Origin of the sequence: Penaeicola halotolerans (assembly GCF_016464625.1) — a bacterium.
GTDB lineage: Bacteria > Bacteroidota > Bacteroidia > Cytophagales > Cyclobacteriaceae > Penaeicola > Penaeicola halotolerans.
The window spans coordinates 402639-460309 of record NZ_JAEAGO010000001.1; the positions used below are offsets into that span (position 1 = coordinate 402639).

General features: G+C 41.0%; 47 protein-coding genes (2 of these 47 cut by a window edge). 33 read left to right on the forward strand and 14 right to left on the reverse strand.

Annotation, left to right across the window (positions count from 1 at the left end):
- Positions 1-169, reverse strand: partial view of a J domain-containing protein gene (locus I5349_RS01815; protein WP_226389016.1) — the start only. Its footprint begins 842 nt before the window's first position; only the first 169 of its 1011 coding nucleotides appear in the window; its start codon is at positions 167-169; its stop codon lies off the left edge, out of view.
- 103 nt (positions 170-272) lie between these two features.
- A complete protein-coding gene (gene mtaB / locus I5349_RS01820) occupies positions 273-1592 on the reverse strand; it encodes a tRNA (N(6)-L-threonylcarbamoyladenosine(37)-C(2))-methylthiotransferase MtaB (protein ID WP_226389017.1) in 1320 nt (439 codons plus the stop codon).
- A gap of 268 nt (positions 1593-1860) precedes the next feature.
- Between mtaB and I5349_RS01825 the strand changes: the two genes are divergently transcribed.
- The 22 genes from I5349_RS01825 to I5349_RS01930 all read left to right on the forward strand — a co-directional run bounded on the left by I5349_RS01825 (position 1861) and on the right by I5349_RS01930 (position 27145).
- Positions 1861-4026, forward strand: a complete 2166-nt coding sequence (locus tag I5349_RS01825) for a glutamine synthetase III family protein (RefSeq protein ID WP_226389018.1) — start codon at positions 1861-1863, stop codon at positions 4024-4026.
- Positions 4027-5015: 989 nt separating this feature from the next.
- Positions 5016-6026 carry a UDP-N-acetylglucosamine 4,6-dehydratase (inverting) gene (gene pseB / locus I5349_RS01830; protein ID WP_226389019.1) on the forward strand — a complete coding sequence of 337 codons (1011 nt, stop codon included), beginning with the start codon at positions 5016-5018 and terminating at the stop codon, positions 6024-6026.
- A gap of 21 nt (positions 6027-6047) precedes the next feature.
- Positions 6048-6428, forward strand: a complete 381-nt coding sequence (locus tag I5349_RS01835; RefSeq protein ID WP_226389020.1) for a GxxExxY protein — start codon at positions 6048-6050, stop codon at positions 6426-6428.
- Between the two features lie 51 nt (positions 6429-6479).
- Positions 6480-7787 carry an aminotransferase class I/II-fold pyridoxal phosphate-dependent enzyme gene (locus I5349_RS01840; RefSeq protein ID WP_226389021.1) on the forward strand — a complete coding sequence of 436 codons (1308 nt, stop codon included), beginning with the start codon at positions 6480-6482 and terminating at the stop codon, positions 7785-7787.
- Positions 7788-7829: 42 nt separating this feature from the next.
- Entirely contained in the window at positions 7830-8525 is a 696-nt protein-coding gene (gene pseF / locus I5349_RS01845; RefSeq protein WP_226389022.1) for a pseudaminic acid cytidylyltransferase, read from the forward strand.
- Positions 8500-9057, forward strand: coding sequence for a GNAT family N-acetyltransferase (locus I5349_RS01850; protein ID WP_226389023.1), 558 nt, complete (start codon positions 8500-8502; stop codon positions 9055-9057). Before pseF ends, I5349_RS01850 begins: the two co-directional genes overlap by 26 nt.
- 1 nt (position 9058) lies before the next feature.
- Positions 9059-9643 (forward strand): GNAT family N-acetyltransferase, encoded by a 585-nt coding sequence (locus I5349_RS01855; RefSeq protein ID WP_226389024.1) that lies wholly within the window; start codon positions 9059-9061, stop codon positions 9641-9643.
- Complete coding sequence (pseI, locus tag I5349_RS01860) at positions 9615-10643, forward strand: pseudaminic acid synthase (protein ID WP_226389025.1); 1029 nt, start codon at positions 9615-9617, stop codon at positions 10641-10643. Before I5349_RS01855 ends, pseI begins: the two co-directional genes overlap by 29 nt.
- 4 nt (positions 10644-10647) lie before the next feature.
- Positions 10648-12081, forward strand: coding sequence for an MBOAT family O-acyltransferase (locus I5349_RS01865; RefSeq protein WP_226389026.1), 1434 nt, complete (start codon positions 10648-10650; stop codon positions 12079-12081).
- Positions 12081-12899: a hypothetical protein gene (locus tag I5349_RS01870; protein WP_226389027.1), complete on the forward strand. Its 819-nt coding sequence runs from the start codon at positions 12081-12083 to the stop codon at positions 12897-12899. The genes I5349_RS01865 and I5349_RS01870 overlap by 1 nt, the downstream gene beginning before the upstream one ends.
- Positions 12889-14325 (forward strand): MBOAT family O-acyltransferase, encoded by a 1437-nt coding sequence (locus tag I5349_RS01875; RefSeq protein ID WP_226389028.1) that lies wholly within the window; start codon positions 12889-12891, stop codon positions 14323-14325. Before I5349_RS01870 ends, I5349_RS01875 begins: the two co-directional genes overlap by 11 nt.
- Before the next feature lie 50 nt (positions 14326-14375).
- On the forward strand, positions 14376-15263 hold the full coding sequence (locus I5349_RS01880; protein ID WP_226389029.1) for a hypothetical protein: 888 nt from the start codon (positions 14376-14378) through the stop codon (positions 15261-15263).
- Positions 15256-17028 (forward strand): ABC transporter ATP-binding protein, encoded by a 1773-nt coding sequence (locus I5349_RS01885; RefSeq protein WP_226389030.1) that lies wholly within the window; start codon positions 15256-15258, stop codon positions 17026-17028. The genes I5349_RS01880 and I5349_RS01885 overlap by 8 nt, the downstream gene beginning before the upstream one ends.
- 3 nt (positions 17029-17031) lie before the next feature.
- On the forward strand, positions 17032-17937 hold the full coding sequence (locus I5349_RS01890) for a hypothetical protein (RefSeq protein WP_226389031.1): 906 nt from the start codon (positions 17032-17034) through the stop codon (positions 17935-17937).
- Complete coding sequence (locus I5349_RS01895) at positions 17934-19061, forward strand: glycosyltransferase family 4 protein (RefSeq protein ID WP_226389032.1); 1128 nt, start codon at positions 17934-17936, stop codon at positions 19059-19061. The genes I5349_RS01890 and I5349_RS01895 overlap by 4 nt, the downstream gene beginning before the upstream one ends.
- On the forward strand, positions 19061-20137 hold the full coding sequence (locus tag I5349_RS01900; RefSeq protein ID WP_226389033.1) for a glycosyltransferase: 1077 nt from the start codon (positions 19061-19063) through the stop codon (positions 20135-20137). Before I5349_RS01895 ends, I5349_RS01900 begins: the two co-directional genes overlap by 1 nt.
- Positions 20124-21251 carry a glycosyltransferase gene (locus I5349_RS01905; RefSeq protein ID WP_226389034.1) on the forward strand — a complete coding sequence of 376 codons (1128 nt, stop codon included), beginning with the start codon at positions 20124-20126 and terminating at the stop codon, positions 21249-21251. Before I5349_RS01900 ends, I5349_RS01905 begins: the two co-directional genes overlap by 14 nt.
- Positions 21248-22441 (forward strand): glycosyltransferase, encoded by a 1194-nt coding sequence (locus I5349_RS01910; RefSeq protein ID WP_226389035.1) that lies wholly within the window; start codon positions 21248-21250, stop codon positions 22439-22441. Before I5349_RS01905 ends, I5349_RS01910 begins: the two co-directional genes overlap by 4 nt.
- Before the next feature lie 7 nt (positions 22442-22448).
- A complete protein-coding gene (locus tag I5349_RS01915; RefSeq protein ID WP_226389036.1) occupies positions 22449-23582 on the forward strand; it encodes an NAD-dependent epimerase/dehydratase family protein in 1134 nt (377 codons plus the stop codon).
- The gene (locus I5349_RS01920; RefSeq protein ID WP_226389037.1) at positions 23501-24844 is read left to right on the forward strand and encodes a glycosyltransferase family 4 protein; all 1344 of its coding nucleotides are present in this window, start codon (positions 23501-23503) and stop codon (positions 24842-24844) included. The genes I5349_RS01915 and I5349_RS01920 overlap by 82 nt, the downstream gene beginning before the upstream one ends.
- 1 nt (position 24845) lies before the next feature.
- Complete coding sequence (locus I5349_RS01925; protein WP_226389038.1) at positions 24846-26063, forward strand: hypothetical protein; 1218 nt, start codon at positions 24846-24848, stop codon at positions 26061-26063.
- 38 nt (positions 26064-26101) lie between these two features.
- Positions 26102-27145 (forward strand): acyltransferase family protein, encoded by a 1044-nt coding sequence (locus tag I5349_RS01930; protein WP_226389039.1) that lies wholly within the window; start codon positions 26102-26104, stop codon positions 27143-27145.
- A gap of 1357 nt (positions 27146-28502) precedes the next feature.
- Here the strand turns inward: I5349_RS01930 and I5349_RS01935 are convergent.
- The 3 genes from I5349_RS01935 to I5349_RS01945 form a co-directional block, all read right to left on the reverse strand.
- A complete protein-coding gene (locus tag I5349_RS01935; protein ID WP_226389040.1) occupies positions 28503-29576 on the reverse strand; it encodes an ice-binding family protein in 1074 nt (357 codons plus the stop codon).
- Positions 29577-29714: 138 nt separating this feature from the next.
- Positions 29715-30275 carry a helix-turn-helix domain-containing protein gene (locus I5349_RS01940; RefSeq protein ID WP_226389041.1) on the reverse strand — a complete coding sequence of 187 codons (561 nt, stop codon included), beginning with the start codon at positions 30273-30275 and terminating at the stop codon, positions 29715-29717.
- Between the two features lie 56 nt (positions 30276-30331).
- Positions 30332-30886 carry a helix-turn-helix domain-containing protein gene (locus I5349_RS01945; RefSeq protein ID WP_226389042.1) on the reverse strand — a complete coding sequence of 185 codons (555 nt, stop codon included), beginning with the start codon at positions 30884-30886 and terminating at the stop codon, positions 30332-30334.
- 828 nt (positions 30887-31714) lie between these two features.
- On the opposite strand from I5349_RS01945, the gene I5349_RS01950 reads away from it, so the two are divergent.
- Genes I5349_RS01950 through I5349_RS01970 form a run of 5 tightly spaced genes read left to right on the forward strand, consistent with a single transcriptional unit; the run spans position 31715 to position 39754 of the window.
- On the forward strand, positions 31715-35101 hold the full coding sequence (locus I5349_RS01950) for a methylmalonyl-CoA mutase family protein (RefSeq protein WP_226389043.1): 3387 nt from the start codon (positions 31715-31717) through the stop codon (positions 35099-35101).
- Positions 35102-35153: 52 nt separating this feature from the next.
- Positions 35154-35564, forward strand: coding sequence for an OsmC family protein (locus tag I5349_RS01955; RefSeq protein ID WP_226389044.1), 411 nt, complete (start codon positions 35154-35156; stop codon positions 35562-35564).
- The gene (locus I5349_RS01960) at positions 35561-35803 is read left to right on the forward strand and encodes a hypothetical protein (protein ID WP_226389045.1); all 243 of its coding nucleotides are present in this window, start codon (positions 35561-35563) and stop codon (positions 35801-35803) included. The genes I5349_RS01955 and I5349_RS01960 overlap by 4 nt, the downstream gene beginning before the upstream one ends.
- Before the next feature lie 51 nt (positions 35804-35854).
- Positions 35855-36856 carry a PDC sensor domain-containing protein gene (locus I5349_RS01965; RefSeq protein WP_226389046.1) on the forward strand — a complete coding sequence of 334 codons (1002 nt, stop codon included), beginning with the start codon at positions 35855-35857 and terminating at the stop codon, positions 36854-36856.
- A 3-nt stretch (positions 36857-36859) separates the two neighbouring features.
- Positions 36860-39754 carry a PAS domain-containing hybrid sensor histidine kinase/response regulator gene (locus tag I5349_RS01970; protein WP_226389047.1) on the forward strand — a complete coding sequence of 965 codons (2895 nt, stop codon included), beginning with the start codon at positions 36860-36862 and terminating at the stop codon, positions 39752-39754.
- A 54-nt stretch (positions 39755-39808) separates the two neighbouring features.
- Here I5349_RS01970 and I5349_RS01975 read toward each other — a convergent pair whose 3' ends face one another.
- The 7 genes from I5349_RS01975 to I5349_RS02005 form a co-directional block, all read right to left on the reverse strand.
- Positions 39809-41119, reverse strand: coding sequence for a dihydrolipoamide acetyltransferase family protein (locus I5349_RS01975; RefSeq protein ID WP_226389048.1), 1311 nt, complete (start codon positions 41117-41119; stop codon positions 39809-39811).
- An 80-nt stretch (positions 41120-41199) separates the two neighbouring features.
- Positions 41200-42456, reverse strand: a complete 1257-nt coding sequence (locus I5349_RS01980) for a competence/damage-inducible protein A (RefSeq protein WP_226389501.1) — start codon at positions 42454-42456, stop codon at positions 41200-41202.
- Positions 42457-42527: 71 nt separating this feature from the next.
- Entirely contained in the window at positions 42528-43322 is a 795-nt protein-coding gene (locus I5349_RS01985) for an SDR family oxidoreductase (RefSeq protein WP_226389049.1), read from the reverse strand.
- Between the two features lie 2 nt (positions 43323-43324).
- Positions 43325-43822 carry a dihydrofolate reductase gene (locus I5349_RS01990; protein WP_226389050.1) on the reverse strand — a complete coding sequence of 166 codons (498 nt, stop codon included), beginning with the start codon at positions 43820-43822 and terminating at the stop codon, positions 43325-43327.
- A gap of 77 nt (positions 43823-43899) precedes the next feature.
- Complete coding sequence (locus I5349_RS01995; RefSeq protein ID WP_226389051.1) at positions 43900-45135, reverse strand: metallophosphoesterase; 1236 nt, start codon at positions 45133-45135, stop codon at positions 43900-43902.
- 81 nt (positions 45136-45216) lie between these two features.
- A complete protein-coding gene (locus tag I5349_RS02000) occupies positions 45217-46014 on the reverse strand; it encodes a tetratricopeptide repeat protein (protein ID WP_226389052.1) in 798 nt (265 codons plus the stop codon).
- A 75-nt stretch (positions 46015-46089) separates the two neighbouring features.
- Positions 46090-47079 (reverse strand): ligase-associated DNA damage response exonuclease, encoded by a 990-nt coding sequence (locus I5349_RS02005; RefSeq protein WP_226389053.1) that lies wholly within the window; start codon positions 47077-47079, stop codon positions 46090-46092.
- Positions 47080-47232: 153 nt separating this feature from the next.
- Between I5349_RS02005 and I5349_RS02010 the strand changes: the two genes are divergently transcribed.
- The 4 genes from I5349_RS02010 to hisB all read left to right on the forward strand — a co-directional run bounded on the left by I5349_RS02010 (position 47233) and on the right by hisB (position 52244).
- Complete coding sequence (locus I5349_RS02010; protein WP_226389054.1) at positions 47233-48030, forward strand: polysaccharide biosynthesis/export family protein; 798 nt, start codon at positions 47233-47235, stop codon at positions 48028-48030.
- 2 nt (positions 48031-48032) lie between these two features.
- Positions 48033-50510 carry a GumC family protein gene (locus tag I5349_RS02015; RefSeq protein WP_226389055.1) on the forward strand — a complete coding sequence of 826 codons (2478 nt, stop codon included), beginning with the start codon at positions 48033-48035 and terminating at the stop codon, positions 50508-50510.
- Positions 50511-50539: 29 nt separating this feature from the next.
- Entirely contained in the window at positions 50540-51046 is a 507-nt protein-coding gene (locus tag I5349_RS02020) for a UpxY family transcription antiterminator (protein WP_226389056.1), read from the forward strand.
- Between the two features lie 100 nt (positions 51047-51146).
- Positions 51147-52244: a bifunctional histidinol-phosphatase/imidazoleglycerol-phosphate dehydratase HisB gene (hisB, locus tag I5349_RS02025; RefSeq protein WP_226389057.1), complete on the forward strand. Its 1098-nt coding sequence runs from the start codon at positions 51147-51149 to the stop codon at positions 52242-52244.
- Between the two features lie 32 nt (positions 52245-52276).
- On the opposite strand, the gene I5349_RS02030 is transcribed toward hisB, so the two are convergent.
- A complete protein-coding gene (locus I5349_RS02030; protein ID WP_226389058.1) occupies positions 52277-53530 on the reverse strand; it encodes a type IX secretion system plug protein in 1254 nt (417 codons plus the stop codon).
- 5 nt (positions 53531-53535) lie between these two features.
- On the reverse strand, positions 53536-55467 hold the full coding sequence (locus I5349_RS02035) for an ABC-F family ATP-binding cassette domain-containing protein (protein ID WP_226389059.1): 1932 nt from the start codon (positions 55465-55467) through the stop codon (positions 53536-53538).
- A 119-nt stretch (positions 55468-55586) separates the two neighbouring features.
- Here I5349_RS02035 and I5349_RS02040 point away from each other — a divergent pair, with 119 nt between their 5' ends.
- Together I5349_RS02040 and I5349_RS02045 are read left to right on the forward strand one after the other, a co-directional pair.
- Positions 55587-56798, forward strand: a complete 1212-nt coding sequence (locus tag I5349_RS02040) for a PQQ-dependent sugar dehydrogenase (protein WP_226389060.1) — start codon at positions 55587-55589, stop codon at positions 56796-56798.
- A gap of 84 nt (positions 56799-56882) precedes the next feature.
- Positions 56883-57671: the 5' portion of a hydroxymethylglutaryl-CoA lyase gene (locus I5349_RS02045; protein WP_226389061.1), read on the forward strand. The gene runs 66 nt beyond the window's last position; the window shows 789 of its 855 coding nt (coding positions 1-789); the start codon lies at positions 56883-56885; the stop codon falls past the right edge of the window.

A 57671-nucleotide genomic window follows, 5' to 3' on the forward strand; every position in this document is an offset into this window, starting at 1 on the left:
TTTTGAAATATTCGTAAGCTTCTGTAAGTAGGATAAATTCTGACTGAGCATTGGCGCTGGCATTGCGATCAGGGTGAAGACGCTTGGCCTGCTCACGATAGGCACGTTTGAGTTGATCCAAGGAGCTGGCTTGATCGATAGCCAGTATTTTTAAATATTGCTCCTCCATAAGATCTCTATCAGCTATTTGGTTGCTATCAAATATACTAGATATCCGCAAAAGCCATAGCGATGGTCAAAATAAAAGCTCCTTTTGGGAGCTTTTAGGTATCTTAATGTTTCTCGTAGACGAGTTCGGGTTCGGAAACTTCCACATTACCCTTTTCATTGATTTGGACGAGGGTCACTTCTTTGGTTTCATTCACAAGTAGAGGATCATACTTGGCTGCTACGCGGATGTAGTTTTCTGTGAAACCATGCATTTGTCCATCTTCTATATCTTCTTCAAAAAGCACCGTGTAGGTATTGCCCAAGTTTTCCGTGTAGAACTTCCTGCGCTTTTTCTCAGATAAGATGCGGAGCATTTTAGAACGCTCGTTACGTTTTTTCATAGGCACTACCTCCTCCATCTCTGCAGCACGTGTATTGGCACGCTCAGAATAAGTGAAGACGTGGAGGTAAGAGATGTCTAGCTCATTGAGGAAATTATACGTATCGAGGAAGTCTTCATCCGTCTCTCCAGGGAATCCCACGATCACATCCACTCCGATACAACAGTGCGGCATGAGGGTTTTGATCTTGGTGACACGGTCTACATAAAGTTCTCTCAGATACCTTCTGCCCATACTGCGAAGGATCTTATTGCTTCCTGATTGAAGGGGTATATGAAAGTGCGGTACAAAACGCTTCGACTGCGCCACAAATTCAATGGCCTCATTGGTCAAAAGGTTGGGTTCTATAGAAGAGATTCTAAAGCGGTTGATGCCCTCTACCTCATCCAATGCTTGGATCAGGTCTACAAATTTCTCTACCCTACGACCATCTTGGATACCAAAGTCTCCGATATTGACTCCAGTAAGTACTACTTCTTTGACATCTGTTTGAGCGATCTCTCTCGCAGCATCCAAGATATTAGCGATACTATCACTGCGGCTTTTGCCCCGTGCCAGTGGGATGGTACAGAAGGCACAGCCATAGTTGCAGCCATCCTGTACCTTTAAGAAAGTACGGGTACGGTCATGGATTGAGTAGGCATTATTGAAATTAGTGGCTTCTTTGATCTCAGAGGCTAAAATTTTAGGCTGTTTTTCCTTGACAAAGCCATCCAATAGCTCAATGAGCCTAAATTTTTCAGCAGCACCCAATACCGCATCTACACCTGGGATGGTAGAGATCTCCTCAGGCTTTAGCTGTGCGTAACAGCCTATGATAGTCACGTAGGAGTCAGGAGAAAGCTTTTTGGCTTCTTTGACGATCTTTTTACACTTCTTATCTGCATTTTCAGTCACCGAGCAGGTATTGATGATATAGATATCAGCTTCCTCCTCGAAATTGACTTTTTGGTAGCCCTTGTCCTCAAACATCCTACTGATCGTAGAAGTCTCTGAGTAGTTGAGCTTACAGCCTAAGGTATAAAATGCTACTTTTTTCACGTGCAAAAGCGGTCTTTGATGATAATACTCTGTCTTAACTCACAAAGTTAGTGAATAATTTCACGCAAGCGGATCAAATATCATTTTTCCAAATCTTCTATGGTATGATGGGTTTGGATTTTCAAAACAGCTTGGATTTAAAATGAAGGCACTTTTGACTAATTTGTTGAAAAATATCTTAGAGTAGGTCTGATTTTTAAGCTGATTTTCTTGAAAGTGATAAAATATTTTTAATTTTGGGTATAAATTTTAACCAAACTCAAAAAACATGGCAAGTATCAGACACAAAGCACTAGAACTCGTACAGTCCAGAACAAGAGTACCCGTAGTCCCACCAGCCAATAAGATCTCCGATTATTATGGTACAAGCTGTTTCGGCTTAGAGCAGATGAAAGAGTCTTTGGCTCCTTCAGTATTTAAGAAAGTCAGTCAAGCGATCGAAACAGGAGGGAAGATAGATGCCTCTACTGCGGATGAGGTAGCTGCTGCGGTCAAGACTTGGGCCATTTCTAAAGGTTGCACACACTACACGCACTGGTTTCAGCCATTGACAGGTTCTACTGCAGAGAAACATGATTCATTTTTTGATGCACATGCAGGTATAGAGAAGTTCAAAGGAACAGCCCTTGTACAGCAAGAGCCAGATGCTTCTTCTTTTCCAAATGGCGGTATCCGCTCTACATTTGAGGCAAGAGGCTATACGGCTTGGGATCCTACTTCGCCTATTTTCATTTTTGACTCCACCTTATGTATTCCTACAGTGTTTGTATCCTTCACAGGTGAGGCACTAGACTTCAAGACTCCTTTGCTCAAAGCACTAGATGCGGTAGATAAAGCAGCCACTGAAGTCATCAAAAATAACTTTGACCGCAATGTGAAGCGCGTTACAGCTTCTTTGGGTATCGAGCAAGAGTACTTTGTCATCGACCGTGCCCTCTATGCCGCTAGACCTGATTTGGTCATGGGTGGTCGTACAGTATTTGGGCACAATCCAGCCAGAGGACAGCAATTAGAAGACCACTACTTCGGTTCTATCCCTTCCCGCGTGAAGGATTTTATGAAAGAGTTTGAAGTAGAGTGTCTCAAACTTGGTATACCAGTGTCTACGCGTCACAATGAGGTAGCACCTGGACAGTTTGAAGTAGCTCCACTCTTCGAAGAAATCAATAAGGCCACAGACCACAACCTGCTCTTGATGGATGTGATGGATAAAGTAGCCGAAAAGCATAATTTAAAAGTCTTATTCCATGAGAAGCCATTCTCAGGACTCAATGGTAGCGGTAAGCACAACAACTGGTCGCTGATCACAGATACTGGGGTGAACCTATTCCAGCCAAGCAGCAGTGCTAAAGAAAATTTACAGTTCCTAACTTTCTTTGTCTGTACGATCAAAGCAGTACATGACTATGCAGACCTTTTGAGAGCCAGCATCGCTTCTGCGGGTAATGACTTCCGTCTGGGAGCCAATGAAGCCCCTCCAGCAATCATTTCTACCTTTATCGGATCTACCCTCAGCGCAGTATTAGATGAGCTAGAGAAAAATGGTAATGTGAAAGTAGAGAAGGGTGATAACATGTACATGAAGCTTGGTATCAGCAAGATCCCAGAGATCATCCTAGACAACACTGACCGTAACAGAACTTCTCCGTTTGCCTTTACAGGAAATAAGTTTGAATTTAGAGCGGTAGGTTCTCATGCCAACTCAGCTGGTCCGATGACCGCCCTCAACTTGATCGTGGCAGATGTACTACAAGAGTTTAACAAGGCAGTCAATGCTGAAGTGAAAAAAGGTACTGAGCGTAAACTAGCGATCGTCAATGTGCTCAGAAAATACATCAAAGACTCTAAAAACATCCGTTTTGAAGGAGATGGCTACTCAGAGGAGTGGGAAAAAGAGGCAGCAAAGAGAGGGCTTAGCAACCGTAAAAATACCCCTGATGCGCTGGATATCTACACAGATAAGCGCATACTAGAGCTATTTGATAAGCATAAAGTGCTCAACCATATTGAGGTAGAAGCCAGACATGAGATCATGCTCGAAAACTATATCCTCAAGGTACAGATCGAATCTAGGGTGATGGGAGACCTAGCGCTCAACCATATCATCCCTACAGCAGTAGCCTATCAAAATAAGCTCATCGAAAATGCCAATGGACTCAAAGGACTAGGCCTTGATGCTAAATCAGTGATCGAGACGATCCAAGAGATCAGCAAGCACATCGATCAGATCAAGGTCAATGTAGATGCGATGGTCGCTGCCCGTAGAAAGCTCAACTTGGAGCAAGACAGTGTGAAGCGTGCTAAGGGCTACTTCAAAGATGTCAAGGATAAGTATTTTGAAAAGATCCGATATTCTGTAGATAAGCTAGAACTCCTCGTAGATGATGAGTACTGGCCACTAGTAAAATACAGAGAGATGCTATTCTTGAAGTAATTCAATTTGAAAATCATAAAACCCGCCTCGTTGCGGGTTTTTTTATGACCACAAATGATCGTAGAGACGCGATTCATCGCGTCTCTTTTTACAAACAATCGTCTTTTGTCTGTACCACCTTCGTAGAGACGACCTATCAGGGCGTCTCTTTTGACCAGATTGGGTCATACCTGCCTACCCTAGGTATGGTTTACCTCCCATGGGGACGGCCTACCTCCTGTAGGGAAGGGAATTCCTTTAACAGCATCCTGTCTGAGTATCGTCATGGCGAGCCATAAGCGAAGCCATCCAGAAAGATGATTACGGACAAACTAGATTGCTTCGGGACAAGCCTTCGCATTTACCTCCCAAAGGGATGGTTTACCTCCCTTAGGGACGGCCTGCCTCTAGTGGGGATGGTTTACCTCCCGTAGAGATGACCTGTATCTCGAAGGATGAAGGACGTTAAAAACGTCAACCTCAAAAACTCTCTTTGCAAAAGAGGGCTAGAGACAAGCAATAAATAATTTATTAAAATTTTGATACTCTCAAGATTCGAGTAAATTTGTTACTCACTTTTGATGTGATCAACTCGTGCAAACCACTGAACCAATATCGGCTCCCAATACACCAAAAACACATTTTCCTTTGTGCAAAAGGGTAGGGCGGTACAGAGAAGTCGCGATAACTGGTCCACACAAACGCATCATCCCTATCCATCTCAAAGCTTTCATAAAATACCCACTCCACAGTATTGCTTCTGAGGCAGTGAATGCTTAATTATGAATTTGGATAGGAGAGCCCGTAGGTCACAATATGTGACTGACCGGGCGAAGCTGTGCATTACCGCATAGTTCTTTTATCTAAAAAATAAGACGCTAACAATGGAGACGCCCTGTAAGTCGTCTCTATGATGATGCTACTAACGATACAGCCCTGCTGGCAGGAAGCGATATTATTAAAACAACCACCTTATCACCGACCAAATAATACTCATACAACCATTAACCATGTATAAAGATAAAACCATCCTCATCACTGGGGGAACTGGCTCTCTGGGAAAGGCACTTACTGCACATATATTGAGCAAACACCCAGAGATCAAGAAACTCATCATTTTTTCAAGGGATGAACAAAAGCAGTTTCAGATGGCACTCGAATACCCAAGTGATCAATATCCCAAGATCAGGTTTTTTATTGGAGATGTCAGGGATAGAGAAAGACTCAAAAGAGCTTTCAAAAATGTAGATTACGTCATTCATGCAGCAGCGATGAAGCATGTACATTTGGCAGAATACAATCCTGATGAATGTGTGAAGACTAACATCCATGGAGCCCAAAATGTCATAGATGCTTGCTTAGACACCAATGTAGAGCGTGTCGTAGCTCTCTCAACAGACAAAGCCTGTGCGCCTATAAACCTTTACGGAGCGACTAAACTAGCCTCCGACAAGCTATTCATAGCAGCCAATAACATCACTGGTTGGAATCCTATCAAATTTTCGGTAGTCAGGTATGGAAATGTCATGGGCTCTAATGGTTCTGTCATTCCCTTCTTTTTAAATAAAAAGCAAACAGGAATTTTACCTATCACAGACCCTACCATGACGCGTTTCAATATCTCCTTACAGGGAGGCGTAGACATGGTGATGCATGCCTTAGAACATGCTTGGGGGGGAGAGATCTTTATTCCTAAGATACCTTCATATAAGATCACAGATGTGGCAGAAGCCATTGGTCCAGAGTGTACTAAACCAGTAGTAGGCATTCGTCCTGGAGAGAAGATTCATGAAGAGATGATCACGGAGTCTGACTCTTATTATACTTATGACCTAGGTAAATATTACACTATCCTCCCAGCTACCCACAAATGGAAGTTAGCGGAATACATTGCCCATTTTAAAGCAACGAAAGTACCTGTAGGTTTCAAATACAATTCTGGAGAAAATACAGCGTGGGAAACTGTAGATAGCCTTAGAAAACTTATCAAACAACACGTAGACCCTAGCTTCGTCCACTAATCCACACAAATTTTTACGCAAATGGACACTAATGATTTTTTGCTCAAAGAGGAATGTTACCAAGTAATAGGTTGTGCGATGAAAGTGCATTCAGAATTAGGTAATGGATTTTTGGAAGCAGTTTATCAAGAGGCTTTAATGATTGAGTTTTCAGAAAGCCGAGTACCATTTGAGAAGGAAAAGCCATTAGTGATTAACTACAAAGGATCTACTTTAAATAAGCGATATTATGCTGATTTCATTTGCTATGATGAATTGATAGTAGAAGTGAAAGCAACAGATGGTTTACATACTGAGCATACTGCTCAGGTTTTAAATTATCTTAAAGCAACAGGTCATCATGTTGGTTTATTATTAAATTTTGGGACTACTAAGCTTCAATACAAAAGAGTTATTTTATAATATCAGTGTCAATTTGTGATCTAACATTTGAGTCAATTTGTGGATAAACCAATGAACAAAATAATCCCTTACGGCAAGCAGCACATCACCGAGGAGGACATCCAAGCAGTGGTCTCTGCCCTTCAGTCTGACTACCTCACGCAAGGTCCTCAGATCAAAGCATTTGAAGAAGCTTTCGCTCAGTATGTAGGGGCAAGATATGCTGTAGCCGTGGCAAATGGCACTGCAGCACTCCACCTCAATTGCCTAGCCTTAGGTGTCAAAGAAGGACATAAAGTGATCACTTCACCCATCACTTTTGCAGCTTCAGCCAACTGTGTCCGCTACTGTGGAGGAGAGGTAGTTTTTGCAGACATTGATCCTGATACTTATTTATTAGATATCAAGCAGGTGCGACAACTACTCGAAAGTGCTCCCAAAGGAACTTACCAAGGGATTATCCCAGTGGACTTTGCGGGAAGAGCAGTAGATCTAGAAGCCTTCAGAAAATTAGCAGATGAATATGGTCTATGGATCATCGAAGATGCTTGTCATGCTCCTGGTGGCTATTTCGTAGATAGTAAAGGACAGTCACAACACTGTGGCAATGGCCAATTTGCAGACCTCGCCATCTTCTCCTTTCATCCTGTCAAACACATAGCCAGCGGAGAAGGTGGGATGATCACAACCAATGACCCAGCCCTCTACGAAAAACTCCTCATGCTACGCACACATGGTATCACCAGAGAGACAGATCGCTTTACCAATGATCCCGCTTGGGCCAGCGGCCAATCGCCAACAGCTAACCGCCAACCGCCAACAGCTAACCGCCAATATCCAGCCTGGTACATGGAAATGCAGACACTCGGATTCAACTACCGACTCACTGACTTTCAAGCAGCACTAGGTATCAGCCAACTCAAACGAGCAGAAGAGGGGATTCAAAAAAGAAGAGCCATCGCAAGTACATATTACGAAGCTTTTAAAAATATCCCCCAGATCACTGACCGAAACTACGAAGCGGCCAACAGCGAACAGCCAATAGCCAACAGCCAACCGCCAACAGCCAACCGCCAATCGCCAACCGCCAATCGCCAACAGCCAACCACCAACGGCCACGCTTACCACCTCTATGTACTAGAAGTAGCCGACAGATTGGGATTATACAATTACCTTCGCGAACACAATATTTTTGCACAGATACATTATATCCCCACGCACTTGATGCCTTACTATAGAGCATTCGGCTGGAAAGAAGGAGACATGCCACAGGCAGAGACATATTACCAATACTGCATCAGCTTACCGATGTATCCAACACTCACTGAGGAAGAACAGGCTTTTGTGATTGAAAAGATTAAGGACTTTTATAAATCATAATTCATCAACAGCCAACCGCCAATAGCCAACCGCCAATCATCAGTGAATAGAAATTTGTGCATCATACCCGCCAGAGGCGGGAGCAAACGCATCCCCAGAAAGAATATCAAAGACTTTTTAGGAAAGCCTATCATTGCCTATAGCATAAAAGTAGCACTGGACAGTGGCCTATTTGATGAAGTCATGGTCTCTACTGATGACGCAGAGATCGCAGAAGTAGCACTTCTGTGTGGAGCCAAAGTACCTTTCTTAAGGAGCGAAGCCAATGCCAATGACTTCGCCACTACAGCAGATGTACTCAAAGAAGTATTACAGCAATATGCAGCCTTAGGGCAACACTTTGACCTAGCCTGTTGCATCTATGCCACAGCACCTTTAATTAAGGGGAGTAGACTAATAGAAGGGCATCGACTCCTAGTAGATAAAAGCGCAGACACGGTCTTTCCAGTCACTAAGTTCAGCTTTCCGATTACTAGAGCCCTTAAACTAGAGAATCAGAAATTAGCCATGATGTGGCCAGAAAATCTCAACAAAAGATCCCAAGATCTTCCCACTGCTTATCATGACGCGGGGCAATGGTATTGGTTCAAGACTGAGCAACTACTACAGTCAGGTAAGCTATTGACAGATAATACCTTTGGATTAGAGTTGCCTGAGATAGAAGTGCAAGACATTGACAACCATAGCGATTGGAAGCTAGCAGAATTTAAATATGCCTACTTACAAAGCCTTACATAAGCAGACCTTTGAACAAGGCAAGTATGCCCTAGTACCCATCCGCATGGAGGATCGCTACCAGATCATGCAGTGGCGCAATGAACAGCTCTACCACCTCAGACAAGTCAAGCCGCTCACTCCTGCAGATCAAGATACTTACTTTGAGCAAGTAGTCGCCAAACTTTTTGACCAAGAGCAACCCAGTCAATTACTCTTTTCATTTCTAGAGGAAGGCAAGTGCATCGGCTATGGTGGACTAGTCCATATCAATTGGATAGATAGAAATGCTGAGATATCCTTTATCATGGATACTCATTTAGAAAATGAGCATTTCAATCATTATTGGCTAAGCTATATGAGCCTTTTGGAAGATATAGCATTTAGAGACCTTAACTTACACAAGATATACACCTATGCCTTTGATTTAAGACCTCATCTTTATGCTATATTCGAATCCCTTAACTACCAAAAAGAGGCACACTTTAAAGAACATTACTTGTTTAATGGGAAATTCATAGATGTGATTATCCATGCCAAAACCAACCCTTTTTGAGATGAAAATAGAATCTGAAAGATTAGAAATGATCCCTTTTTCTGAAGAATTATTGACAGACAGGATCATGTCTTGGTTTGACAACGAAGATTTAATGAGATACTACACCAACTCCAAGAAAAAAATTACAAGAGAAGAATTACTTGGATCGATTGAAGCTGGTATCAATTCAGGAACGGCTTTTACTTATTTTATTAAGTCAAAAGAAACAGGTCAGATCATTGGAACGACTAAAGTAGGTCCTATTAACCTTGCCCACAAAATTTCTGACATCCCAGTACTCATAGGAGATAAGACAGGTCTGGGAAAAGGAATTGGGTCTGAGGCGATAGTGTTGGGTAATAAATTGGCATTCGAACACTATGATATCAGAAAACTCTTTGGGGGGATTTACGCCAGTAATATAGCTTCGATTAAAGCATTTATCCGTTCAGGATGGGTGGTAGAAGGAGTACTTAAAGGCCATTATTGGAATAATGGCAAAAACGAAGATAGGATTTTAGTAGGATGCTTCAATCCTAAATACTTTACACCAGAAGAAATAGCTGCTGCGAGATATGAAGATTGGTACAAAAATAATAGCTAAGGACGCTCCCGTATTTATCATAGCAGAACTCTCTGCCAATCACAATGGCAGTCTGGAGACTGCCTTAGAGACCATCAGAGCAGCCAAAAGAGCTGGGGCTGATGCCATCAAGCTACAGACCTATACAGCAGATACCATCACCCTAGATTCTGACAAAGAGGATTTTCAGATCAAAGGGACTATCTGGGAAGGCAAAAACCTGTACCAGCTTTACCAAGAAGCCTATACCCCTTGGGACTGGCATCCTGCTTTATTTGAGGAGGCCAAAAAGCAAGGCTTAATCTGCTTTTCTTCTCCATTTGATCCTACTGCGGTGGATTTTCTAGAAAGTTTAGATGCCCCAGCCTACAAGATAGCCTCTTTTGAGATTACAGACATACCTTTGATCGAATACGTAGCGGCAAAGGGCAAGCCCATCATCATCTCTACAGGCATAGCAGAGTTAGCAGACATAGCGTTGGCATTAGATGCTTGCAAGCGCATGGGAAATCATGACATAGCCTTACTCAAGTGTACTTCAAGCTATCCAGCCCCGATAGAAGAAGCCAATATGGCGATGATCAAAGACTTTACAGAACGCTTTGGAGTCATCTCAGGACTATCAGACCACACTATGGGCAGTACAGTACCGATAGTGGCCACAGCCCTTGGCGCCAAGATCATCGAAAAGCATTTCATCCTTGATAGAACTATAGGAGGTCCAGATGCTTCATTTTCGATGGATGAAGCTGAGTTTACCCAAATGGTTCGAGCAGTCAGAGAAGCAGAGAAAGCAGTAGGCGTGGTAGATTACACCTTGACAGATAAACAGCGCAAAGGCAAAGACTTTAGCAGATCGCTCTACGTGGTCAAAGACATCAAAGCGGGGGAGACCATTACCGAAGCACATATCAAAAGTATCCGCCCTGGTTTTGGCATGCACCCTAAGCACTACCACGAAGTGATCGGCTCTGTAGCCAGTCGAGATATGGAAAGAGGAGAGCGGTTTTTAAAACAATAAGATATTGATCTTTAATTCCCTAGAATTTGCGATCTTCTTACCTTTAGTCTTTCTAGCCTATTGGTTTATCTTCAACAGAAGTATCCAAGCGCGCAATGTCTTCCTTTTGGTCATCAGCTATATCTTCTATGGCTGGTGGGACTGGCGCTTCCTAGGGCTCATCGCCTTTTCTTCGGTAGTGGATTACTGGGCGGGTATCCGCATTGCGAGTACCACTACGCTCAAGACCAAAAAAGCTTTCCTTTGGCTCAGCCTTGGGGTCAACTTAGGACTATTAGGCCTTTTTAAATATTTTAACTTCTTCATGACTTCTCTAGCAGAGGGACTATCGCAGCTAGGTATCCATGCAGACCCCTTTACGCTCAATGTCATCCTGCCAGTAGGCATCAGTTTCTACACTTTTCAGACCATGAGCTATAGCATCGATGTGTACAGAGGGCAACTCACACCTACCAAAGATCCTATTGCTTTCTTTGCCTATGTGAGCTTCTTCCCACAGCTGGTAGCTGGACCGATTGAGCGGGCGGTCAACTTGCTCCCACAGTTTGCAGTCAAGCATCGCTTCAGCTACGAACAGGGAGCCGCTGGCATGCGCCTCATCCTTTGGGGACTCTTTAAAAAGGTAGTGATCGCAGACAACTGTGCTATCTATGTCAACCAGATTTTTGACAACTACCAAACAGCCTCTAGCTTAGAACTGATCCTGGGTGCTGTGTTATTCGCATTTCAGATATATGGAGACTTCTCAGGCTATAGTGACATTGCCATCGGTACAGCCAAACTTTTTGGCTTTGACTTGATGGTCAACTTCCGCACACCTTATTTCTCTCGGGACATTGCCGAGTTTTGGAGGCGCTGGCACATCTCCCTGTCCACTTGGTTTAGAGACTATGTGTATATCCCGCTAGGAGGGAGTCGGGTGAGCAAAGGCCGTGCGATCTTCAATACCTTTGTGATCTTTATCGTCAGTGGCTTTTGGCATGGTGCCAACTGGACATTTATCGTTTGGGGGGCACTCAATGCCCTTTATTTCCTACCCTTACTGCTAAGAGGCAAGAATAGAAATAACCTAGACACAGTAGCAGAGGGTAGGTACTTACCCAACCTGAAAGAATTCTTGCAACTCAGCCTTACCTTTGCCTTGACCTGTATCGCATGGGTATTCTTCCGCGCAGAAAATGTCAGTGCCGCTTGGGGGTATTTGGGAGGGATGTTTCAAAATGATTTCACTTTGACTTTAGTTAATAGAAATTTCCACTTTGTGATGCTCATGATTGGAGCTTGGATAGTTTTAGAATGGATTACTAGAGTATGTAACATCCCTTTTCAAAATCAAAGGGGATTGCTCAGAAGGGCTTTTGATTTTGTGCTACTCCTTGCAGTATTGACAATGGGACCTTCAGGTCAAAATTTAGAGTTTATCTATTTCCAATTCTGATGAAAAGATTTATTCTCTACGTTTTGAGTACTATGATTGGTCTATTGATAGTAAACTTTATTGTTTTTTATACTTTAGAGTATCCAAGAAAACAGTACTTCAACACCTTACTTAAGGTAAAACCTAGTGAGAGATCGTATTATTTTTTCTTTGGAGACTCCCATGTTTGGGACTTCATGAATGCGATTGATAATCCAAAGTATCTAAATTTTGCTCATCCCTCTGATAACAGCAAGGATATTTCATCAAAGCTTGGCTATCTTTTAGATCAAGGTATTTTATCTTCTGAAGACACGGTATTTATCCAGTTTGATGCGAATAATTTTACGGCAGTAAAAGAGCAAAGCAATAACAATGATCTGACGGATGATATGAACGATCTAAAGATGAATGCTTGGCATTACCTTCCGCTGCTGAGTAATGATAAGGTGGTGTCTTTTGAGTCTATGTTATCGGTTTATCGATGGTTGAGTGATTATAAACAGCAAGATTATCAATTTGACTCTGCGAAAAGTGTTCGTAGATTAAAGCAGCAATTCGGAGATTTTTCTTATAGTGAATCCGCTAGAGAAAACTATGAAAGCATGATCAATTTGCTTCAAAATCAAGGTGTCAAAACATACTTACTCAAAATGCCCATTTATAAACAATACCTTGAGATAATAAATAAAAATTTCACTTATCCAGATATTGAAGGAGTGAAAATCATTGATTTTTCGAGGGAAAATTTACAAGAGTCAGATTTTACGGATCAGGATCATTTGAATGAAAATGGAGCTAAGAAGATCTATTTGAAACTGAAATCAAATGATCTTTAATTCCCTAGAATTTGCGATCTTCTTACCTTTAGTCTTTCTAGCCTATTGGTTTATCTTCAACAGAAGCATTCAAGCGCGCAATGTCTTCCTTTTGGTCATCAGCTATATCTTCTATGGCTGGTGGGACTGGCGCTTCCTAGGGCTCATCGTCTTTTCTTCGGTAGTGGATTACTGGGCGGGTATCCGCATTGCGAGTACCACTACGCTCAAGACCAAAAAAGCTTTCCTTTGGCTCAGCCTTGGGGTCAACTTAGGACTATTAGGCCTTTTTAAATACTTCAACTTCTTCATGACTTCTCTAGCAGAGGGACTATCGCAGTTGGGTATTCATGCAGACCCCTTTACGCTCAATGTCATCCTGCCAGTAGGCATCAGTTTCTACACTTTCCAGACGATGAGCTATAGCATTGATGTGTACAGAGGACAACTAGCACCTACTAAAGATCCCATCGCCTTCTTTGCCTATGTGAGCTTTTTTCCACAGCTCGTAGCAGGACCGATAGAGCGGGCAGTCAACCTTCTTCCACAGTTTGCAGTGAAGCATCGCTTCAGCTACGAACAGGGAGCCGCTGGCATGCGCCTCATCCTTTGGGGACTCTTTAAAAAGGTAGTGATCGCAGACAACTGTGCCATTTATGTCAACCAGATCTTTGACAACTATCAAACAGCCTCTAGTCTAGAACTGATCCTAGGCGCAGTATTATTTGCCTTTCAGATATATGGAGACTTCTCAGGCTATAGTGACATTGCCATCGGTACAGCCAAACTTTTTGGCTTTGACTTGATGGTCAACTTCCGCACGCCTTATTTCTCTCGGGATATTGCCGAGTTTTGGAGGCGCTGGCACATCTCCTTGTCCACTTGGTTTAGAGACTATGTGTATATCCCGCTAGGAGGGAGTCGGGTGAGCAAAGGCCGCGCGATCTTCAATACCTTTGTGATCTTTATCGTCAGTGGCTTTTGGCATGGGGCCAACTGGACATTCATCGTTTGGGGGGCACTCAATGCTATCTATTTCCTACCCTTACTACTAAGAGGCAAGAATAGAAACAACCTAGACACGGTAGCAGAGGGAAAGTACTTACCTAATCTCAAAGAACTCTTCCAACTCAGCCTCACCTTTGCCTTGACTTGCATTGCTTGGGTATTCTTCCGAGCAGAAAATGTCAGTGCCGCTTGGGGGTATTTGGGAGGGTTGTTCGAAGGTACTGTATACCTATCACAAATCAACTTAGGCAGAAGCATTCTATTTCTAGGATTTATGCTACCTGTCTGGATGGTTTTAGAATGGATCAATAGAAATGATACTTTATTTTCTTGGGTTCAACAGTCTATTATCGTAAGAGGAGTTTATTATATCTTTCTTATTATGTGTATGATCTTATTTTATAGTAAGCCTGTTGGCTTTATTTATTTCCAATTTTGATGAAGCTGTTTTTAAGAAACTTACTTTTCGGAAGCTTAATTATCTTTTTCATGCTACATCTCTTACAAGCTGTAGCGGATTACGGTTTAAGAAGGACTACAGCTTTAGAATGGGGAGACTGGAACAAGCTTTACGCAGGTGAGATCAACGCAGAAGTCTTGATCATGGGTTCGTCTACAGCATTTGTTCAGATAGATCCAACTATTATTGAGGAAGGTTTAGGAATGCCTACTTATAACCTTGCAATGAATGGTCATCGATTTGACTTTCAATATTTCAAGCTAAAAGAGTACTTAAAGTATAATCAAAGGCCCAAGATGATTATACAAGTAGTGGATTATGCTACTATGGATAGTACAGAAAGTTTCTTCGCTCCTCAATTTATACCCTACCTTGATAAAAGAGCAGTAAAAGAAAAGCTAAGTGCTTATGATAAAGATTATCAGTGGTTGAATTTTATTCCTTTGATGAAATACAAAGGTAGGTCTAGAGAATTTTTAAATGGATTTATTTCCATTTTCAATGATAATGGAATATGGGGTAGTTATAAAAAAGGATATTTACCAAGAGAAAATAAATGGAATGAGATTGAGTTTACAAAATATTTGGAACAGAATCCTAATGGACCACCCATAAAATTTTCAAAATATATTATGAATGATTTCACAAGATTTGTAAGGTATTGTAATACTAATGAAATTGATCTTGTATTTATTAAGTTTCCAAGATATCATCAGTTAGATGAGATTACTGATTTTAGTCAGTTTAATTCGTTCTATGATCAATTATCAACGATGCACACAGTAAAAAACTTTGATTTTCAAAGTCAAAGTTTTATTTATAAAAAGAAATATTTTTATAATTCTACCCACTTAAACAAAACAGGAGCAAATATATTTTCAAAAGAAATAGTTGATTTAATTAAAAATCATGACTAAATATTTTAAAGATTTTAAATATTTCTATTCATTTTTAAAATGGAGGTTAGTGATTACGCTACTCCTGAGTATAGTTGTTGGTTTTTTAGATGGTCTAGGGCTTGCTATGTTTCTTCCATTATTAGAGATGATTGGTGGAGAAAGGTCCGTGGATCCAGCAGAGCTGGGTAATATGGCGGTATTGCTTGATTTTTTTGCTTTTTTACATATTGAGATTAATTTATTCAATACCCTGTTGATTATTTTATTCTTTTTTTCAATGAAAGGGGTATTCAAATTCATTGAAACTTATCAGAGAGTGTTGACACAGCAGTATTATATCAGACATATCAGATTGGCAGGAATTGATGGGTTGAAAAATCTATCTTTTTTAGCCTTTATCCAAAATGATGCTGGTCGCATTCAAAATACACTCAGTGGCGAAACAGAGCGTGTAGTAGTTGCCTATCGCTCATACATGCAATCCCTTCAGACTTTGACCATGATCTTGATTTACGCAAGTTTAGCACTATTTGCAAATCCAGGTTTTTCAATTTTAGTGATTGTGCTTGGGGTTATCTCAAACCTATTTTATAGAAGACTTTTTACAAAGACTAAACAAGTATCTAGAGAGATAACAAAGATGTCTAATAGCTATCAAGGACTTTTAATGCAAAATGTTACTTTTTTCAAATACCTCAGTGCAACCAATACCTTAAATAAGATCACTCATAGACTGGAGTGGAACATAGATAAAGTAGAGGGCTTGAATAAGAAGATTGGTTTATACAGTTCTATCATTCAGGCTGTTAGGGAACCAGTTTCTATTTTGATTATTATATCATTGATTTTTGTCCAAGTATATTATTTGGAGGAAAATATTGGGGTGATCATTCTTTCACTTTTGTTTTTCTATAGGTCTTTGACTTATCTGATGGCAGTTCAGAATAGTTGGAATATATTTTTAAGTGTTCATGGCTCTCTTGAAAATATAAAGGCCTTTTTATTAGAACTGAACGAAGGGAAAAAGTCTAATGGTGCAGTAAAAATCAAATATTTAAATACTAAAATAACCTTAGATTATGTCTCTGTAAACTTAGGGGATAAAAAGGTGTTGAATAATGTTGTGCTGACTTTGTTGAAAAATCACACTTACGCCTTTATTGGCAAGTCTGGTGCGGGTAAGACTACTCTGATCAATTTGATTGCAGGACTCATTCCACCTACCAAAGGAAGTATCAGTATAGATGAAATTCCTTTCGAAACCTTAGACAAATCAGCCTATCAAGATAGAATTGGTTATATCACCCAAGAATCTGTCATCTTCAATGATACGCTATTCAATAATGTGACGCTTTGGGCAGAAAAGACAACTGATAACTTAGCTAGATTTGAAAAAGTATTGTCAGAAGCTTCTATTATTGATTTTTATGATGACTTAGAGGACAAAGAAGAGACTATGTTAGGTAATGGAGGTATCAATCTGTCAGGTGGACAGAGACAGCGCATATCCATAGCCAGAGAACTCTATAAAGACATTGATATATTAATCATGGACGAGGCAACTTCTGCCTTAGACATAGAAACTGAGAAAGCCATACAAGCCAATGTCCAAGCCTTAAAAGGAAAGTACACCATCTTGATCATCGCACATCGTTTCTCTAGTATACAAGCGGCTGATTTTTTAGTGATGTTGGATAATGGGCAAATTAGAGATGTTGGAACATATCAAGAAGTTGCTGCAAGATCTGAATACTTTGAAGACTTTAAAAAAGAATTTATATAGCCTATGTCTGATAGCTTAAAGGATTTTTGCAAAAAATATGACAAATCCATTGCGCAAATAGATATAGAACGCTATGGCTTTGGAAAGGAACTTAGAAGATTTGCCAAAATCCCCTCCTTCTTTCCTCTAAGAATTAATGCACATCATGGTATTTATATGTGGGATAAACCACATCCTCGCGAGTATACAAATTCACACCTAGCTATGTTAGTGTTTTCTGAGTCCTATAAAGAACAATGGGATAAATTAAGTAATAAACCATGCTATGTCATCAAACACCCCTTCTTACTGTATAAGAAACGAAACAAAATAAAATATGAGGGGGAAGAAAATAAAGGGTCTGTATTTTTCTTGGTCCATTCATCTACAGATATAGATGCATCTTATGATCCTTATGAGATCATAGAAAAGCTTAAGAGCCTTCCTGATGAGTTTAAACCTGTAACTATTTGTTTGTATTACATGGATATCTTAAAGGATCGTCATTTACCTTTTATAGACAATGGCTTTACATGTGTTACAGCTGGGCACATGTACAATACAGAGTTTATTGATAATTTTTATCAAATTTTAACTAATCACAAATATGCCTTATCAAATCAAATAGGATCTCATACCTTTTATACTTTAGACTTGGGAGTGCCTTTTTCACTCATCGGAGAGGAGCCAAATCATACTATGCCTGATACTTTGACTGAGTATAATGAAAGAGAAAATAGAAAGATCATCCATGTCGATCTATTAAAAGAATTAATAGGAAATAAGCTTAATAAAGAAAATAGGAAAGAGATTGTCGTGTATGCAAGAAATTTTATGGGATATAATTCAAAAATATCAAATAAGAAGATCAAATTTATTTTAATTACAACTACTATTAAATATTATTTTAAAAAAATAATAAAATTTTGAAATTATTACTAGTAAATAATTCTTTTAAGGGATCTTACGAAACGTTTGTAAAGGATCATTTATATTTAATAAAAAATAAATATATTATAACATGTTTAGGACATTCAACTAACGGAGATTATCATGATTATATATTTTCAGGAGTTTATAAATCTTTTTTTAAAAGATTTATTTTTTTTATAAAAAAAATAAATTTAAAAATTTTATATAAATTAAAGTTATCAAGAAATTATTATAATCTATCACTTCCTAACTTAGCCTTTTCTTTGAAGAATGATTTTGATATAATTCATTGCCATTTTGGTAATAATGGGCTGCTTTTTGCAGAATTAAAAAAGAGTGGTTTAGTTACAGCAAAGCTTATTACTCATTTTCATGGGTTAGATTTTACATCTCCTAAATATGATAAATCTTATTATGAAGATCTAGTTAAATATGGAGATATTAATGTTGTAGTCACAAATTATTCAAAACAAAAATTATTAAGATTAGGATTTTCAGATAATAAAATTAAAATTATACCGGTTGGAATTAGAGATGATCAATTTAAATTTAGAATTCCAAACCCTTCAAGTAAGTTAAAATTAATTTTCGTTGGTAGATTTATTGAGCTCAAAGGAATTCATTTATTTGATAAAATTTTATCTACTATTTTGACTAAATATGATTTTGAGTTTGTCTTGACTATTGTTGGCAATGGACCCCTACAACCTATAATTGATGATTTAGTGATAACGTATCCCAATAATATCAGAACAACAGGTAAACTAAATAGAGCTGAACTAATTGAAGAGTTAAGTAATTCTGATATTTTAATATATCCAGGGGTTAGAGATACAGATGGTAGAGAGGAAAATCAATGTGTCTCTATTCAAGAAGCCGGAATGGTAGGATTGCCAGTTGTAGCCTTTAATGTTGGCGGTGTAGCTGAGTCTATTATAAATAGAGAAACAGGTTTTGTTATTGATAATCAAGATATCAACGAATTTTGTGATATGATTAGTCTTTTGAGTATGAATAAGATTAATATAATAGAGATGGGTGTTGCTGCCCGTAAGTTTGTTTCTAAAAAATATTCTTTTGATAATTACTCAAGGTCTTTGAACAATTTATATCAGATATAATGAAAGTCATTAGACTTACCAATTTTTTAGACTTTGGAGGTATTGAGCGAAGACTAGTCAATCTTTCTCATTATCAAGGAACGGAGGTTGAAATTATTTTTATCGCGATTGGTAAGGGAGGAGAGGCTGCAAAATTGATTATTGCTCAAAATAAAGTAGTTAAGATATTAAATTTACCTCATCGAATTCCTTCATGGCAAACAATCAAAGCCCTTAAAATACTTTTTTTGCACTTGAAGCCAGATGTTGTGCATACCTCTGGAGCGGAGGCAAACTTTCATGGAATCTTAGCAGCTACATGGGCTAGCGTCCCAGTTAGGGTTGCTGAGGAGATAGGTGTGCCTCAACAGGGGAAGATAGCCAAACTTATTATTTCTATAATTTACAAACTGTCTAATGTTGTCATAGGTAATGCACAGCCCGTAGTCAACTTCCTGAAAACAAATTATAATCTTCCATCAGATAAGATAAAGCAAGTAGCCAATCCCTTATTATTTCCTGATTTACCACCAAGATCCTTATCTCCAAATCACTTTGAGATCATATCGGTTTCTAGATTGGATCCTATCAAAAATATTCCATTTTTCATTAAAGGTATGGCGAGTATTCATAAACAAATAGTCCAGAAAAATATCCGATATACCGTAATTGGTGAAGGTCCCCAGCGAAATGCATTAGAGGCATTAGTGGATGAATTAAACATCAAAGAGCAAGTAAATTTTATTGGCTTTCAGGAACAGCCACTAGTCTTCCTTAGAAAGTCAAATTTATTTGTTCTCACTTCCTTTACAGAGGGCTTTTCCAATGCATTGGTAGAGGCCATGTATGCAGAAGTTCCTGTATTAGCGACTGCTGTAGGGGCAGCGCCTGAGATCATACAAGATGGTGTAAATGGATTTCTTATACCCAGCGATGATGAGAAAGCATTAGAATTGAAATTATTGGAAATCTTAAGTTTACCCCTAGAGCATTTGGAAGCCATTGGCAAAGCAGGTCATGAGAAGGTCAAAGCACAATTCAGCTTAGAAAACCACATGAAAACTCTAAAGCAGATTTATAGCCTTGGGAAAGATTAGAGTACTCCATGTCATCGAGACCATCAAGTCGGGTGGGGTTGAACGCAGGAGGCTTTCTTTGGCCAAATACCTAGACAAAGAGCGTTTCGAATTGATGCTCATAGGTACCCAAGCCATTGGACCTCTAGTAGAAGAGATCAAAGCTCAAGGTATCAAAGTACACTTAATCGGTAAAGTCAAACATCCCCTGCATTGGGCTAGGATACAGGCTGTCCGAAAGGTGATTCGAGGCTTTCAGCCACACATCATCCATGGAGCAGTCTTTGAAGGTGTTTCCATGGCCTTGATCAGTGGGACGCTTTCACGTGTGCCGATCATCATTGGAGAAGAAACCTCTGACCCCCAAAACAGGTCTAGAAAAGCGGATTACTTATTACAAATTTTAGCCCTAGCCGCAGACCGCATGGTAGCCATATCACCAGATGTAGCCAATTATTTAAAGCTCAGGGCAGGAATACCCACCAAGAAAGTGGTGACTATATCAAATGGGATAGAAAGTCCCAGAAAAGTAGCTGATCAAGAAATCAACCAATGGAAAAAGCAATTCGGGATCGAAGCGACTGATTGTATCATAGGCAGCGTAGGGAGATTAAGAAATCCTCACAAGCGCTTTACGGATATCATTTCTGCATTAGCCATCTTGGATAATTCTCAACTCAAATTATTGATTGTGGGGGAAGGGGTGGACAAAGAATTAATCCAGCAACATGCCCACGATTTGGGGGTGGCTGATCAATTAATTTGGGCAGGATTTCATACAGATACAGCTCCCTTTTATTGCTTGATGGATATTTTTTGCATAGCCTCTAGTCGAGAGGGCTTTGGCCTAGTAGCAGCAGAAGCTATGTGCCATGGACTCCCTGTGGTAGCCACTGCAGTAGGAGGACTCAAAGAGATCATAGTAGATGGGCACACAGGATTGCTCGTGCCTCTATTAGATCCTCCTGCTTTGGCATCTGCCCTAGCAAAATTAATCGATAACCCCAGCCTGCGCCAACACATGGGTCAGCAGGGACGCATCCGAGCCAAGCAGGACTACAGCGCAGAGCGCTATGTCCGAGAGGTGGCTGAGTTATATGAGGATTTGGTGGCTCAGAAAGGAGTAAGTATTTGAATCATACCCTACTATTTGTCGCTTGGGACGGTGCCAGCCTCCAATACATACAAGGCCTATTCCTGCCGATTTTAAGAGGATTACAGCCTCATGGCTATAAGATCAAAGTGCTGCATGCTTCTTGGGCAAATAAGCATGTAGTACAAAGATTACAAGCAGATTTGGCTAAAGAGGGGATAGGGTATGTACCTATTCAGATCAAGCGACAATTTTCGATCATCGGAACGCTTTACAGTCTGTGGCTAATGGAGCGGACTTTAAAGCACATGCTGCAAGCTGGGGACATCACCCACCTCATGCCCCGCAGTACTTTGCCAGGACTCATCACATGGAGACTGCGAAGGCTAATTAAAAAACAGGATATCCAATTGATCTTTGATGCTGATGGACTGCCCCTAGAGGAGCGACTAGACTTTGCAGGCTTATCCCCTCAGAGCAGACAATACCGATTCCTCAAGCGCAAAGAAGGGCAAGTCATCCAACTGACAGATAAGGTACTGACCCGCTCTCAGAAGGCGATTGAGCATCATGCAGCGATTTTAGGTGAGGGGATCAAAACCAAATGCTTCGTAGTCAGCAATGGCAGAGATACCAATGTCTTTCATTACAGTGAGTCAGCAAGAGTGATGATCAGAAAGGATTTAGGGATCAGTGCTGATACTTTACTATTTATTTATGTAGGTTCACTAGGGCCTCAATACGGCTGGGAAGAGATGGTGCAAATCGTCCAAGCTACTCAAAAAAAACAAGCCTGTGCTTGGCTAATCTTAACTGCCCAGCAAGATTATGCCTTGTCTAGACTCTCTGCTGATTTACAAGCCATCACCCAAGTAATGACGGTAGCGCCAGATGCAGTTCCTGATTACCTATCAGCCGCAGACATCGCTTTTGCCATCAGAGACCCTAAGCCGAGCATGATAGGGGTAGCGCCTATCAAACTTGGGGAGTATCTCCTCTTGGGTTTGCCAACCATAGCTTCTAATGGGATAGGAGATACGGAAGTATTATTAAAAGACTTTGATCAAGTCCACCTATTTAATCACAAGCAAACTGATAGGATTGAGCATGTCATTACATTTGTACAAAATATAAAATTATCGGCTGCTGAGAGAATGAGGATCAGTCAAAAGGCTGCACCAGTCTTTAGTTTAGCAGCAAGTATCAACGCCTATTTAAAGGCTTTAAATTAATTATATAATGTCAAAACGTATCTTAATTACAGGGGGCGCGGGATTCATAGGAAGTAATTTATCTCTAGCTTTGATCAAACATGGTTATGAAATTACAGTATTAGATAACCTCTCTCCACAGATACATGGTACGCATCAGGATTCACCCCTTTACTTATCTATCAAGGATCAGGTAAATTTCATACTAGGTGACGTCTGTGATAAAGCTGTATGGGAGAGCACCCTAGCAGGTCAAGACATTGTAGTACACCTGGCGGCTGAAACAGGTACTGGACAGTCACAATATCAATTGGAAAAATATGTGGCAGTTAATAGCATGGGGACAGCTAATTTGTTAGATCATCTAGTGAATAAAAAGCACCAAGTAAAGCGATTGGTGATAGCCTCTTCTCGTGCGATATATGGAGAGGGCAAATACCATTGTTTAGAGCACGGTGACGTCTACCCTTTAGCTAGATCACAAAAGCAAATGGATTTAGGTCAGTTTGAACCTACTTGTCCCATCTGTCAAGGGGCTTTACAGTTAAAGCCGACAGATGAAAATGCGAAAATTCATCCTGCGTCTATTTATGGGATTACCAAGCAAAACCAAGAACAAATGATTTTGAATATTGGGGAAAGCCTAGGGATTTCAGCCATAGCCTTTCGTTACCAAAATGTCTATGGCCCTGGACAGTCTCTTAAAAATCCATATACAGGTATCTTATCCATTTTTAGCACACAAATGCTCAATGGTAATGACCTCAACATCTTTGAAGATGGCTTAGAGAGCAGGGACTTTGTATATATAGATGATGTGGTGAAAGCAACAGTCTTAGGAGTAACTGCCAAGCCTGAGATCAGTGGAATCTACAATGTAGGAGCAGGGATCAATACCTCGGTCATTACAGTAGCCAAGAGTCTTCAAAAGCTCTATGGAACTGAGGTAGCGATCAAAGTAAGTGGTAATTACAGATTAGGTGATATCAGACATAATTATGCTGATCTCAGTAAGATCAAAAAGGAATTAGGTTTTGAGCCAACAGTAAGTTTTGAAGAAGGACTAACTAAATTTGCAGAATGGGTGAAAACACAGCCTCTTCAAGAAGATCTCTACAAGAAATCAATAACAGAGTTGAAGGAGAAAGGACTTTACAAGTGATCACTCCCATATTTGTCTTGGCAGTCAATGAATTCAAACAGGATTCTGGAGGTACTATCCGGATAATAGGGCTTTTACAGCAATTAGTAAACCTGGATAGACCTATCTACCTATTGTCAAATGCAAGTGGAGAACAGTTACTCAGATTCCCTAAGGAAATTCAGCACATACACATCAACCATATTTTTGGAAGAGAGGAGAAGAGAAAGTTTCAAGGAAGACTAGGTGTATTTCCCAATTTTCTCATGAAGAGATGGTATAATGATTTTCTGATGAAGTTTAAAACCATCTCTAAGACTTTTGCATTAGAAACACATGATATATTGACTTGTGAATATTTAGACAATTCACTTGGATACTTCCTCAAATCCAATGGCTTGATCAAGGGTTATGTAAACGATCTACATGGAGTAGCCACATTAGAATTCAAATTTCAAGCACAGTTTGAAAAAAAACTTGTTAGAAAGACGAGCTTTTGGTTGAAATATCTTGTCTCTGATCTCTTAGATGCCAAAGTATGTAATCATGCTAAGGGCATGATTTATGCGAGTGAGTCCATGAAATCATTCTTTCAAAAAACCTATCCTACCTTAGAGAATACTCCTAGCGTCATTTTGCCTTATTTATTAAGTGATGGATTCGATCAAGTAGCTATTGACAAAGAGTTACTGGCTAATCTTGGAGAGAAATTTGAAATAGGGCAAGAAGACAAGGTAATCTTGTTTGCAGGCGGCTTCAAGCAAACAGGCGGCATTCAAGATTTAGTGACTGCATTTGAAAATGTTTACCTTTCGAACAAGGATATCAAATTGATTCTTATTGGGGATGGACCTACTTTCAAAGCAGTACAAGAACAAGTCGAAAATTCCCCAGCGAAGAATAATATTTATTTGGTGGGTAGAACTCCCTATCATCATTTACGAACTTATCAAGAATTAGCTGATATCTTAGTTTGCCCAGACAGACAAAATGTATATTCTGAACTCATCATCCATGTGAAATATTTAGATGCCTTAGCATCAGGTAAACTGGTCATCAATGGGAGTTTTGCCAGTGTGATGGAAATCAATCAAGAGGAAAAATTATCCTTGACTTTTAAGCCCTCAAATATTGATAGTTTAACCTCTGCTTTGACCAAGGCACTCCACTATCAAGAGACCTTATCAAAGAAATATGAAGGGAATTTGAATTATGTACGACAACACTTAACTTATGCTTCTCAAACAAAATCATTTCAATCCCTGTCCAATTTGTTAGCATAAAATGCTAGATATCATCATCCTTTTTTTCTGTTTATTACTTCTGGTTAGTACCAATCGTAAGCTAGCTTTCAAATATAGATTGAGTGCAAAAGCCAGTAGGCATTTAGATTACTTACTAGCCTACCATATATTATTTAGCCTTATCTTTACTTATTATATTTTAACTTTTGGAGGAGATTCTACTGGGTATTGGAGGTTAAACTTACAACAAGTTTATGTTTCAAACCCCTCTCTGTTTGCATATTATGGAGTAAGTACTAAGTTTCCTTTATTCCTAAACTATATTCCGTCTAAGTTATTAGGATTAGATTACATCACTGGAAATTTGCTTTACAGTTTTTTAGGCTTTATAGGGATTCGATTTTTATACTTAATGTATGCACGTTATTACCCACAAGACATCAAGGTTTATGGTATCCGTTTATTTCCATGGTTGTTTTACCTACCCAATATCCACTTTTGGTCTGCTGGGGTAGGGAAGGACACCCTCTGCTTTTGGGGCATTGCTTGGTTTGCTTATGCCATGCAAAATTACAAAAGGAATTTACCTCAACTCATCATAGCTTTCCTCTTTGTGTACCATGCCCGTCCTCACATGGGCTTTATTTTACTAGGCGCAGCGGCAATTGCTGTATTAATTGGCTCAGAAGTAGGAACGGGTAGTAAGTTTATGTTGATCGTTTTAAGTGCTTTTATATTCTTTCTAATTTCAGATCAAGTGTTAATTTTTCTCCAAATAGAAGATTTTTCTTTTGAGTCCTTAGAAGACTTGTCAAGGTCACAGCAAGCTTTTTTAAACAGAGCTAGCGTGGGGTCAGGCATTGATATCTCAGGCTATCCACTACCTATAAAAATACTGACCTATCTGTACAGGCCATTATTTATTGATGCGCATAATATTGTCGCCTTGATCAGTTCGGTAGAGAATTTCATTTACCTACTCTTGACTTTTAAGCTTTTTAGAAATTTTTCCATACAGTCCTTTAAAGATGCACCACTATTTTTAAAGGTGGGTTTGATCACCTTTGTACCCGTGACTGTGGCTTTTGCCAATAGCCTCAGTAACCTAGGGATCACCATGCGTATGAAGAACATGACCATGATTTACCTCTTATTATTCATCGCCTGGGCCATCCACCACACCCGCCAGCAGAAGCTCATCAAAGCCTACAAGCACCGCCTACAGATAGAGAAATTACGCAAACGCGCAGCTGCATAATTATTTATTACTGTAATGTATACGTATCATAACATTAAATGAACAGACTTCACAACCTAGATTACCTAAGAGGAATAGCAGCATTTAGTATCATGATATATCATTACCTTTCATGGTCTTATGGTAACTTTTCATCAGAACATTTTATGGGTAGGGTGGGAATTTATGGAGTTTCTGTATTCTATATATTAAGCGGTTTGACCTTAAGTCACGTCTATGCAGAAAAATTAAATTTATCTTCAGAGGGAATATCTATCTTTTTTAAGAAAAGGATATTTAGAATTTTTCCATTATTATGGTTAGCGTCTATTGCAGCTATTATTTTAAAACAAAAATCACCCGAACTTATTGATGTCTTTTTGACACTTACGGGTCTTTTTGGCTTTTTTACTTGGGATACCTATTATGCTACAGGAGCTTGGTCTATTGGTAATGAGTTAGTATTTTATGTATTCTTTCCTTTCTTTATATACATTCTTAGGCGAGGTACACCACTTATTTTTGCTTTAATAATTTTATTTTTCTGTTTACATACCTACTTTGCCTACGTTATTTTAGATGAAAATAATTCCTTATCATCTCAATGGAGAGATTATGTCAATCCTTTGAATCAGATATTTTTATTTTTGGGAGGGATGTGTATCAAATCGATTTTTGATAAGTTAGATTTAAAAAATATTTATGCTTTCATCCTTATTGTGATAGCATTACTTGGGTTTGTCTGCTATCCAGTTTCAGGTGATACAATTCATTTAATTACAGATGTGAACAGATTGTTTTTTACAGGTATTTGCTTTACTCTCTGTATTGGTTTTTATAAGCTTACCTACACTGCTCCTGTTTGGCTTCACAAACCTCTGGCAATACTAGGAGAATCAAGTTACTCTTTATACTTATTGCATGCGATAGTTTTTAGTGTTATATCTTTCATATTAAATAGATTAGACATAAATAATAACTTTTTTGACAGATATTTGGAGATTAGAATAGCATTGTCTGTAATAGTTTCCTTGTTTGTAAGTTTTCTCTCTTACAATTATTTTGAAAAGTATTTCATGAGGTTAGCAAGTCGTAAGGGTTAATTCATAAAAGCATATTTATTTTTTAGAGACGCGATTCATCGCGTCTCTTTTTATTTCCATCATATCGTAGAGACGCCCTAAATGGGCGTCTTTTTTTATTTTAGGAAATTAGATCACTTTTGTATCAGACCGTTTCATGAACCCATGCCCTTTTTGTTACCCTCCCATGGGTGATAGGCCATCCCTATAGGAGGTAAATGCGACCCGCTTCCTCCCTTCAGGAGGGAGGCCGTCCCTTTGGGAGATAAATATGACCCATTATGGGTCTAGAATGGCAGTGTAAACTAGCATATTGTTGCCAATCCAAGCAAAATCTCAGTGAAATTACCTCCCGAAAAAGTACAAATGATATTTTACATTTTTAAAAGGCTCAAAACTTTAACTATTGGTAGAATCTGTGGTATTTACTTGATGATTCTCCGACTCATCCTAGACTTTCCCCAGGGTTATCCTCGACTCTTCCTCGACTCTTCCTCGAGTATACTTCGACATTATTTTTTCAGAGACCCTTTGCGGTACCTCTAAAATGGCGTTTTTGGGGAATTCATAGAATACCATGAATTCTTAAAAAAAGGATAAAAATATAAGATTTTGAGAGGTTTTTCAGTATCGTTAAATTGATGCTATTTATGGCGTCTCTAAAAAAGGACAATAAACATCTAATCCTACACTGTCTGCGACCAGCTAACCTCGTTCGTACATAAGCGCGCTACTTCGAGACCCTTCGTACCTCAGGGTGACAATGCAGACGGGGTGCCATTTAATGAAAATACTTAATGTTATTAACTATTCTTGAAATGCTGATTTGTTGGAAAATGCCACTTTTGTCATGCCGCACATGAGGCATCTCGGACTACTGTGGCTACTGACCTACTACCACCAGCTGGTCGCACCTGCCTCCCTTAGGGAGGAAATGCATCGGATGAAACGATAAAGGCCTGAAAGGTCGAAATAAAATAGCATAGGGTGAAGCCCTATGTATATGTGATTTCGTTACAAACACTAGCCCTGTAAGGGTGTAACAACTACTTGCCGTAATATGCATCGGATCATACGATTTGTTTTGTTTCGCACTTTCAGCGCTTGAAATAAACTGTACCTTAATTATATCACAGGGCTTCACCCTGTGCTGATTTGTCTTGCGCCTTCAGCGCTGTATCGTTTGCAACGTCATCCTCCCTTAAGGAGGCAGGGGCGAGGGCTTGACCCGAAGCCATCTAGGTGATCATCAACTCATCACCCATAACCCATCACTCATAACTTATCACCCATCACCCCTCACTCTCTGACATTTCTACGCAAAAAAAGAGACAGTCCGTATACAGACTGCCTCTCAAAAAATAAGTGGTGTAAAAAATTAGGGGATTTTTACCACATTAGCATCCAAGATGACTGCTGTTTGAGCCAAAGCTCTGCCATCTAGGCCGGCACCAGTTTCTAGAGTGATACCTGTTTTAGAGAGTATCACGCCCTTCATCTGGGCAGTAGTTCTGATCGTTACTTCACCAGCTACTTGCCAAAATATATTTTCTACATTAGCCCCACCACTCAAAGTGATGCTAGTAGCAGCACTCATCGTCAGGTTACCAGCTATTTGGAAGATCCAAACATCAGTAGCACTACCTGAAAGCGTCATATTGGTAGGGATGATCACATTATTGGTCCATTTGTACACACCTGGTACGAGTGTTTTACCACCTAGGTCTCCCGCATGGATCTCTACAAAATCAGGTGATGTACGATCCGCAGCATTGTTATAGGCCGTATTCATATTATCAACAGCTGTCGTTAGATTAGATGGAGTAGGAGTAGACATATCTGCTGCATAGACTCTACCTACCACCTGTGATGAAGTAGCAAAGCTGATATCATCTACTAAGTCAAAGCCTGTGATGTATGAAGTAGCTGCAGGACTGAGGGCTACATTGCCAGTGATAGCGGAAGTAGGGCTATTGGTAATAGCAGTCTTTGCTAGGATCACATAGTTACCAGAGGTACCCAGATCTACAGGTTGTATAGCGGCAGCATTACCTCCAGTAGTGAATGTCCACGAGTAACTTTCAGCCAATGGCACACCTGCGATATTTTTTGCAGAGACATTGACCGTAGCAGTATATAGCGCTGCGGCAGCTAGACTTTGTGTAGGGGTAAAAGTAGCCGTTCTGTCTTCATAGACTAAAGTACCTGCCACATTAGTATTGCCCTGTCTTAGGGTAAAAGTATTGCCAGCTAGGGTAGAAGCGGCCATGTCTTCATCAAATGTAAAAGAGATCGTTGCGTTTCTCTCCACATTGGTGTCATTGCTATCTGGTGTAGTAGAAGCTACATTAGGAGCATTGGTATCATTATCTTCATCATCTTTACATGCTGTAAAGAGCATACTGGTAGACAAAACTAACAGCATCATGATTTTGGTGAATTGCGTCTTCATTTTTTCTTTGTTTAGTTGCCCGTTACTGGCGGACTATCGAGTATTCACTAGCAAAATATAAGTGGGTGCTCGGTCTAACAAAGGTGAGGAGGAAGCTTGCCTGATGTATTACACAATGAATAGCATTTGTTACATAAATCACAGATTTTCCAAACTTCCTTTCCTTTTCTCTTTGAGTTGCTTGTAATAGGAGGGAGAAAGCCCTGTGATTTTTTTGAATTGATTAGAAAGATGGGCTACACTACTGTAATGCATTTTAAAGGCGATTTCTGAAAGATTCAGTTCATTATAGAGTAGCAGCTCTTTGACGCGTTCGATCTTATGGAGGATGATATACTGCTGTAATGTCATGCCTTTGACTTCTGAGAAAATATTGGCTAGATAAGTATAGTCATACTGTAGCTTTTCGCTGATGTAAGTAGAGTAATTCGTCTTAGGGAGTTCCTCAGAGTGATGGATGATATCGATCACCGTATTTTTGATCTTTTCTACCAGTATATTCTTTTTGTCTTCCATGAGCTCTAGGCCTGATTGTGAGAGGATGGTAGCGAGTTGATTGATTTGCTCAGTATTGATCTCTTGTGGGATTTCTATAGTGCCTAGGTCTACGAGGGCATGATCTATATTCATGCGTTTTAGTGCTTCGCTGACAACAATTTTGCAGCGTTGACTCACCATATATTTGATGTATAATTTCAATTGAAGCACAGTTTAATGAAAAAAAATAAGGCCAACTAGCTCTAAAAAGAGTATAATTAGATGGCTTCTTTGAAACGCTTTTTGCGCAAAACCTTATAAAAGGTAGGACTCAAACCAGTAACTTTTTTGAACTGGTAAGCTAAAGTAGACCTGTTCTTAAAACCAAGCTTTACGGCTAAGGCACTTAAGTTGAGGTCTTCATATATTAACTTTTCTTTGACCACTTCTATCCGACTGATGAGGACGTAGTGATCCATAGAGATGCCCTTCACCTCTGCTATCAAATGCGTGAGTTTTTGATAAGATTCGTTGACTTGTTTTTCGATCAACTGGGGGATGATGTCTGGGGACGGTGCTACCGTCTTATGCAGCAGCTCATCTAAGGTAAGGTCTATGGCTTCGAATAATTGACTTTTCTCTTTATCGAGCAGGACCATCCCTGATTTTTTAAGTAAGGAGGTGAGTGTTTTACGGTCTGCAGCCTTTAGGTCCTTTGCTAGCTGTATCTGTCCTTTGCCAGAGACGGCATTTGGATAGCCTAGATCTGCTAGTGCCTTTTTAGCAATAGAAGTACAGCGCATACTGACCATATATTTGATGTAAAGTTTCATGTGTGGCTTAAAAAATCCCTAGGCTGGACGAATAGTGGAAAGGTGAATGCCTATGTGCTGTCAAAATTAGACAGAAGTAAGGGGAATTCAAGCTATTATCTCATTTATTATTGATTTTCAGTGTTTTAAAGGTCTTTCTCAAAGAAAATTTCAAGGTTTAAATAGCTATTTGTAGGTGAGCTAATGAAATGGTGGAGACCATAAGATGTTGGTAGGCATCTTATAGCCCATGGTTTAAACCGTGGACTATGTAGACATCTGATCCTAACTGTTTCAACGGTTTTAATAGATGGATATTCGACCCGCTTTCTTCCCTACGGGAGACAGGCCTTCGTCTCAGGCTTGCCTACCTCTTTTGGTGGGGTGACAAGGCTTGCTGGGTACGTCATCCTCCCTCTGGAAGGTAAACCATCCCTTCGGGAGGCAGGGGTGAGGGCTTGTCCCGTAGAGACGGCCATTTATGGCGTCTCTTTCTAATATACAATCGTAGAGACGACCTACAGGGCGTCACCGTTGATGGTCATCATCCTATCATTCATGTATTCGTGGCTAAGCATTCTGCTACAAATGAATATTTCTCCCTATTAATTAGATGAACCCAAATCTTTGGGATAGTATCTCTTGCCTTAACAGATCCTTTTGCGATAGAGGAATTTTTTAAACAAGCAGCATTGACGCTCAGTGCCATTTGCTTGACCGTCACTGTAAAAGACCGCATCTCTTTCTCTCCATTTCCATGAAAATATCCCAAAATAGCTTAAATTCGCAAGCGGAATGATGGTGCATATACTTGTGCCAAATCGCCTTTTGTTCAAAAAACCCAAATATATGTCAACTGTCAGTACGGAAGTTTACAAACCCAAAAATCACATCAGAATAGTCACTGCGGCCTCCCTTTTTGATGGGCATGACGCTGCGATCAATATCATGAGAAGGATCATTCAAGCCACTGGCTGTGAGGTGATTCACTTGGGTCACAATCGCTCTGCTCAGGAGATCGTAGCCTGTGCTATCCAAGAAGATGCCCAAGCAATTGCGATCACTTCTTATCAGGGTGGTCACGTAGAGTTTTTTAAATACATCCATGATCTACTAGCAGAGAAAGGTTGCGGTCACGTCAAGATATTTGGCGGTGGAGGCGGTACCATCCTTCCCGAAGAGATCAAAGAACTACATGCTTATGGCATCACCCGCATCTACTCGCCAGATGATGGACGCGCTATGGGTCTCCAAGGCATGATCAATGACCTCATCGAAAAATGTGACTTCCCCGTGGGTGAAAAACTCAATGGAGAGATCAAGCACCTGACAGAAAAAGAACAAAAATCTATCGCTAGGATCATCTCTGCTGCAGAAAACTTCCCTGAACTCTCTAAGCCAGTCCTCACAGAAGTTAGAGAAATGGCTACGAAAGTGAAAACTCCTGTGCTCGGTATCACAGGTACGGGTGGGGCGGGTAAGTCCTCTTTAGTAGATGAGTTGGTTAGAAGATTTTTAATTGACTTTAAAGATAAAAACATTGCCATCATCTCAGTAGACCCATCCAAGCGTAAGACGGGTGGTGCACTCCTAGGAGATAGGATCCGCATGAATGCCATCAACAATGAGCGCGTGTACATGCGTTCTTTGGCTACGAGACAGTCCAACTTGGCCCTTTCTCGCTATGTGCAAGATGCCGTGGAGATCGTCAAGGCAGCCAATTTTGACCTGATCATTCTAGAGACTTCAGGGATCGGCCAGTCTGATACAGAGATCATCGAACACTCTGACATGTCCCTCTATGTGATGACGCCAGAATATGGGGCGGCCACACAGCTAGAGAAGATCGACATGCTGGACTTTGCTGATGTCATTGCTCTCAATAAGTTTGACAAAAGAGGCGCCTTAGATGCCCTAAGAGATGTGAAGAAGCAGTACAAGCGTAACCACAACCTCTGGGAGATAGCAGATGAAGACATTCCTGTCTTCGGTACCATCGCTTCACAGTTCAACGATCCAGGGATGAACCGCCTCTACAAGGCTATCATGGATACCTTAGTAGCCAAGACAGGTGCAGACTTGAAATCTAACTTTACCATCTCTAATGAGATGTCGGAAAAGGTCTACATCATCCCCCCAAATAGAACGAGATACCTCTCTGAGATCACAGAGAACAATAGAAATTATGATAAGTGGGTTCAAGAGCAAGCGCAAATCGCCCAGAAGCTCTACAGTATCCAACAGGCCAAAGAGGCCATCAAAGGCACTAAAGTAGCCGATGCAGACAGGCTGATCAAAGAACTGGAGGAAGTCTATGAGCAAGTGGCTTTGGACTTAGATCCTCGCAACATGAAGCTACTCGAAGAATGGCCAAGCAAAGTGCAACGCTACAAGGATGAATACTTTGTCTTCCAAGTGCGTGGCAAAGAGATCAAAGTCAAGACTTTCCACGAATCGCTTTCACATAGCAAGATTCCAAAGGTCAGCTTACCAACTTATGAGGCTTGGGGTGATTTATTGAAATGGTCTTTAAAAGAAAACGTACCAGGTGAATTCCCTTATACAGCTGGGGTATTTCCATTCAAGCGTGAAGGAGAAGATCCTACCCGTATGTTTGCGGGAGAGGGTGGTCCTGAGCGTACCAACAAGCGTTTTCACTATGTTTCTAAGGAATTACCAGCCAAGCGTCTTTCTACGGCCTTTGACTCAGTGACGCTCTATGGAGAAGATCCTGATTACAGACCAGATATCTATGGTAAAATCGGTAACTCAGGCGTGAGCATTTGTTGCTTAGATGATGCTAAGAAGCTTTACTCTGGCTTTAATCTAGCCGATCCTTTGACGTCCGTATCCATGACGATCAACGGACCTGCTGCCACTATAGCGGCCTATTTCATGAATGCTGCTATCGACCAACAGTGTGAGTTGTATATCAAAGAAAATGGCTTAGAGAAAGAAGTAGAGGCTAAAATAGCTAAGATTTATAAAGAAAAAGGGGTGCCACGTCCAGTTTACAATGGGACTTTGCCAGAAGGCAATGACGGACTGGGACTGATGCTTCTCGGAGTGACAGGTGATCAGGTATTGCCTCAGGATGTCTATGAGCAGATCAAGGCGAATACTTTGACCAAAGTCAGAGGAACGGTACAGGCAGATATCTTGAAAGAAGACCAAGCACAGAACACTTGTATCTTCTCTACGGAGTTTTCTCTTCGTGTGATGGGAGACGTGCAGCAGTACTTCATCGACCACAAGGTGCGTAACTTCTACTCGGTATCCATCTCTGGCTATCACATCGCAGAGGCAGGTGCCAATCCGATCACACAGCTGGCCTTGACTCTGTCTAATGGCTTTACATTCGTAGAGTACTACGTGTCTAGAGGCATGCACATAGACCAGTTTGCACCTAACCTATCCTTCTTCTTCTCCAATGGAGTAGATCCTGAATATGCAGTGATTGGACGTGTAGCGAGAAGAATCTGGGCCAAGGCCATGAAGCTAAAGTATGGGGCGAATGAGCGCTCTCAAATGCTCAAGTACCACATCCAAACATCTGGTAGGTCACTACACGCACAGGAGATCGACTTCAACGATATCCGTACGACATTACAGGCGCTTTATGCCATCTATGACAACTGTAACTCACTGCATACCAATGCTTATGATGAGGCAATCACTACGCCTACTGAGGAGTCGGTGAGACGTGCCATGGCCATTCAGTTGATTATCAATAAGGAGCTAGGTTTGACCAAAAATGAAAACCCGATCCAAGGGGCTTTCATCATAGAGGAATTGACTGACTTGGTGGAGGAAGCTGTTTACGAGGAGTTTGATCGCTTGACAGAGCGTGGAGGCGTACTCGGTGCGATGGAGACCATGTATCAGCGTGGCAAGATCCAGGAAGAAAGCTTGCACTATGAGATGCTCAAGCATACAGGAGAGTTTCCGATCATTGGGGTCAACACTTTCCTATCTTCCAAAGGTTCACCTACTGTCACGCCAGGGGAGGTCATCCGTGCGACTCAAGAAGAGAAAGAGCAGCAAATCCAAACAGTACAAAACCTGCACAAAGGAAATGCGCAAATGGCGGAAGAGTGGTTGCGCACTTTGCAGCAGCGAGCGATTCAGAATCAAAACATCTTTGAAGCATTGATGGAAGCCGCTAAGTACTGTTCATTAGGACAGATCACCAATGCCCTCTTTGAGGTAGGTGGTCAGTACCGTAGAAATATGTAATCAACAACCGCATCTCTTCAGTCTATGAGGAGATGCTTCTTATATCCATACCATGATCCAAAAGAAGGTAAACGTTCGCATGAAGGCCGACTATGAATGGGAGGCTATCAATGAAACTGGCAATGCTGTATCCATAGATATGTATGCAGGTGCAGAGAAGAAGGCGCAGTCACCCATGGAGCTTTTGCTATCGGCTGTCTCAGCCTGTGCCGCAGTAGATATGGTACAGATGATGAAGAAAAAGCGTAGGACGGTGCAAGACCTTCAGATAGAGACGGTGGGCAATCGTCAGGAAGACTATCCGCAGTATTACCAATCAATTCACATGCATTTTGTACTCTTTTCACCTGATGCTACTGCTGAGGAGTTTGAGAAAGTTGTCAAACTATCAGTGGAGAAATATTGCTCTGTATCGGCTTCTTTGCGTTCAGAGATCACTTTTAGCTGTGAGGTAAAGGCATGAGAGTCGTCAGAGAGTTGAGCAAAGAGGATATCAAAATCACTATTTTCAATTGGAATAGTAAGTACCTCCTCAAGTTTGAACAGGGGATGATCGAGCAGACGTATAAGGTCAGTGAGTTTGATGTGATCTCGGATGAAGATTTGGATGCAGTCATTCAGGATTCGGATTTTTGGGAGGGGGTCAAAAAGCGTTTTGATCAAATGCACCAAGATTTGAGAAATGTCATGATCAAAATTTAGTATTTGGTATTTTTCAGCACTTTTATTACATTTCTGCTATACAAGGTAGATATGCGTAAACTTTTCTTTTTTGCAGGGGCTTTTCTATTCTTTTCTTGTGGTGAAAACCTTGACAATGAATCGCTTATAGCGGAGCAATCCCTTCGTGTCGCCCAACTGTCTGAGGATATCTCTAAAGATTTTCTCGCCATGGAATCCCTCATGCAGCAGTTTCAGACAGCAGTATCTTACTGCTATGAAAATCAAAATGATATCTTAACACAAGTGGATGCTTCAAGCTACAAATTATCCGACTCCGGTATCATGTATAAAGATAGTATCGCTGACAATGAGGCTGCGCTTTATGTCAGTGGGGTGGTGCCCATCACGCCAGCAGTCAAGCGTGCAGTATATTTTACAGAAGCTTTGGATAGTACCATTGTCCGTTTGGTCAATAGCAGTCCAGTAATCGTGCAGGCTTACTACAATGACGCCAACTCTCTCAATAGAATCTATCCGCCTTTTGATGTGCTCTCTCAGTATGAGCCTAAAATGGATATCCCCTCATACAATTTTTATTATTTGGCAGATGAGACTAATAATCCAGAGCGTAAGATCGTTTGGGTTTCCGAGCCATACATCGATCCAGCAGGAAGAGGATGGATGGTTTCCTGTATAGGGCCTGTCTATCATGAAGACAAAATGGTGGGCGTGCCAGGACTAGACCTGACGGTAAATGCGATAGTAGATAAATACCTCAAAGCGGCAACTGACGTAATCATATTAGATCAAACAGGTACTGTAGTAGCGGCATCAGAAAAAGCCCTCAATCTATTCTCTTTACCACCGCTCATCAATCATCGCTACTCAGAGACGATCAAAAGTGATAGCTTTAGAAAGGATGACTTTAATCTGAAGAATAGTAAAAGTAGGGAGATCAGAAATGTGTTTGATCAAATGCAAGATGGGCAGGAAAGTGGGCGTTTTACGGAGAATAATAAAGCTTATGCCTACGTCATGAGTAAGATATCTCTCTTAGGCTGGTATGTAGTCGGTGTGCAAGAACTCAAATAATCATTGAAAAAGGCTAGAGAAGTATTTAGGCGTTATTGGCTACTGTTTTCGGTGGTGCTATTGCTCTTGGTTGGCATGATAGGGCTATCTATTTATTTTTTCCGAACCCTTGAAGATAATCTTGTAAAGTCTAGCACGAGTTTTTTGACCAATCAATCTCAGATCTGTGCAGATGCTTCGGCAAGGCAGTTTGATTTGTTTCTAGATGAGCTCCAGTTTATAGCCAACGACTTTTCTCCATCTAATAGTAAACTAATTCAGGAAGACGAGTTGAGGCTCAAGCGTCTGATGAAGCGCTACCTGAGCTTAATCGACTCTGTAGTGGTATTACAATCACAGAATTTTAGTGCTTACGGGATCAATTCTACCAATTATATCTCGGAGAAATTTGGTGCTACTACCTCGAGCGTGGAGGAGATCAAAGCTTCCTTAAAGGCCCGAGACCCACAAAACTTCATTTTGACCCGTGTCATTACCGATGAGGCAAAGCGTTTTGAGGGGGTGATGCTGTTGAGTTTGAATCCTGTAAATTTCTTGCAGGAAGAGTTTAACAAATACTATATCGGAGAGCGAAGCAGTAAAATCATCTGTAATCCCAATGTTTCAGATGAGGAAGCTTCTTTTATGATTACTAATCAGTTGACAGATTACCGACCATCTGAAGAGCTTCGTGAGCTCATCAAAACAGATATTTTAAATGGACTAAAGGGGCTCAATAAAGGTAGTTTTGATTATCAAGGAAAGAAAGTGACCGGTTATGCTGCCCATTTTCCGGTTACCTTTTATGAGGTAGGAGCACGTTATGGGGTGGTGTTTATTTATGATGAAAAGGGCATCCTAGACACTGTCAATGAGAGTTTCTACAGTATCATCATCATGGTGAGTGTGATCATATCTCTCATTCTATCTTTATTTATCTACTTTTTTTTAAGAATCAGTCGCGCCAATGAGCAACTGACCCAAAAGACCAATGACCTAGATGACCTAGTGCGCAATCAGCGTCTCCTTTTGCAGCATTCCAATGGATTCATCTTCCGCCATGACCAAGACGGTAACATGCTTTTTGTGTCCGATGACTTGAAAAATATCTTGGGCTATGAGCCAGCGGACTATCTGGTCAATGATAAAAAGTACCTCACCGATCATCCGATCAATAGGATCATCTTTGACGAGGAAATGCAGACTGGCTTTAAGAAGGGGCAAGAGTTCATGGGTTATATGGTCGAGATGCGCCACCGAGATGGTCATCCAGTGATGCTAGAAGTCTTAGCCAGACGAATGGGCGATCTGACTAGAAAGCAGTATCAAGTCTTAGGTGTCGCCAAGAATATTACCGAAAAGTACCGAGCTGAGCAAGATCTCATCGCTAGTGAGTCACGCTATAAAAATATCCTCAATAGCTTACCTGATATTATTTTCCTCAATGACAAAGAGGGGAGGTACATTGACTTCCACGTGCCAGAGGGTTTTGATCTGTATGAAAAGCCAGAAGAGTCTATAGGTAAGACCCTGCTCGATGTGCTCCCATTTCCGATCAATGTCAAATTAAATGAGGCATTCATCAAAGCTTATGATACTGGTAAACTACAAACAATAGACTTTAGCTTACCGATCAAGGGTGTCAATCGCTACTTTGAGGCGCGCTTTATGAAATTGGATGATGATCGTGTGATCACTATCTCTAGGGATATCACGGCTAAAAAGCTTTGGGAAAATGGACTCAAAGAAGCTAAAGAAGCTGCTGAAGCTGCCACTAAAGCCAAGTCCGAATTCCTAGCTACCATGAGTCACGAGATACGTACCCCAATGAATGGACTCATCGGGATGATCAGCTTACTTGAGGAAACGCGTTTGGATAAGATCCAAAGGGACTTTGTGGATACTATGCGACTGAGCGGGGAGTCATTACTCAACATCATCAATGACATCTTGGACTTCTCTAAAATAGAAGCTGGTAAACTACATTTTGATGAGAAAACTATCCTGATACATAAGTTTCTAGAGGAGAGTGTGCAGATCATCAAGGTACAAGCTGATAAGAAAGGCATCGAGATGAGCTTAGAAATGGATCCTCAGGTGCCTTATGTGATCAAAACTGACCCTACAAAGTTGCGTCAGATCCTTATCAACTTACTGGGTAATGCGGTGAAGTTCACAGACAAAGGATCAGTCAGACTCAAAGTATCTCTTGATTCAAAAATAGAGGATAACCTCATCTTACTTTTTGAAGTGATTGATACAGGGATTGGTATTCCAGAAGATAAGTTGGATAGACTCTTCAAAGCCTTCTCTCAAGTGGATTCATCCACCACTAGAAACTACGGAGGAACTGGGCTAGGTCTAGCGATATCGGCTAAGCTGGCGGAGTTTTTAGGAGGGGGCTTCCAAGTCAAAAGTACACCTGGAGAGGGAAGTGTTTTCTCTTTTAGTATCATAGGTACTGCTGTATCAGAGAGTGAATGGGAGCAAGAGCAGCCTGTAGAATTGGCCACAGAAGAGGGGATGTTCTCTGATAAATATCCATTCAAGATACTTTTGGTAGAGGACAATGCTATCAATCAAAAGCTCATGGTTACCATGTTTCAGCACTTAGGCTATCAAGTAGACTTGGCTGAAAATGGTAAAGTAGCTACTGAGAAAATGCAACAGTCATTGTATGACCTTGTCTTTATGGACTTCCAAATGCCTGTCATGGATGGTATAGAAGCTACTGAGTTTATTCGTAAATCATTGAAGCTAGATACTTTTATAGTGGGCTTGTCAGCTAATATATTTAGAGAAGAGATAGACAAGGCCAAAGAGGCAGGCATCAATGACTACATAGCCAAGCCTATCAAGATTCAAACCCTTAGAGATAAGCTTATTCAGTATATGAAGCTGTTAGGTCAACAGTCATAAAAAAAAGCTATCAGATTTCTCCGATAGCTCTATTTCTATTTTTTTAGATATTGATTACAGTGGTGTATTGATATCAAATGCCTCTAGATAATCGGCTACTCTTCTGACAAACATGCCACCCAAAGAGCCATCTACTACTCTGTGATCATAAGAGTGAGAAAGGAACATCTTGTGTCTCACTGCGATGACATCCCCTGTTTCCGTTTCGATAACCGCTGGTTTCTTCACGATAGCGCCTACTGCCATGATTGCGACTTGTGGTTGCATGATGATCGGTGTACCCATCACATTACCAAATGAACCTACGTTTGAGACAGTGTATGTGCCTCCGCTGAGATCATCTGCTGTGAGTTTATTGATTCTAGCACGGTTGGCTAGGTCATTGACTTGTTTAGAGATGCCCTTCAAGTTGAGTTGATCCGCATTTTTGATTACAGGCACGATGAGGTTTCCAGATGGAAGGGCTACTGCCATACCCACATTGATTTGCTTTCTCTTGATGATCTTATCTCCATCCACAGAGATATTGATCATTGGGAAATCCTTGATCGCCTTAGCAATGGCTTCGATGAAGAAAGGTGTGAAGGTGATCGGTTCGCCCTCTTTTTTCTTATACTCATCTTTGACTTTGTTTCTCCATAGTACAATATTGGTCACATCAGCCTCTACGAATGAGGTCACGTGTGGAGAGATACGCTTAGAGTCCACCATTCGCTCAGCGATCATCTTGCGCATACGATCCATTTCCATGATTTCGTCACCTGCATTGATCGATACACTTACTTTAGGCGCAGGTGCCGCTGGAGCTGCTGTACTTGTAGTTGTAGGTGCTTTTGTGCTTGTAGCGTTTCCTCTGTTTTTGAGGTAAGCGATGATATCATTTTTAGTGACTCTATTATCCTTGCCAGTGCCAGGGATAGTCTCGAGTTCAGACATGCTGATGTTTTCCTCTTTAGCGATGCTCATGACTAGAGGAGAGTAGAATCTAGCGCCTTTTTCATTTCTAGGAGCATCTTCTTGCATCACTGCAGCGGTGAGACTTGGATTGACAGAAGCAGCGACTACTTCTTCTTTAGGACTAGGCTTTTCACTTGTGGCCTGAGGAGCTGCTGTGCTAGCGGCAGCATCAGTCTCTATTATCGCGATAGGAGCGCCTACTGCGACTACATCTCCTTCATTTGCAAGAATTTCTTTGAGTACGCCTGAATGTAGGGCAGGTACTTCTGTATCTACCTTATCAGTAGCTACTTCTAGTACAGACTCATCTTGTTCGATCGTATCACCTACTTTCTTCAACCAAGTGAGTACAGTGCCTTCCATGATGCTTTCACCCATCTTCGGCATCAACATTTCTACTAGTGCCATATCTTATAGATTATTTCTAATTATGCTAAATGGAGAAATTTAATTCTAAATCTCACCATAAAAATATGTGTATTTAAAATTTAATGCAAGTTGTTGTTCAATCTTTGTCTCAATAAATTTAAGACAGACACTCCAGTGAGCTGTATATTGAGCATTCTGTCTTTTGTGAGCATTAATTTTTTGGCAAACGTTTGCGTACCATCGGCTACTGCTATCCAGACGGTTCCGACAGGTTTTTCTGCGGTACCACCATCAGGACCAGCGATACCACTGGTAGCTATACCATAGGTAGTACCAAATAGTTCTCTGACACGGGCGGCCATCTCTGATACGGTCTCTTCACTTACTGCCCCATGCGCTGCTATGGTAGATTCTGCTACTTTGAGTTGATTAATCTTGTGCTCGTTGTGGTAGGGGAGTATGCTGCCTCTAAAATAGGCTGAACTACCAGGAACTGAGGTGATCATGTGGCTCACATAGCCTCCAGAGCAGCTTTCAGCAATAGCCAAGGTTTCTTGATTGGCCATAAGCCTCTGGCCAATATGCTGCTCTAAAGTCTCCAAATCAAAGCCATAGGCATATTTGCTGATCAGTGGCCATACTTTGTCTATTTGCGCTTGAACGTCCTTAGATAAAAGCTTTTCATCAGTGCCTTGAGCTGTCAGTCGCATCCTGACTAGTCCGGGACTTGGTAGATAAGCTAGTTTGATGTGCTGTGGCAGCGCATCTTCCCAATCTGAAATGAGATCTGCTAGAAATGATTCTCCTATACCTACGGTTTTGATGGTCTTGTGATAAATGACAGGTGTATCAAATGTCTCCTTGATCATCGGGATCACATAGTCTGTCATGAGGGCTTTCATTTCATAAGGTACCCCGGGCATTGACATCCAAGCTTTGCCATTTTCATAAAACCACATGCCAGGAGCAGTACCCATTTTATTGGGGATATAGGTGCATTTGGTAGGGAGAACTGCTTGCTGTCTATTCAATTCGGTGAGCTCTCTGCCTCTTTTTTCGAAGTATTGTCTGACTTCTTCAAGTGCCTCAGGCACCATTTCCATTCCACAGTTAAAGTATTGGGCCAGTAGGGGCTTGGTGAGATCATCTTTAGTAGGACCGAGGCCTCCTGTGATCAGGATGATGTCTGCGCGTGACTCTGCTTCCTTGAATGCCGTGAGCATATCTTCTGCGATATCCCCTACAGTGGTTCTCCTGACTACTCGCACCCCGATCTTGTCGAGCTCGGCACTCATCCACTGTGAGTTGGTATCTAGTATCTGGCCATAAAGCAATTCATCTCCAACGGTGATGATTTCAGCTTTGATTGTGCGCATCATTGGGTTTATTTGGGTCTATAAAATCTGTCGCTAATATAGTGATCTTTGTGCTGAAGCTACTTGTTTGCTTAAGTGACTTTCATTTTTCTCAGGATTTTGGAGAAAAGTGTAGGCACCCACCTTTTGAGGTAAACGCCCATGATCTCTTTACCACCGATATAGACTTCTTCTTTGTTTTTAGCGATGGCAGATAGGATATGTTTGGCACAGGTCTCAGGGCTCATGCCATTGGCTTGGGCTTGATCCATAGTGTTTTGCTTTTCTCCCTTTGCCGTAAGGGCATTGACAGAGACGTTGGTTTTGATGAAGCCTGGGCAGATCATCGTTACTTTCAGACCATCTGCATAATGTTCGGCTCTGTAAGCATCAAAGAAGCCATGGAGTGCATGCTTGGAGGCGGAGTAAGCAGACCTCAATGGTGTACCAAACTTACCTACTAGGCTCGTGATGGTAGCGACATGACCACTTTTTCGCTCGATAAAGTGTGGTAGCAATGCTTTGGTCAGGGCTATGGTGCCAAAGTAATTGATTTCCATGATCTGTCTATCTACACTGGCTAGCGTTTCTTTGATGAGAGATCTTTGACTGATGCCTCCGTTATTGATCAGGATGTCTACATGACCAAAAGCTGCAATGGCTTCAGCTGTTTTATCAGGCATGTTTTCTTGCTTTGCTAGGTCAAGTGGGAGAATATATACTTTCTCTTGATGGTCACAAGTAGCTTGTACGCGGGCTAACTCATCGGCTCTTCTGGCCGATATGATGATATGGGCGCCTGCTGCACTACAGGCTTGTGCAATAGCTTCTCCGATCCCTGAGGAGGCTCCAGTGATCCAGATGACACTGTCTTTGATAGCGGTCATAGTCAAACTATTTTTTGGTAGTAAACAAAGTACATGTCATGAGGATTTTTATCATCCTTGGGGTGAAAAGTCCTACTGACTTCTTTCCACTCTTGTCGATCTATCTTGGGGAAGTAAGCATCTCCTTCGAAGCTTTCCTTTACTTCAGTGATGATGAGTTCATCCACTAGAGGAAGTGCCATTTTGTAGATTTCCGCGCCACCGAGTACAAAGACTTTCTCTAAGTCTTTCTGCTCACAAAGTGAGAAAGCTTCCTCCAAACTGTGCACTACATGGTGTCCCTCTGGTACAGTATAATCTTTTTGTCTAGTGATCACCACAGAGGTTCTATTGGGTAGAGGCTTACCCATCGACTCAAAGGTCTTCCTACCCATGATGATATGATGACCTGAGGTGGTTTCTTTGAAATGCTTAAGATCTTTGGGTAGTTTCCAAATCAAGTCATTGTCTTTCCCGATCACTTGATTGTCTGCTACTGCGACTACGATTGATTTTTTCAAGAGGCTTGTTCGTTTTCTCTCAAAGATAAGAAAAGCAAACAAATGGCCTTGGTAAATCTCGTAGAATTGAAATGCTATCAGGCCTTTTTTAGGGTGATGACCGTGATCTCAGGCCAAATACCTACTCGTCCTGAGAAGCCTAGAAAGCCAAAGCCTCTGTTGACATAGAGGTATCGATCAGCATGTTTGGCCAAGCCAGCCCAGTTGGGATATCGGTACTTAGAAGGACTCCACCTAAAGCCAGGTATCTCTATACCAAACTGCATCCCATGTGTATGACCTGACAGTGTGAGGTGAATTGGATTTGGATTGTTCTTGACTTGTTCATCCCAGTGGCTAGGATCATGGGAGAGGAGCACCTTGAAGTCTGTATGGCTCGTATCAGCTAGTGCTTTGTGTAATTTGCCTCTTTCACCGAAACCTTTACCCCAGTTTTCTACTCCGAGCAATTGTATGTGTTGGCCGTCTTTTTCTATTTTGATGTTTTCATCTAATAGCAGACGAAAATCCATTTTAGCATGATTAGACTTGAGTCGATCTAAGTTGGCTTTCTTTTCAGCCTCACTATTCCAAGCGACATAGTCTCCATAGTCATGATTTCCCAAAATGGAAAATTGGCCATAAGGTGCTTTGATCTCTGAAAAAGCATCTATGTATGGTTCGATTTCAGTAGCTACATTATTGACGATGTCTCCTGTGAATACAAAGAGGTCTGAGTTAGCTTCTTTGATTAGGTTGATGCCTCTTTTGACTTCCTCAGGATCATCAAAGCTTCCGCTATGGACATCAGAGATTTGAGTGATCGTAAAGCCATCGAAGGCCTCAGGCAAATCTTTGAAACTGATTGTCTCTCGGATGACTTTGTAGTTATACTTGCCCTTAGTGACACCATAGAGAAAGGAAGAAAAAGGAATCGCAGCCAATGCCAAACCTACTTGTGAGACGAATTTCCTCCTTTCAGGCATCCAATTATCAGCTTTGGGTTTTTGGTAACTGTTCCATGCCGTCTCTACTAGACGAAACATATCTTCACCAAATAGGACAAGGATAAAGACCAACTTGGTCACTACAAGTGTTAAGAAGGTGTTGAATGCCCACTTAGAAAATGTAGAAAACTGTCTATCTGGCCCGATACTCAGGAATGCATAGATGACTGCTGCCAAGAGAATAAAGTATCCTAGCCAGTGTCCTACGTGGATGACATTTCGTGCGAAGGGATTGAGTGTACTTGTCAGCGTCTTGATTCCCTGAAAGACATAGTAGTCGATAAGAAAAAGAAAGACTGCCAAGATAAAAAATGGAAGAAGATTCACGTTTAAGCGCATTTTAAAGTCGAGTAATTAGATACTTAAACTCAAAATCGGCTTAAAAGGATTCCTATAGTCTGTATTTAATTATTGACAATAAGTGGCTAAGTAATTAGCTGCTTCTGGGTGATTGAGTTGCAAGGCTCTATTGAGGTCAGCACAGCCTAGTTCTGGTTCGCTGAGTTTCGCATAGGTTATCCCTCTTCTAACGATGGCATCTACATGATTTGGATCTTGTTTGATCACATGATTGAGGTCTGTCAATGCCCAGTTAAACCAGTTTTTATTCATGAAACAAACAGCTCTATTGTAGTATGCACTGATGACATTTGGTCTTTTTTGGATAAAGACATTAAAGTCACCGATGGCATTGGGATCACCATGCTTAGCTCTGCTGAGTCCGCGATAGTAGTAGACCAAATCATGCTCGGAATTGATCTCCATGGCTAGGGAAAACATTTCTGTGGCAGTCTTAAAGTCATCTCTTTTGAGCGCTGCTCTACCTAGCATATAGTATCCATCAAAGCCTGTTTGGTCAAATCGGATGGCATTGAGAAAGTCACGCTCTGCTTTTTCCCAAGATTCGAGCTTCCAGTGCGTGTTTCCTCTGCCCATGTAGGCTTTGCCATGACGGGCGTCAAGTGATATGATCCTATTATAATCTTCAAGTGCTTCTTTGAGCTCTCCAAGTTCTTCATGTGCTCGTGCTCTGTAATAAAGCGCATTGATATCATCAGGGATCACAAAGAGCACTTTGGAAAAAAGTGAAATAGCTTCTTCGTATTTCCCCTCGAAAAAATACTTCTCCGCCTGATCTTTCTGAGACTGACAGGCAGAGAAGCTTAACAACCATAAACCAAAAACAACTAAACGAATTGACTTCATGTCTTATAACTTTTCACTAAACTATCTATTTAGTTTTAAGTATCCAACTAAACTATAAATTATTTAATGAAAATTTTAATTTTCTTCCTCTCCAAAAAGTGTGGTGAGTTCTACTGCATCCAGACCTTGTTCTCTGAGGTATCTTCCAAAAGAAGCAGTACTTCCATGAGTGAGATACACACGATCAGCTGCTGTTGCTTTGATGGCGGTATTGAGTCCAGGCCAGTCTGCGTGGTCAGATAGGACAAAGCCTATATCAGCAGACTGACGTCTCTTAGCACCTCGTATGCTCATCCAGCCTGAGCAGACTGCTGTTCTGTAGTTGCCAAACTTCTTCATCCAAGAAGTGCCCATAGCATTGGGTTGCGCTATGATGATACTGCCTTTGTAGTCATTTTTATCTACCTCTTGACCTGCTTTCTCGAAGTCGGGTAGGATCAAGCCATCTGTTTTGAGGGCTTCATTTGTAGCAGCGATTGTAGGGTGAACGAAGATTTTTCCTTGCTCAGGATTGAGTCCATGAAGTATCCTTTGTGCTTTGCCTAGTGAGTAGCCAAATATCACAGAGGCTCTATTTTCTTCTTGATTTTTGGCCCACCAGCGATGGATGTCAGCAAATACTTTCTCCTGAGGTTCCCACTGATAGATAGGAAGTCCAAAGGTGCACTCAGATACGAAATGGTGGCACTTGACGGGTTCAAACGGTGTGCTCAATCCATCATCATAGGTTTTGTAGTCTCCAGAGATCACCCATACTTCACCAGCATATTCTAGTCTTACTTGGGCAGAGCCAGGGATATGTCCTGCTGGGTGTAAGCTGATCTTTACGCCATTGATGTGTATAGGTTGATCATAGGCCAAGCTTTCTACGCTGATATCCTTTCCCAATCGGAGTTTGAGGACTGATTCGGATGCTTGATGTGCCAGATAGGCTTGACTGCCCCAGCGTGCATGATCTGCATGGGCATGTGTGACGATGGCTTTGTCCACACCTCTCCACGGATCGATATAGACATCAGCTTGTTGACAAAAAAGTCCTTTTTGGGTGAGTTCTATTAGTGCCATGAAATTATTAAGTGTGAATGCATAAAATTGTTCGTATTTTAGGAGTTATTCTAAGGAATAAAATAATGAAAATTATTAAGCTTTTGCTTTGTTCAGTCAAGGTAGCCTGTTAATTTTCGTTTTCGTTCACCGACCAGCCGAATAGCCCGTATAATGAATAGAATTTTATCAGGATTATTATTTAGTCTGCTTTTGTTTACTTCCTGTGTTTCTAATGATCGCTTGATCTACTTGCAGAATTTACCGGGCAAAGAACCTATTCCTCTTGATTCTTTGATCACCTATCAGCCAGCTGAGTATAGACTCCAGGTCAATGATATCATTGATGTCAAAATCAATACGGCTAAGGAAGAATATCAAAATTTATTTAATATCAATGATGCTGGTGCTGCTGCTAGAGCAGGTCAAGGGGGTGGTGGAGATATTTACTACCTCACAGGCTATACGGTAGATAAGCGTGGAGATATAGAGCTGCCGGAGATAGGTAAAGTCAATGTAGTAGGTCTGACGCTTGAAGAGACTAAATTGAAAATAGAGGAGTTGGTAGGAGAGTTTGTGACTAAAAACACTTTCGTTTCAGTTAGATTAGGTGGGATCAGGTTTAGTGCTTTTGGAGAGTTTAATTCTCCTGGTCAGTACGTAGCGCTTCAAAATAGAGTTACCATCTTTGAGGCAGTAGCAAGGGCGGGTGAGTTGTCTATCGTGGCTAAGCGTAACAAGCTCATCGTGATCAGACAGTATCCTGAAGGTTCTCGTATCCATGAGGTGAATTTATTGGATAGGAATATCGTCAATACGCCTTTTTACTTTGTGCAGCCTGGTGATCAGCTGTATGCAGAACCTATGAAGGTAAGGGAGATTGGTTCGGGTATCACAGGCTTGCAGACTTTGCAGCTGACGGTGACTACCATTTCAGCGGTTTTGTTGATCTTGAATTTGGTTAGAAATTAATTATGAGTAATAAAGAATATACATATCCGCAGGTACCCTATCCAATGCCGAATGATGTCATGCCTCCCGAAGAGGAGTCTATTGATATCAAAGGGATCATTTTTAGGTTTTTAAAGTACTGGCCATTTTTCTTGCTCAGCATTGTGGCTTCTCTAGCGATTGTGTGGTTTTATCATAGATATACAGCCCCTAAGTACACGGTATCGGGCACACTGATGATCAAAGAGGAATTTGCCAATGGTGGTATCGCCTCTGGATTTATCGAGGGTACGGAGCTTTTTAATAATACGCGTAATATTGAAAACGAAATCTTCATCATTCGTTCTAAGAGCTTAGCGGCTCAGGCATTGGATAAAGTCGATTTTGATGTTACTTATTTTTCAGAGGGGACTATCAAAAGAAATGAGCTCTATCAAGATGCTCCCTTTGAAGTGGAGGTAGACTGGACACATGCGCAGTTGACAAGAGGGGAATTTAGGATCGAACCGATCAATGACAATCAGTTTAGACTCAGAGAGGGTGAAAAAAGCTTTAGTAATTACGGAGGATTAGATAGTGTCAATCAACTTTCACCCACCAACGTAAATCTTTATGAGACTACATTCAATTATGGTGAGTGGATTGAAAATAGACAAGTTAGGTTTAGGATCACTAAAAGGGGGAATATTGAAGATGACCGTTTTTTATTTACATTAAATGATAGAGAAAGTCTCATTGAGCTCTACAGCAGGTCTGTAGGAGTGAAGCAAGTAGGTACTTCAGGTTCTATCCTAGAGTTGAGTATAGAGACGAGTGTGATTCCTAAAGGAAGAGACTATCTCAATACGCTAATGGAGACTTACATTCAGAATGAATTGAATGATAAAAACCAAGTAGCGGCCAACACCATTCGGTTCATAGATTCACAGCTAGGAGGTATCACTGACTCGCTCACGCGAGTAGAGCAGACACTTGAGGACTTCAGGGTGAATAATAAGACGATTAACCTTAGTTCGGAAGGTCAAGCGATTTTTGGTAGGTTGATTCAGATAGAGGAGCAGCGATTCCAAGAAAAGACAAAGAATGAGTACTATAGAACACTCCTGAAGTACATTCAAAATACAGAGGACTTATCCAAAGTATTTGCCCCATCAGTAGTCAATGTCAATGATGAATTGCTCAATTCTCTAGTGACTAAATTGGTAGAGCTGAATAATGAGCGTATCAATCTGGGCATGAATACTCTGAGAAAAAACTCTGCTATAGAAGAGAAAGAAACTCAGATACAAGCGACTGTTCAGACACTGACAGAAAATCTTAATAATTTGATTACCAACTCTGAGATCGAATTACAAAAGATCGCTCAAAGGATTACAGAAGTAGAAAAGCAATTGCTTAAAGTGCCACCTACCGAGCGTAAGTTGGTCAACATAGAGCGTCAGTTTAACCTCAATGAGGGACTATACTTATATCTTCTGCAAAAAAGAGCTGAAGCGGGGATTGCTCGTGCCTCTAATGTAGCGAGTAATAAGGTGGTCGATTATGCCAAAAATGGTCTTTTAATATTTCCTAAGAAAGAAGTCAATTACCTGATCGCTTTAGCTTTGGGATTGGTGTTACCGATCATTTTGATTTTCCTTAAAGAGTTTTTTAATACCCGAATAGAAGATCAAAAGGAACTGGAAAAATACATACAGATACCGATATTGGGTATCGTAGGACATAGCTCTAAGCGTGGAAATCTAGTAGTACTAGACAATCCAAAATCCTTAGTTGCTGAATCATTTAGATCACTCAGAACTAACCTGAATTATATCTCTGCTGATAAAAAGTCGAAGACAATCCTCGTGACTTCATCAGTCAGTGGTGAGGGTAAGACCTTCACTTCTATCAACTTAGCTTCGATATTTGCTCTGGGAGGGAAGAAGACCATACTTGTAGGTCTAGACCTTAGAAAGCCAAGAATCTTTACAGATTTTGGATTGGAGAACTCTGTAGGTATGACTAATTACTTGATCAATCAGGCTAAAAAGGAGGACATCATCTTGAAGTCTAACTATGATAATCTAGACTTGATCGCTTCTGGTCCAGTGCCACCCAACCCCGCAGAACTTTTGCTTAATGGAAAGCTTGAGGTGCTTTTAGAGGATTTGAAAAATACCTATGATATCATCATCCTAGACACCCCACCGATGGGCTTGGTATCAGAGACATTGGATCTTATGAAGTATTCTGATGTTAACCTATACATGGTAAGGCAGCATTATACCCTTCGTGGACAGCTAGGACTTGTCAACGAACTCTATGAGAAGGGTAGTATCCGTAACATCTATGCGCTTTTCAATGACTACTCACAAAATGCTGGTAGCTATGCTTATAACTATGGTTATGGATACGGCTATAAGTATGGTTACACTTACGGTAGTCAGTATAGTGGAGGTTATTATTCGGATGATGAGGACGCTAAGACCCCTTGGTATAAAAAGATATTTAGAGTTTAAGTAATCAATCTGGAGGAGGATAGGAGCGAATGGAATCTTTAGAATGGTTTATCTTATACACTAGCCCTAGGGCTGAAAAGAAGGTTAGAGATCGAGTCTTGGAGTTGGGAGTGGAGGCATTTTTGCCATTGATCACGGAGTTGAGGCAGTGGAGTGATCGTAAGAAGAAAGTAGAAAGGCCTTTATTTAATGGATATCTTTTTGTGAAAACCCAAAGGTCTGAGCTTTATAAAATCGTCCAAGTGCCTGGAGCGGTGAAGTTTGTGCATTTTGCTGGAGAGCATGCTCATGTGAGAGAGGAAGAGATCAATGCCATCAAACGTGTAGTAGAAACAGGAGTAGCCTATGAATTGTCAGATCAGGAGATCGAGGCTGGAGATCAAGTAGAGATCATGGGAGGAGCTTTACAAGGACTGACTGGAGAATGTGTGGAGAAAGGAAACAAAGATTACTTCATCATCAGAGTAGCTTCTATCGGACAAACTGTCATGGTACAGATTCCTGCCAAATTCCTCAAAGTCCAAAAAGGATCATAGCTATTAATTGAAATTTCAAAGTTTTTTAGCCCTACGGTTAAAATCAGCTTATCTTCGCATTTCTAATATCGATTCTCATGATCGATACCTTTAAAAAGACATGAAAAAAGTATTATTTATAGATAGGGATGGCACCATCATTCAAGAGCCTCCTGTAGATTTTCAAGTAGATAGCCTAGAGAAATTAGCTTTTCTCCCTGGGGTACTCTCAAACTTGAGAAAGATCGCTGAAGAGACAGATTATGAGTTAGTGATGGTCACTAATCAAGATGGATTAGGTACTGAGAGCTTTCCAGAGGATACCTTTTGGCCTGCACACAATAAGATGATGCAGACGCTAGAAGGAGAAAATATCCACTTTGCGAAAGTGCACATTGATCGTTCTTTTGAGCATGAAAATCTACCCACGAGAAAGCCAGGAATAGGTATGCTGAGTGAATATCTTTCGGGTGCGTATGATTTGGCGCATTCTTTTGTCATAGGTGATAGAAAAACAGATATCAAGCTAGCTCAAAACCTTGGTGCAAAAGCGATTTTCATAGGTGCTGAACCACAAGCTGATTCAGCCCTTACCACACTCAGTTGGGATGAGATTTATACATTTTTGAGATTGCCAGCACGTCAAGCACAAGTACAGAGAAAAACTTCCGAGACAGACATTTCTATTACGATTAATTTAGATGGTACTGGCAAATGTGATATCCATACTGGTTTAGGCTTCTTTGATCACATGCTAGAACAACTGGGTAAGCATGGAGGAACTGACTTAAGCATCCAAGTCAAAGGTGATCTGCATATCGATGAGCATCATACGATAGAGGATACTGCATTGGCGCTAGGAGAAGCTTATCTCAAAGCACTTGGAGATAAAAAAGGTATCTATCGTTATGGTTTTCTATTGCCAATGGATGATGTCTTAGCACAGGTGGCTATAGACTTTGGAGGTAGACCATGGATCGTCTGGGAGGCAGATTTCAAAAGAGAGCGCATAGGAGATATGCCTACTGAGATGTTTTACCACTTCTTCAAATCATTTAGCGATACCGCTAAGTGTAATTTAAATATCAAAGTAGAAGGTGACAATGAACACCACAAAATTGAAGCGATATTTAAAGGATTAGCTCGAGCGATCAAGATGGCCGTCAAGCGGGATCTATCAGCTCTGAATCAGCTCCCAAGTACCAAGGGAGTCTTATAATATCAAACGCCTGTCCCAAGAGATGGGCGTTTTTAGTTGAGTCTTCTTTGGTTAGGGTTGATGCGCGTGTAACCGATGATCTGATCATATCTGCCTCCAAAATCCCTGTAGTAGATGATGATGTCATACTCATTTTCTGTTTGGAAAAAGTTTCCCTCTAGACTAGTTCCAGCTTTGACCGCTTCAAAAATGAAATCATACCAGCCTTGTTTCAATAGCAACTCAGTATAGTGTACACCGTCATTGGGATCTGTTTTGAGTGTTGCTTCTGTCATTGAACCCCAGTTGCTGAGTGCTCCAAGTAGTTGATATTGTCCTTTTGGAGCTTCTAGTTCGAAGGTCGTATAGACATATTCACTTTCGAGCTGAGAGTTGCCGCGTTCTCTATTTTGGATTACATATTGCCCGTTGATGTCTAAATTTTCGGCAAAGGCTTGCTGTCCACGAGCTTTACTTCTTGCTACTAGTGCCATGACTTGCTCTTCTTCTATGATGATGTCGGCTACATTGCGACTTTTGAAGTTGACCGTACGCAAGTCCACAAATCTAAACTCATTACCAGCAGGAAAAGTAAGTTCATCCTCAAAGGCTCTAAACTCAAGTAGTTTGCGGTCTTCTCTAGCAAATGTTGGGGAGATTAATTTTTTGGCATTATCCCAGCGTTGGTTTTGTCTGATGCTGATTTTGAGATTTTCTTGCGGATTGATCACTTCAAAATTGGGATAATAAACTTCCACATTGACCTGCTGATGGCTTAGTCTTAGGGAAGTTTTGTTTGGGGCGATGATCTGGGCTTGAGCACTTACTCTAGGTTCGAATATCATAAAACGCTTGGTGAAAAGTACATCTTCAGGATTGCTATTTTGATAAGCTTTGAGGATGTAATTGCCACTTACGAGCAGATTGGGTAGTCTAAAAGTGTAATGCACATAAGGTATTCGCGTGTTGATAGAGTACTCGTATTGATTGATTCGAAATTGATTAAACTCCGTCAAATAATCTGTGGCTTTGAGCTTGGAAACTTCCCAGTCTGCATCACAGTGGATGAGCTCTATTTGATAGTCGGCCGCATCATAGGCGAGGTCATCAAACTTCAAAATCAAAGATTCTCCACCACCCAGTGCTATGATCGGAGGAGGCAGCGGAGCATCTAGAGGTGCATTAGATGGATACATGAGCACCGTCTTGATATGATCCACATAGACACTGTCTGTCCAGCGCTTTTGCGCCCAGATGGTAGTAAAGACCACCGTTAGTAACAGCAAAGTCAGTGTCAGTTTTTTCATTTTTTCTAGTTCAGTTGTGCTTCTAGGTTTTCAATTTCCCCTGCTAGCATCTCCCAAGTTTCATTGGCCTTTGCTAATTCTTGAGTGGCAGCTTGGTGGGCATCTGTTACTTTTTTAGCCTCATCTGCTTGTTCGTATAACGAAGGATCTGCCAATTGTTTTTCTAATAGTGCGATCTTTTCTTCGAGATCCATGATTTTGGCTTCTATCTCCTCTAGTTTTCGTTGCTGTTTTTTGAGGTCATTTTTGAGAAGCTTGGCTTCATTATCAGAGACTTTCGGAGTTGTTTTTTTGACAGCCTCTTTTGGCTGTGCAGTTTTCACTTCAGGTGCTTTATTGGCAGCTATTCTATTTTGCCAGTCGACAAATTCCTGATAAGTACCTGGATATTCTTTGATCTCTTGGTCTTCGATATACCATATCTTATTGGCCACACCAGAGATGAAGTGTCTATCGTGCGATACCGTGACAAAAGTACCTTCATACTGTTGCAATGCTTGTATCAGGATATTTACTGACTGCATGTCTAAGTGGTTGGTAGGCTCATCTAGCAGTAGGAAATTAGCTTCTGAGATAAGCGTTTTGGCAAGGGCTACACGGGATTTTTCACCCCCAGAGAGGACTTTTATTCTTTTGAATACATCATCATTCGAGAATAAGAAGCAGCCAAGCACCCCTCTTAGTTCAGTTTCTGATTTATCACTACCTGCTTGCTTAAGTTCTTGGAGGATTTCGTTTTCTACATCTAGTGCTTCTAGCTGGTGTTGGGCAAAGAATGAAGTGATGACATTATAGCCCTCCGTTCTTTCTCCTTGAAACTTTTCCGTATTGGCAATGATTCGTAGGAGTGTGGACTTTCCCTTTCCATTGGCTCCGATCAGAGCGATCTTATCGCCACGCTCGATCCTTCCAGTGGTATGTGAGAGGATATGCAGGTCTCCGTATGATTTGGAGATATCTTTTAAAGTGATGACATCTCTGCCTGACTTTTGAGAAAACTTGAATTTGAAGTTAACAGCAGCATTTTCATCTACCACATCTTCGATGATGTCCATTCGCTCGAGGGATTTTACTCGTGACTGGACTTGTCGAGCTTTGGTAGCTTTAGATCTGAATCGCTCGATGAATCTTTCCGTTTGCTTGATCGCGGCTTGTTGGTTTTCAAAGGCATTCTTTTGGATCTCGGACCTCATTTCTTTTTCTTCAATATAAAAAGAATAATCCCCAGAGTAGGTGATGAGTTTTGACTGAGTGACTTCTACGATGGTACTGACAGTATTGTCTAAAAACTGTTTATCGTGAGACACTACGATGACAGCTCCTTCATAAGATTTTAGATAATTTTCTACCCATTGGATCGATGGTAAGTCAAGGTGGTTGGTAGGCTCATCTAGCATTAGTAAAGAGGGCTTCTCAAGGAGTAGTTTGGCGAGCATGACACGCATCCTCCAGCCTCCAGAGAAAGTTCTCAGAGGCTTAGCCAGATCAGCAGTATTGAATCCGATACCTTCCAATACTTCCTCTGTTTTAGCCCTGATCGTGTAGCCATCGAGTGCATTGAAGCGGTCTTGAAGTACTCCGAGGCGATTGATCAATTCATCTGTGTAATTAGTCTCTATCTCATGGAGGAGCTTATCAATCTCATCTTGCAGTTTGAGCGTCTCGGTAAATGCCTGCATGGCAACATCTAAAATGCTGTCATCTGACTGATATGAAAGCAAATCCTGATTTAAAAAACCAATGCTACAGTCTTTGGCCTTAAGTATTTCTCCAGAGGAAGGTTGGTTGTCTCCGTTGAGTATTTTGAGTAGTGTGGATTTTCCAGTACCATTGAGTCCTACTAGGCCTATTTTATCTTTTGGCTTGATATGAAGTGAGGCATTTTCATAGAGCGCTCTTCCGCCTAGATAGTAGGATAAATTATTAATTGAAATCATGCTGCAAAATTAACAATCTCAGATTGAGAAATGACCGCTTACGATATTCTTTTATGTGAAAAGTAAAATTGTGTAAATTAGAGGGTTCAAATGTAAGTTCATCAAACCAATATATAAAAATGAGACAAATTAAAATAACAGGTGCGCTCTTAATGCTTGCTATCACAGGATCTTTATGGTCTTGTGGGGGAGCTTCTGAACAAGCCGAAACAGAGACTGCACCAGCAGATTTAGTCATTTTTGCTAAGGAAGAGGTAGATATTACAGGTGAAGGTGCTGATCTTCCTTTGGATAAATTGACGCTGCCTGAGGGGTTCAGCATAGAGGTATTTGCGGGTAACGTTCCTGACGCTAGATCACTTGCACTTGGAGACAAAGGAACAGTATTCGTAGGTAATAGAAGACAGAAAAAAGTATACGCACTAGTCGATAGTGATGGTGACGGCAAGGCAGATAAGCGTTATACGCTTGCCTCTGATCTGAATATGCCTAATGGTGTGGCTTTTAGGGATGGTGATCTCTATGTAGCAGAAGTCAATAGAATTCTAAGATTTCCAGATATCGAGAGCAATCTAGAAAGTCCAGGTTTTGAAATCATTTATGACCAATATCCTACGGAGACACACCACGGATGGAAATTCATCGCTTTTGGTCCTGATGGAAAGCTTTATGTGCCAGTAGGAGCTCCATGTAATATCTGTGAGTCTGAAGATGAAATTTATGCTTCTATCACCACTATCGATGTAGATGCAGATAATCCTACGCCAACGGTTTTTGCCCACGGAGTGAGAAATACAGTAGGTTTTACTTGGCATCCCACTACCAATAAGCTTTGGTTTACAGACAATGGTAGAGATATGATGGGTAATGATACGCCAGAGTGTGAGTTGAACTATGCGCCTGAGGCTGGTATGCACTTTGGTTACCCTTATTGGCACCAAGGTGATGTCAAAGATCCTGAGTTTGGGGATAAGAGACCAAATAGTGAGGATTTTACGGCTCCAGCAGCTAAAATGGGCCCTCACGTAGCGCCACTAGGGTTGAGATTTTACACAGGATCAAAATTCCCTGCAACTTATCAAAATAACCTCTTCATCGCTAAGCATGGCTCTTGGAATAGAGATGAGAAAAGCGGCTATCAAGTGACTACAGTGGCACTAGATGGAACAGATAAAGTAGCTTCTGAAAAAGTATTTATTGAAGGCTGGTTGGATAAAGCTTCACAAGAAAACTGGGGACGACCAGTAGATGTGATGGTCATGCCTGATGGTAGCATGCTGCTGTCTGATGATCAAGCTGGCTGCGTGTATCGCATTACCTACAAAGGTTAATTTTACCTTCAAAATGAAAGCTCAGGGATTATTTCTCTGAGCTTTTTTGTTTATCATTGACACCTGAAATAAACCCAATAATAGATGCAACTGATAGAATGTCCTAGAGATGCTATGCAGGGATTGACTGAGTTTATCCCCACAAATACTAAAATCGCTTACCTTAATCAACTATTGAAAGTAGGATTTCATTCTATTGATTTTGGTAGTTTCGTATCGCCTAAAGCCATCCCACAGTTGAGAGATACCGAAGAGGTTTTAGCGGGCTTAGACTTGTCAGAGACTAAGTCTTCACTTTTGGCGATCGTAGCTAATACTAGGGGGGCAGAACAAGCAGCTACTCATAAGGTCATTCAGTACCTAGGATTTCCGCTTTCTATTTCTGAGACTTTTCAGCAGCGCAATACCAATAAGTCGATTGCAGAGGCTTTTGTCCAACTGGAAGAGATCCAGCATATCTGCTTGAAACATAATAAAACATTAGTGACTTACATCAGTATGGGATTTGGCAATCCGTATGGAGAGCCATTTAGTGCTGAGATAGTAGGGGAGTTTGTCGCTAGTCTAGAAAAGATGGGGGTGAAAATCGTCTCTCTTTCAGATACTATTGGTAGCTCTAACCCTGATTTGATTTCTGCTATTTTCAAAGACAATATAGAAGCTTATCCAAATATCACTTTTGGTGCACACCTGCATAGTACTCCTCATACAATAGCGGAGAAAGTCATCGCTGCTTATGAGGCAGGATGTAGGAGATTTGATGGAGCGATTCGTGGTTTTGGTGGATGTCCAATGGCCAAAGATGACTTAGTAGGTAATATGGCTACAGAAGTGATGGTCGCCACACTAGAGGATCAGTTTGGTTTGTCTTTA

What these genes read in the sequence shown, in the direction of transcription:
- I5349_RS01825 (WP_226389018.1), top strand. Translation starts at nt 1,861, where the DNA reads ATGGCAAGTATCAGACACAAAGCACTAGAACTCGTACAGTCCAGAACA.
- pseB (WP_226389019.1), top strand. Translation starts at nt 5,016, where the DNA reads ATGTATAAAGATAAAACCATCCTCATCACTGGGGGAACTGGCTCTCTG.
- I5349_RS01835 (WP_226389020.1), top strand. Translation starts at nt 6,048, where the DNA reads ATGGACACTAATGATTTTTTGCTCAAAGAGGAATGTTACCAAGTAATA.
- I5349_RS01840 (WP_226389021.1), top strand. Translation starts at nt 6,480, where the DNA reads ATGAACAAAATAATCCCTTACGGCAAGCAGCACATCACCGAGGAGGAC.
- I5349_RS01850 (WP_226389023.1), top strand. Translation starts at nt 8,500, where the DNA reads ATGCCTACTTACAAAGCCTTACATAAGCAGACCTTTGAACAAGGCAAG.
- I5349_RS01855 (WP_226389024.1), top strand. Translation starts at nt 9,059, where the DNA reads ATGAAAATAGAATCTGAAAGATTAGAAATGATCCCTTTTTCTGAAGAA.
- pseI (WP_226389025.1), top strand. Translation starts at nt 9,615, where the DNA reads ATGAAGATTGGTACAAAAATAATAGCTAAGGACGCTCCCGTATTTATC.
- I5349_RS01870 (WP_226389027.1), top strand. Translation starts at nt 12,081, where the DNA reads ATGAAAAGATTTATTCTCTACGTTTTGAGTACTATGATTGGTCTATTG.
- I5349_RS01875 (WP_226389028.1), top strand. Translation starts at nt 12,889, where the DNA reads ATGATCTTTAATTCCCTAGAATTTGCGATCTTCTTACCTTTAGTCTTT.
- I5349_RS01880 (WP_226389029.1), top strand. Translation starts at nt 14,376, where the DNA reads ATGCTACATCTCTTACAAGCTGTAGCGGATTACGGTTTAAGAAGGACT.
- I5349_RS01885 (WP_226389030.1), top strand. Translation starts at nt 15,256, where the DNA reads ATGACTAAATATTTTAAAGATTTTAAATATTTCTATTCATTTTTAAAA.
- I5349_RS01890 (WP_226389031.1), top strand. Translation starts at nt 17,032, where the DNA reads ATGTCTGATAGCTTAAAGGATTTTTGCAAAAAATATGACAAATCCATT.
- I5349_RS01900 (WP_226389033.1), top strand. Translation starts at nt 19,061, where the DNA reads ATGAAAGTCATTAGACTTACCAATTTTTTAGACTTTGGAGGTATTGAG.
- I5349_RS01915 (WP_226389036.1), top strand. Translation starts at nt 22,449, where the DNA reads ATGTCAAAACGTATCTTAATTACAGGGGGCGCGGGATTCATAGGAAGT.
- I5349_RS01920 (WP_226389037.1), top strand. Translation starts at nt 23,501, where the DNA reads ATGGGTGAAAACACAGCCTCTTCAAGAAGATCTCTACAAGAAATCAAT.
- I5349_RS01925 (WP_226389038.1), top strand. Translation starts at nt 24,846, where the DNA reads ATGCTAGATATCATCATCCTTTTTTTCTGTTTATTACTTCTGGTTAGT.
- I5349_RS01930 (WP_226389039.1), top strand. Translation starts at nt 26,102, where the DNA reads ATGAACAGACTTCACAACCTAGATTACCTAAGAGGAATAGCAGCATTT.
- I5349_RS01935 (WP_226389040.1), bottom strand. Translation starts at nt 29,576, where the DNA reads ATGAAGACGCAATTCACCAAAATCATGATGCTGTTAGTTTTGTCTACC.
- I5349_RS01945 (WP_226389042.1), bottom strand. Translation starts at nt 30,886, where the DNA reads ATGAAACTTTACATCAAATATATGGTCAGTATGCGCTGTACTTCTATT.
- I5349_RS01950 (WP_226389043.1), top strand. Translation starts at nt 31,715, where the DNA reads ATGTCAACTGTCAGTACGGAAGTTTACAAACCCAAAAATCACATCAGA.
- I5349_RS01955 (WP_226389044.1), top strand. Translation starts at nt 35,154, where the DNA reads ATGATCCAAAAGAAGGTAAACGTTCGCATGAAGGCCGACTATGAATGG.
- I5349_RS01960 (WP_226389045.1), top strand. Translation starts at nt 35,561, where the DNA reads ATGAGAGTCGTCAGAGAGTTGAGCAAAGAGGATATCAAAATCACTATT.
- I5349_RS01965 (WP_226389046.1), top strand. Translation starts at nt 35,855, where the DNA reads ATGCGTAAACTTTTCTTTTTTGCAGGGGCTTTTCTATTCTTTTCTTGT.
- I5349_RS01975 (WP_226389048.1), bottom strand. Translation starts at nt 41,119, where the DNA reads ATGGCACTAGTAGAAATGTTGATGCCGAAGATGGGTGAAAGCATCATG.
- I5349_RS01980 (WP_226389501.1), bottom strand. Translation starts at nt 42,456, where the DNA reads ATGCGCACAATCAAAGCTGAAATCATCACCGTTGGAGATGAATTGCTT.
- I5349_RS01985 (WP_226389049.1), bottom strand. Translation starts at nt 43,322, where the DNA reads ATGACCGCTATCAAAGACAGTGTCATCTGGATCACTGGAGCCTCCTCA.
- I5349_RS02000 (WP_226389052.1), bottom strand. Translation starts at nt 46,014, where the DNA reads ATGAAGTCAATTCGTTTAGTTGTTTTTGGTTTATGGTTGTTAAGCTTC.
- I5349_RS02005 (WP_226389053.1), bottom strand. Translation starts at nt 47,079, where the DNA reads ATGGCACTAATAGAACTCACCCAAAAAGGACTTTTTTGTCAACAAGCT.
- I5349_RS02010 (WP_226389054.1), top strand. Translation starts at nt 47,233, where the DNA reads ATGAATAGAATTTTATCAGGATTATTATTTAGTCTGCTTTTGTTTACT.
- I5349_RS02015 (WP_226389055.1), top strand. Translation starts at nt 48,033, where the DNA reads ATGAGTAATAAAGAATATACATATCCGCAGGTACCCTATCCAATGCCG.
- I5349_RS02020 (WP_226389056.1), top strand. Translation starts at nt 50,540, where the DNA reads ATGGAATCTTTAGAATGGTTTATCTTATACACTAGCCCTAGGGCTGAA.
- hisB (WP_226389057.1), top strand. Translation starts at nt 51,147, where the DNA reads ATGAAAAAAGTATTATTTATAGATAGGGATGGCACCATCATTCAAGAG.
- I5349_RS02030 (WP_226389058.1), bottom strand. Translation starts at nt 53,530, where the DNA reads ATGAAAAAACTGACACTGACTTTGCTGTTACTAACGGTGGTCTTTACT.
- I5349_RS02035 (WP_226389059.1), bottom strand. Translation starts at nt 55,467, where the DNA reads ATGATTTCAATTAATAATTTATCCTACTATCTAGGCGGAAGAGCGCTC.
- I5349_RS02040 (WP_226389060.1), top strand. Translation starts at nt 55,587, where the DNA reads ATGAGACAAATTAAAATAACAGGTGCGCTCTTAATGCTTGCTATCACA.